The organism is Fructilactobacillus sp. YLN 2507, from assembly GCF_059614085.1.
Genome location: NZ_CM184303.1, coordinates 1,441,789 through 1,485,648, shown reverse-complemented (window position 1 = coordinate 1,485,648; position 43,860 = coordinate 1,441,789). Strand labels below are relative to the sequence as shown.

34 protein-coding genes, 1 tRNA gene and 6 rRNA genes (1 of these 41 only partly in view) are annotated in these 43,860 nt (G+C 37.1%); 32 read left to right on the top strand and 9 right to left on the bottom strand.

From position 1 onward, the window contains the following. Nucleotides 1-495 precede the first annotated feature (495 nt). The 12 genes from rpmH to AC0GLY_RS07420 all read left to right on the top strand — a co-directional run bounded on the left by rpmH (nucleotide 496) and on the right by AC0GLY_RS07420 (nucleotide 10,962). Nucleotides 496-630, top strand: a complete 135-nt coding sequence (gene rpmH / locus AC0GLY_RS07475; RefSeq protein WP_014082553.1) for a 50S ribosomal protein L34 — start codon at nucleotides 496-498, stop codon at nucleotides 628-630. Between the two features lie 61 nt (nucleotides 631-691). Further along, entirely contained in the window at nucleotides 692-1,051 is a 360-nt protein-coding gene (rnpA, locus tag AC0GLY_RS07470) for a ribonuclease P protein component (protein ID WP_496611534.1), read from the top strand. Then, entirely contained in the window at nucleotides 1,051-1,887 is an 837-nt protein-coding gene (gene yidC, locus AC0GLY_RS07465; protein ID WP_496611533.1) for a membrane protein insertase YidC, read from the top strand. The genes rnpA and yidC overlap by 1 nt, the downstream gene beginning before the upstream one ends. 143 nt (nucleotides 1,888-2,030) lie before the next feature. Next, nucleotides 2,031-2,750, top strand: a complete 720-nt coding sequence (jag, locus tag AC0GLY_RS07460; RefSeq protein WP_496611532.1) for an RNA-binding cell elongation regulator Jag/EloR — start codon at nucleotides 2,031-2,033, stop codon at nucleotides 2,748-2,750. Between the two features lie 151 nt (nucleotides 2,751-2,901). Continuing rightward, nucleotides 2,902-4,299, top strand: a complete 1,398-nt coding sequence (gene mnmE / locus AC0GLY_RS07455; protein ID WP_496611531.1) for a tRNA uridine-5-carboxymethylaminomethyl(34) synthesis GTPase MnmE — start codon at nucleotides 2,902-2,904, stop codon at nucleotides 4,297-4,299. A gap of 30 nt (nucleotides 4,300-4,329) precedes the next feature. Next, nucleotides 4,330-6,270, top strand: coding sequence for a tRNA uridine-5-carboxymethylaminomethyl(34) synthesis enzyme MnmG (gene mnmG / locus AC0GLY_RS07450; protein ID WP_496611530.1), 1,941 nt, complete (start codon nucleotides 4,330-4,332; stop codon nucleotides 6,268-6,270). 337 nt (nucleotides 6,271-6,607) lie between these two features. After that, nucleotides 6,608-7,744: a trans-sulfuration enzyme family protein gene (locus AC0GLY_RS07445; protein WP_496611529.1), complete on the top strand. Its 1,137-nt coding sequence runs from the start codon at nucleotides 6,608-6,610 to the stop codon at nucleotides 7,742-7,744. A gap of 13 nt (nucleotides 7,745-7,757) precedes the next feature. Then, nucleotides 7,758-8,540 (top strand): transporter substrate-binding domain-containing protein, encoded by a 783-nt coding sequence (locus AC0GLY_RS07440; protein ID WP_496611528.1) that lies wholly within the window; start codon nucleotides 7,758-7,760, stop codon nucleotides 8,538-8,540. Between the two features lie 199 nt (nucleotides 8,541-8,739). Continuing rightward, complete coding sequence (locus AC0GLY_RS07435) at nucleotides 8,740-9,021, top strand: LysR family transcriptional regulator (RefSeq protein ID WP_496611527.1); 282 nt, start codon at nucleotides 8,740-8,742, stop codon at nucleotides 9,019-9,021. A gap of 748 nt (nucleotides 9,022-9,769) precedes the next feature. Further along, nucleotides 9,770-10,381, top strand: a complete 612-nt coding sequence (locus AC0GLY_RS07430) for a recombinase family protein (RefSeq protein ID WP_496611526.1) — start codon at nucleotides 9,770-9,772, stop codon at nucleotides 10,379-10,381. Nucleotides 10,382-10,394: 13 nt separating this feature from the next. After that, nucleotides 10,395-10,637: a hypothetical protein gene (locus tag AC0GLY_RS07425; RefSeq protein ID WP_496611525.1), complete on the top strand. Its 243-nt coding sequence runs from the start codon at nucleotides 10,395-10,397 to the stop codon at nucleotides 10,635-10,637. Continuing rightward, entirely contained in the window at nucleotides 10,630-10,962 is a 333-nt protein-coding gene (locus tag AC0GLY_RS07420; protein WP_496611524.1) for a type II toxin-antitoxin system PemK/MazF family toxin, read from the top strand. The genes AC0GLY_RS07425 and AC0GLY_RS07420 overlap by 8 nt, the downstream gene beginning before the upstream one ends. Before the next feature lie 43 nt (nucleotides 10,963-11,005). Here the strand turns inward: AC0GLY_RS07420 and AC0GLY_RS07415 are convergent, their stop codons facing one another. Continuing rightward, complete coding sequence (locus AC0GLY_RS07415; protein ID WP_496611523.1) at nucleotides 11,006-11,878, bottom strand: LysR family transcriptional regulator; 873 nt, start codon at nucleotides 11,876-11,878, stop codon at nucleotides 11,006-11,008. Between the two features lie 98 nt (nucleotides 11,879-11,976). Here AC0GLY_RS07415 and AC0GLY_RS07410 point away from each other — a divergent pair, with 98 nt between their 5' ends. The 4 genes from AC0GLY_RS07410 to AC0GLY_RS07395 all read left to right on the top strand — a co-directional run bounded on the left by AC0GLY_RS07410 (nucleotide 11,977) and on the right by AC0GLY_RS07395 (nucleotide 15,894). After that, complete coding sequence (locus AC0GLY_RS07410) at nucleotides 11,977-12,873, top strand: DMT family transporter (RefSeq protein WP_496611522.1); 897 nt, start codon at nucleotides 11,977-11,979, stop codon at nucleotides 12,871-12,873. Between the two features lie 44 nt (nucleotides 12,874-12,917). Continuing rightward, nucleotides 12,918-13,811: an alpha/beta hydrolase fold domain-containing protein gene (locus AC0GLY_RS07405; RefSeq protein WP_496611521.1), complete on the top strand. Its 894-nt coding sequence runs from the start codon at nucleotides 12,918-12,920 to the stop codon at nucleotides 13,809-13,811. 39 nt (nucleotides 13,812-13,850) lie between these two features. Beyond that, entirely contained in the window at nucleotides 13,851-14,486 is a 636-nt protein-coding gene (gene lepB, locus AC0GLY_RS07400) for a signal peptidase I (RefSeq protein WP_496611520.1), read from the top strand. 85 nt (nucleotides 14,487-14,571) lie between these two features. Then, on the top strand, nucleotides 14,572-15,894 hold the full coding sequence (locus AC0GLY_RS07395; RefSeq protein WP_496611519.1) for a C1 family peptidase: 1,323 nt from the start codon (nucleotides 14,572-14,574) through the stop codon (nucleotides 15,892-15,894). A gap of 207 nt (nucleotides 15,895-16,101) precedes the next feature. Here AC0GLY_RS07395 and AC0GLY_RS07390 read toward each other — a convergent pair whose 3' ends face one another. Beyond that, nucleotides 16,102-16,959 (bottom strand): IS3 family transposase, encoded by an 858-nt coding sequence (locus AC0GLY_RS07390; RefSeq protein ID WP_496611518.1) that lies wholly within the window; start codon nucleotides 16,957-16,959, stop codon nucleotides 16,102-16,104. Next, nucleotides 16,949-17,461, bottom strand: a complete 513-nt coding sequence (locus AC0GLY_RS07385) for a helix-turn-helix domain-containing protein (RefSeq protein ID WP_496611517.1) — start codon at nucleotides 17,459-17,461, stop codon at nucleotides 16,949-16,951. The genes AC0GLY_RS07390 and AC0GLY_RS07385 overlap by 11 nt, the downstream gene beginning before the upstream one ends. Before the next feature lie 125 nt (nucleotides 17,462-17,586). On the opposite strand from AC0GLY_RS07385, the gene cls reads away from it, so the two are divergent. From cls to AC0GLY_RS07360, 5 genes are all read left to right on the top strand, one after another. Continuing rightward, nucleotides 17,587-19,056, top strand: coding sequence for a cardiolipin synthase (gene cls, locus AC0GLY_RS07380; RefSeq protein ID WP_496611516.1), 1,470 nt, complete (start codon nucleotides 17,587-17,589; stop codon nucleotides 19,054-19,056). A 353-nt stretch (nucleotides 19,057-19,409) separates the two neighbouring features. Beyond that, nucleotides 19,410-20,150, top strand: coding sequence for an amino acid ABC transporter ATP-binding protein (locus AC0GLY_RS07375; protein ID WP_496611515.1), 741 nt, complete (start codon nucleotides 19,410-19,412; stop codon nucleotides 20,148-20,150). 17 nt (nucleotides 20,151-20,167) lie between these two features. After that, a complete protein-coding gene (locus AC0GLY_RS07370; protein ID WP_496611514.1) occupies nucleotides 20,168-21,031 on the top strand; it encodes a transporter substrate-binding domain-containing protein in 864 nt (287 codons plus the stop codon). After that, a complete protein-coding gene (locus AC0GLY_RS07365) occupies nucleotides 21,031-21,663 on the top strand; it encodes an amino acid ABC transporter permease (RefSeq protein WP_496612275.1) in 633 nt (210 codons plus the stop codon). Before AC0GLY_RS07370 ends, AC0GLY_RS07365 begins: the two co-directional genes overlap by 1 nt. An 11-nt stretch (nucleotides 21,664-21,674) precedes the next feature. Next, nucleotides 21,675-22,331 (top strand): amino acid ABC transporter permease, encoded by a 657-nt coding sequence (locus tag AC0GLY_RS07360; protein ID WP_496611513.1) that lies wholly within the window; start codon nucleotides 21,675-21,677, stop codon nucleotides 22,329-22,331. A 193-nt stretch (nucleotides 22,332-22,524) separates the two neighbouring features. Here the strand turns inward: AC0GLY_RS07360 and AC0GLY_RS07355 are convergent, their stop codons facing one another. Beyond that, entirely contained in the window at nucleotides 22,525-23,283 is a 759-nt protein-coding gene (locus AC0GLY_RS07355) for a hypothetical protein (RefSeq protein ID WP_496611512.1), read from the bottom strand. 439 nt (nucleotides 23,284-23,722) lie between these two features. Between AC0GLY_RS07355 and AC0GLY_RS07350 the strand changes: the two genes are divergently transcribed. The 6 genes from AC0GLY_RS07350 to AC0GLY_RS07325 all read left to right on the top strand — a co-directional run bounded on the left by AC0GLY_RS07350 (nucleotide 23,723) and on the right by AC0GLY_RS07325 (nucleotide 32,130). Beyond that, nucleotides 23,723-25,299: ribosomal RNA gene (locus AC0GLY_RS07350) — 16S ribosomal RNA — on the top strand. A gap of 219 nt (nucleotides 25,300-25,518) precedes the next feature. Then, nucleotides 25,519-28,434 (top strand): 23S ribosomal RNA (locus tag AC0GLY_RS07345). A gap of 84 nt (nucleotides 28,435-28,518) precedes the next feature. Continuing rightward, nucleotides 28,519-28,635: ribosomal RNA gene (gene rrf / locus AC0GLY_RS07340) — 5S ribosomal RNA — on the top strand. Together the 16S, 23S and 5S rRNA genes form the textbook arrangement of a ribosomal RNA operon. Before the next feature lie 192 nt (nucleotides 28,636-28,827). Beyond that, nucleotides 28,828-30,318, top strand: coding sequence for a phytoene desaturase family protein (locus tag AC0GLY_RS07335; protein ID WP_496611511.1), 1,491 nt, complete (start codon nucleotides 28,828-28,830; stop codon nucleotides 30,316-30,318). Continuing rightward, nucleotides 30,311-31,180: a phytoene/squalene synthase family protein gene (locus AC0GLY_RS07330; RefSeq protein WP_496611510.1), complete on the top strand. Its 870-nt coding sequence runs from the start codon at nucleotides 30,311-30,313 to the stop codon at nucleotides 31,178-31,180. The genes AC0GLY_RS07335 and AC0GLY_RS07330 overlap by 8 nt, the downstream gene beginning before the upstream one ends. 74 nt (nucleotides 31,181-31,254) lie before the next feature. Beyond that, nucleotides 31,255-32,130, top strand: coding sequence for an aldose 1-epimerase family protein (locus AC0GLY_RS07325; RefSeq protein WP_496611509.1), 876 nt, complete (start codon nucleotides 31,255-31,257; stop codon nucleotides 32,128-32,130). A gap of 51 nt (nucleotides 32,131-32,181) precedes the next feature. Here the strand turns inward: AC0GLY_RS07325 and menC are convergent, their stop codons facing one another. The 4 genes from menC to AC0GLY_RS07305 are packed head-to-tail and all read right to left on the bottom strand — an operon-like array spanning nucleotide 32,182 to nucleotide 36,888. Then, a complete protein-coding gene (gene menC, locus AC0GLY_RS07320) occupies nucleotides 32,182-33,306 on the bottom strand; it encodes an o-succinylbenzoate synthase (protein ID WP_496611508.1) in 1,125 nt (374 codons plus the stop codon). Beyond that, the gene (gene menH, locus AC0GLY_RS07315; protein WP_496611507.1) at nucleotides 33,296-34,093 is read right to left on the bottom strand and encodes a 2-succinyl-6-hydroxy-2,4-cyclohexadiene-1-carboxylate synthase; all 798 of its coding nucleotides are present in this window, start codon (nucleotides 34,091-34,093) and stop codon (nucleotides 33,296-33,298) included. The genes menC and menH overlap by 11 nt, the downstream gene beginning before the upstream one ends. After that, nucleotides 34,083-35,747 carry a 2-succinyl-5-enolpyruvyl-6-hydroxy-3-cyclohexene-1-carboxylic-acid synthase gene (menD, locus tag AC0GLY_RS07310; protein WP_496611506.1) on the bottom strand — a complete coding sequence of 555 codons (1,665 nt, stop codon included), beginning with the start codon at nucleotides 35,745-35,747 and terminating at the stop codon, nucleotides 34,083-34,085. The genes menH and menD overlap by 11 nt, the downstream gene beginning before the upstream one ends. After that, a complete protein-coding gene (locus AC0GLY_RS07305) occupies nucleotides 35,740-36,888 on the bottom strand; it encodes an isochorismate synthase (protein ID WP_496611505.1) in 1,149 nt (382 codons plus the stop codon). The genes menD and AC0GLY_RS07305 overlap by 8 nt, the downstream gene beginning before the upstream one ends. Nucleotides 36,889-37,310: 422 nt before the next feature. On the opposite strand from AC0GLY_RS07305, the gene AC0GLY_RS07300 reads away from it, so the two are divergent. The 5 genes from AC0GLY_RS07300 to AC0GLY_RS07280 all read left to right on the top strand — a co-directional run bounded on the left by AC0GLY_RS07300 (nucleotide 37,311) and on the right by AC0GLY_RS07280 (nucleotide 43,810). Further along, nucleotides 37,311-38,887, top strand: a 16S ribosomal RNA gene (locus AC0GLY_RS07300). 69 nt (nucleotides 38,888-38,956) lie between these two features. Continuing rightward, nucleotides 38,957-39,032: transfer RNA gene (locus AC0GLY_RS07295), tRNA-OTHER, on the top strand. Nucleotides 39,033-39,200: 168 nt separating this feature from the next. Next, a 23S ribosomal RNA gene (locus tag AC0GLY_RS07290) occupies nucleotides 39,201-42,116 on the top strand. 82 nt (nucleotides 42,117-42,198) lie between these two features. Continuing rightward, a 5S ribosomal RNA gene (gene rrf, locus AC0GLY_RS07285) occupies nucleotides 42,199-42,315 on the top strand. 208 nt (nucleotides 42,316-42,523) lie between these two features. Then, complete coding sequence (locus tag AC0GLY_RS07280) at nucleotides 42,524-43,810, top strand: cation:dicarboxylate symporter family transporter (protein ID WP_496611504.1); 1,287 nt, start codon at nucleotides 42,524-42,526, stop codon at nucleotides 43,808-43,810. Between the two features lie 33 nt (nucleotides 43,811-43,843). Here the strand turns inward: AC0GLY_RS07280 and AC0GLY_RS07275 are convergent, their stop codons facing one another. Continuing rightward, nucleotides 43,844-43,860, bottom strand: partial view of a bifunctional metallophosphatase/5'-nucleotidase gene (locus tag AC0GLY_RS07275; RefSeq protein WP_496611503.1) — the final stretch only. The gene runs 1,537 nt beyond the window's last position; the window shows 17 of its 1,554 coding nt (coding positions 1,538-1,554); its start codon lies off the right edge, out of view; it ends in the stop codon at nucleotides 43,844-43,846.

Sequence of the window (43,860 nt, the reverse complement as noted above, 5' to 3'; positions counted from 1 at the left end):
ACTCCTCCTAAGTTAAAGCGATAAAAATATTTTAGCATTATATTGGAAAAATAAAAAAGTTTTCCACAGTATAAAACACATTGTGGATATATGTTTCACATCAACGGGATAAGTTTTCCACAAACTTGTTAACAACTTAAAAAAGTGAGTTAATTTTCCACCTGTTAACAACTGATTGTGGATAGATAAATGTTGCTATCTCAATGATACTGAAACTTTTTATAACTTTTGCACAACTTGTGGATAAGCTTTAATAACTGTAGTGGATTTGTGGAAAGTAACGTGATTTTCCTGTGAGTTTAGCGACTAGTTATCCACATTAATCCACAGCAAAACTTTATGAAACTTTTTTTGTATCCACAGAAAGTTAGCTATCATCAATTAAGGTACTTTAAAATTAAGGCTTTGCTAGTTTACTGGTTTGTGCTATCATTAAAAAGAAGCGCTACTGGTTAAAAAACATTTAAACGAAATCGAATATAAGGAGGGCTCGTAATGAAGAGAACTTACCAACCAAAGAAACGTCATCGTAACCGTGTTCATGGTTTCCGTGCACGTATGCAAACTAAGGGTGGACGTAAAGTATTAGCTCGTCGCCGTCAAAAAGGTAGAAAAGTATTATCTGCATAGACCACTGACCATTCGGTGGCCTTTTTTATTATACAAATGTAAAAATTTGGAGATTATTTTAATGAGAAAATCGTATCGTGTTAAAAAAGAAGCTGATTTTCAGCAAGTTTTTGAAAAGCATGATTCGGTAGCTAATCGTCAATTTGTTGTCTATCAAATGGAAAAACCCAACCAACCTCATTTTCGGGTTGGAATTTCAGTTGGTAAAAAAATTGGAAATGCGGTTCATCGTAATTGGGTGAAACGTCGGGTACGACAATCAATTACTGAATTAAAGCCTTATCTAAAACAAGACGTTGATATTTTGATTATTGCTAGACCAGTTACTGATGGTCTGTCAATGAAAGAAATAAAGTCCAGCTTAGTGCATGTTTTGCACTTAGCTCATTTGTTGGATGCTGATTATAGCGAGGAAAATTAATGAAAAAGTTCAAAAAAATTGCTACAGCTATGATGGCTGTTGGATTAGGATTATTTCTGACTGCTTGTAGCAACGCACCCATTACTAGTCATAGTACTGGGTTGTGGGATGGATTAATCGTTTATAACTTCTCTCGTGCGATTATTTGGTTATCAAAAGCCTTTGACAATAATTATGGAATTGGGATTATTTTATTTACCATTGTGATTCGAATTATTATCTTGCCATTGATGATTTACCAAACTAAAAACATGAAAGAAATGGCTGAACTTCAGCCACAACTTAAGGCTTTGCAAAAGAAATATTCATCTCGTGATACTGATACAATGATGAAATTGCAAGCTGAACAAAAGGCACTTTATAAAGAGAATGGGGTTCACCCCATGGCTAGCATGTTACCGATGATTGTCCAATTGCCAGTTATCTTTGCGTTATATCAAGCTATTTGGCGGACACCAGAACTAAAAACTGGTCATTTTTTATGGTTAGAATTGGGAAGTCGGGATCCATACTTTATTTTGCCTGTTTTAGCGGCTTTATTTACGTTCTTTAGTTCATGGTTATCCATGAAGTCACAACCAGAAACGAATGCTATGACGACTTCAATGACCTTTTTGATGCCTGTGATTATCTTCTTTACTGCTTTAAATGTTCCATCTGCTCTTTCCTTATACTGGGTAGTGACGAATGCTTTCCAAGTTGCTCAAACTTTGGTTATCCAAAATCCTTGGAAAATGAAGCGGGAACGAGAAGCGAAGTTAAAAGCTAAAAAAGATCATGAACGAGCGGTTGAAAAGGCAATTAAACGTGCTAAAAAGAGTCATAAAAAACGTTAATTGTTATTAATAAGTTTCAGGAGATTAATCCTGAAGCTTATTTTTTTATAATTTAATATTACAAAGCTATAAAACACCTTTCGAAACCTAGTTACTTTGTGCTATGCTAACAAGGTTGATAATTAACTAGGAGAAAAAATACCATGCCAAAATACACAGGTAAAAATCTAGAAATCGCCATTGAAAATGGACTTAAAAACTTAAAAATTAATCGTAAAGATGCTCAAATTGAAATTATTCAAAAGCCAACTAATGGTTTTTTGGGATTATTTAAAAAAGAAGCAATCATTGAAATGAAAGTTGTGCAACATAATACCTCACAGCTAGAAAAAGAAAAGATTCAACCAGATAAAGATGGGTTAAAGGCAGTAAAAACTCCTGAAAAGACTGCTGAAGATCGGTTTGAACGAAATTTTACTGTAGTTAAAAAATTAGCCAAGTATTTACAAGATGTATTAGATGAAATGGGAATTAATGCAACTTTAGAAGTTGAAATGCCTAACAATAAACGAGTTTACATTGATTGCCAAACTGATAAAGAAGGACTTTTAATTGGGAAACATGGGCGGACCATCAATGCCTTACAACAGTTATGTGAATTTTATCTTAATAACCACGGCGTTAATTACGTTGAGGTCGTTTTAGATACCGCTGATTATCGAGAAAGACGTCGTAAGACCTTAATTGATTTAGCTCACCGGACGGCTCGGGATGTTGAAGCAACTGGACAACCAGTCCATCTTGACTCGATGCCTGCTTTTGAACGGAAACAAATTCACCTGGCTTTAGAAAGTTTTGACGATGTTTTGACTTATTCAGTTGGTAATGAGCCTAATCGAGAAGTCGTGATTGGTCCACGATAGTCGTTAATTGACAAATTAACTCAATCTAATTATGATAGATAGCATATAAATTGAATTGATAAAGTAGTGAAAGTACTTTGTCCCCGTGTCGTCCAGATACGTGGGGTAGGTACTTTTTTTATGGAGAAAAAATAGAAGGGAGTTTTAAAAGATGCCATTAATGACAACTGATTATGATACGATTGCAGCTATTTCAACTGCACCAGGAGTCGGAGGAATTTCAATTGTGCGAATTAGTGGATCGGATGCCTTGAAAATTGCACAAAAAATTTATCGGGGCAAGGATTTAACTAAGGTTGCTACAGATACGATTAATTATGGGCACATTATTGACCCTGCTAATCACGATAGTCGAATTGATGAAGTTATGGTTTCTGTAATGCGTGCTCCCAAAACCTATACTAAAGAAGACATTATTGAAATTAATTGTCATGGAGGAATTCAAGTCACTAATAAAGTACTTCAACTAGTACTGAGAAATGGTGCTCGAATGGCTGAACCAGGCGAGTTTACTAAACGAGCTTTTTTGAATGGAAGAATTGATCTTTCTCAGTCAGAAGCCGTGATGGATTTAATTGATGCAAAGACTGATGAAGCTCGTAAAGCAGCTTTAAACCAGTTGGATGGAAACCTTTCGGCGGCAATTCGTAAGATGAGACAAAAAATTGTTGATGTATTGGCTAACGTTGAAGTTAATATTGATTATCCAGAGTATGATGGAGCAGAAGAAGTTACCTCTCAATTAATGGTAGCTAAAGCTCAAGAAGTTAAGACTGAAATTGAGCAATTATTAGCAACAGCTCAACAAGGAAAAGTGCTTCGGGATGGCTTAAATACGGCAATTGTAGGACGGCCTAATGTAGGAAAGTCAAGTCTTTTGAATCGCTTATTGCATGAAGAAAAGGCAATTGTGACTGATGTTCCTGGAACTACGCGGGATGTTTTGGATGAGTATGTGAACGTTGCAGGGGTACCACTTCACTTAATTGATACTGCAGGAATTCGAGAAACAAACGACAAAGTTGAAAAAATTGGAGTTGATCGTTCACGATCAGCTATTAAAAAGGCAGACTTGGTCTTACTTGTGCTTAATTCTAGTGAACCTTTAACGGATGAAGATCGTCAATTACTTGATTTAACCCGTGATAGTAAACGAATAATTTTATTAAATAAAACAGATTTACCACTGAAACTTGATATTGCACAAATTAAGGATGAATACGGAAATAGTGAAGTAATTAAAACTTCCGCAATGGCGGCCAATGGAACCCAATCCCTAGAAACTATGATAGCAAAGATGTTTTTTACTAAGGGGATTACTAGCACACAAAATAGTGTAATGGTTACTAATGCTCGCCACATTAGTCTATTACAAAAAGCACTTGATTCAGTGCAAGCAGTGATTAATGGGATTGAAAATGGGTTTCCGGTTGACATTGCCCAAATTGATCTTCAGGAAGCTTGGGACGATTTAGGTGCAATTACTGGGGATAGTTATGATGATGAATTGATGGATCAATTATTTGAGCAGTTCTGTATTGGAAAATAGTTGTTTCACATGAAACATTTGGAGGAAACGATGACGGAAAAGAAAAATGCTTTAAAAACCACAGACGTTACGCATACTTATGATGCGGGTGATTATGATGTAGTAGTCGTAGGAGCAGGTCACGCTGGTAGTGAAGCTGCTTTAGCTGCGGCACGAATGGGACAAAAGACTTTATTGTTAACTATCAGTTTGGAAATGGTTGCTTTTATGCCTTGTAATCCTTCTGTGGGAGGACCAGCCAAAGGAACAGTAGTACGTGAGATCGATGCTTTGGGTGGTGAAATGGGTAAAAACATTGATAAAACTTATATCCAAATGCGATTATTAAACACTGGTAAAGGGCCTGCTGTGCAAGCACTGCGAGCTCAAGCAGATAAACATGCTTACCATCAAGAAATGAAAAATACGATTGAAAAAGAAGACAACTTAACGTTGCGTCAAGCTATCGTAGATAATTTAGTTGTGAATGATAATCGCGTTGAGGGGGTAATTACCAATACAGGTGCAATTTACCACGCGAAGACGGTGGTGCTTGCAACGGGAACCTCAGCTCGTGGTCAAATTTATATTGGGGAACTTCGTTATTCATCTGGTCCTAACAATTCGCTTCCATCCATTAAATTATCAGAAAATTTGGAAAAGAATGGCTTTAAATTGGAACGGTTTAAAACTGGAACTCCTCCTCGTGTTAATGGGAACACAATTGATCGTTCTGGTATTGAAGAACAACCGGGCGATGCTGAACCACATCATTTTAGTTTTACCACTCCTTATAGTGATTATTTACCAGTTAGTGAACAAATTTCGTGTTGGTTAACCTATACCAATCCGACAACTCACCAATTAATTCGTGATAATCTAGATCGTTCACCACTTTTTAATGGGGTAATTGACGGGATTGGACCTCGTTACTGTCCTTCTATTGAAGACAAAGTAGTTCGTTTTGCTGATAAAGACCGACATCAAGTTTTTCTTGAACCAGAAGGTCGGGGAAATGATGAATGGTACGTTGATGGAATGTCTAATTCCATGCCTGAAGAGTTACAACAAGAAATGTTGCATTCAATTAAAGGATTAGAAAACGCAAAAATGATGCGTCCTGGTTATGCAATTGAATATGATATTATTCCACCCCAACAAATGAAACCTAGTATGGAAAGTAAAGTAATTGAAAACTTATTTACAGCAGGTCAAACCAATGGGACTTCAGGTTATGAAGAAGCTGCGAGTCAAGGATTGATGGCGGGGATTAATGCCGCTCGTAAGGTTCAAGGGAAAGACCCGATTATCTTAAAACGGTCAGACGCTTATATTGGAGTTTTGGTCGATGATTTAGTTACTAAAGGGACTAATGAGCCTTATCGACTTTTGACGAGTCGAGCTGAATATCGATTATTATTGAGAAACGATAATGCAGACATGCGTTTAACTCCAATTGGTCATGAGATTGGTTTGATTTCTGATGAACGATACGAAGCCTTTTTGGCAAAGAAAAAAGCTGTTGAGGATGAAATCAACCGCCTAGAAACCATCAGAATTAAACCAAATGATCAAATTAATGAATTCGTGCAAGCTCACGGTGATAAGCCGTTGAAAGACGGAATTATTGCTGCTCAATTTTTACGTCGTCCATATGTAGATTACGCAAAATTGTTGGAATATATTCCAGCAACGGATGAGCCACTAGATCCACGCGTTGTGGAACAGATTACGGTTTACATTAAATACGCTGGTTACATTAAAAAAGAAGAAGAAAAAGTTAATCGCATGAAAAAAATGGAATCCAAAAAAATTCCCGCAAAGATTGATTATGATGCAATTGATGGGATTGCAACTGAAGGTAAGGAAAAATTAAAACAAATTCAACCTACTACGATTGCCCAAGCTTCACGGATTAGTGGAGTTAATCCATCTGATATTGCTATTTTGAGTGTTTACATTCAACAAGGTAAGATTGCTAAGACTGAATAAAAATAAAATTATTCTCTTGCGTTATTGTTAATTTTCGTTATAATTATTAATAACTAAAAGTAAGAAGGGAAAAGATATGTTAAAATTCGTTTTATTTAATAAAAATAACTGTTGCTGTACTTGTTACAAGTAATATCACTCTCATAGATATGGGTGTGATATACACCTGTATCTAAGTAGAGCCTTTTGATGGTCTGATTAGATACTTGCTTTAATCTAATTGACTTATCAAAATTATTTTGGTAAATATATCTTTTCTAAATAGGAAAGACCAATTAGATTAAAAGTCTAATTGGTCTTTTTTTGTTTAAAATTTATTTAATAAGGAGAAACAAAAATGAAATTCGATACGAAATTAATTCATGGTGGAGTTAGTGAAGATCAATATACTGGGGCAGTTTCTATGCCAATTTATCGAGCTAGTACTTTTCATCAAAGTGAACTTGGACACCCAGGATGGGAATACTCAAGAACTGGAAATCCAACTAGACAGGCCTTAGAAAACTTAATGTCAGATTTGGAAAATGGAGTAGCAGGATTTGCTTTTAGTTCAGGTTCCGCAGCAATTCATGTTGTCCTATCTTTATTTTCGGCCGGTGACCATATCATCGTAGGAAATGACATATATGGGGGCACCTTTCGACTAATTAATCAGGTTATGAAACGGTTTGGAATTGAGTTTTCAATTGTTGATACAACAGATTTAAGTACAGTTGATAATGCTTTTAAATCAAATACCAAAGCACTCTTTCTTGAAACCCCAACTAATCCTTTATTACACATATCTGATATTAAAAAGTTAAGCAATCTTGCCAAAAAGCATCATAGTAAAACAATTGTTGATAATACTTTTGCAACGCCATATAATCAACAGCCGTTAAGTTTAGGGGCAGATATTGTAGTTTCTTCAGCTACTAAATATCTTGGGGGACATAGTGATTTAATTGCTGGTATAGCTGTAACCAATGATAAAAATTTAGCACAACAAATTGGATTTTTACAAAACTCAATTGGAAGCATTCTTGATCCTGAAGATGCATGGCTTCTACAACGTGGAATTAAGACCCTTGGAGCTAGGATGAGAATTCATGAGGAAAATACCAATGCTATTTTTAAGTTATTAAAAAATGATGAACATGTTGATCAAATATATTACCCTGGAGATCCTAATAATGACAGCTATGAGCTTGCTAAAAATCAAATGAAAGGTTTTGGAGCCATGATTTCATTTGAATTAAAACCTCAATATTCACCTAGAAAATTGATTGATGCACTTAAAATAATTGGATTAGCTGAAAGTTTGGGTGGTGTAGAAAGCTTAATTGAAGTACCTTCAATTATGACGCATGGATCGATTCCACGAAAAGAAAGATTAAAAGACGGGATTAAGGATAACTTAATTAGACTTTCAGTTGGAATCGAAGATGAGTCTGATTTAGTTAATGATCTATCCCAAGCATTGACCAAATTATAGGGAGAATAAAACTATGAAATTTAAAAAAATATCACTTTTACTACTAATTGCCTTTTCAGGATTATTAATTTTAACTGGATGTGGAAACACGCAATCTGAAACAGAACATAAAGGAAAACTAACTATTGGACTAGAGGGGACTTATGCTCCCTTTAGTTATCGAAATAAAGAAGGCAAGTTAACTGGGTTTGATGTGGAAGTATCCCAAGCAATTGCTAAAAAAATGAAATTGAAACCTGAATACAAATTAACTGGTTGGGATTCTTTAATTGCTGGAATAAACAGTAAATCGTATGATGTTGTTTTTAATGATTTAGCTGTTAATCCACAAAGAAAAAAACAGTATCGCATGGCTACACCATATGCTTATTCCCGCGCTGTCTTGATTACTAAGAAAGATTCTCCAATAAAATCATTAACTGATATTAAGGGAAAAACTTTTGGGGAAGGAACTGGAACTGACAATTGGAAAATTGCAAAAAAATATAAAGCAAATGTCATTTCAGCACCAGAATTTTCCAGTGCTTTAAAAATGATTCAACAAGGAAGAACTCAAGGGTCAATTAATTCAGAACCTGCTTTTAAGTATTGGCAAAAATCTCATCCAAACTCATCTTTAACTTATCGATTAATCCCTAATAGTCAAGTTAAGAGCGAAGCAATTGCGCCAATGATGAATAAAAAATCAGCTTTATTAAACAAAAAAATGAATAAGGCGATTAAAGAGTTAAAACAAGATGGAACTTTAAAACGTATTTCAAATAAATATTTCGGTGAAGATATCACTGAAAAATAATTTGTTTAGATATAATTTTTTAAAACAAGAATAAAAACTGATTAAGTTTGTAAGAGTATCATAATTTATGTAACCTGAATTTGCTAAATTGTTTCTTTAATTAGCAGATTCAGGTTATTTTTAATAATTTTTATATCATTAAATTTGATTAAAGCGCAAAGAGTTTATATTATTTTCATTAGGAAGGAGGTGGCTAAAAATGAAATTAAGAAATTTACAATATTTTGAAAAACTAGTTGAACTGAGAAATTATAGTAAAGTAGCTGATCTCTTTAACGTTGGCCAACCAGCTGTTTCCATGGGAATTAAAAGATTAGAAAAAGAAATTGGGCATAATTTGATTGTTCATAATTATGAGACTAATGTAATTACTTTAACTCCTGCTGGAAAGGTATTGTATAAATACACTAAAATATTTATGCAACAACTAGATACTTTTGAAAGTGAGGTCAGGCAAAATCTTAGATTGTTTAAAACATAGATTAATAAGTAATGGGTACTTATTTACCTGTAAAAATTAGTTGTATATTTCGTTTTAACTAGGATTAGGCTTAAAAATTTTTTTAAGAATATTTTTGGTGGCTAACTAGGACTTTAATTATGGTTATATTTATCTAAAAAGATTAAAAATGGATTTTTTCAACAAATTTTTTTTGGAAAATGGAATATAGCTAATTTTAAACATTTATTTTTTAAATAATGGTGGATATTCTTATTAATTGTTAGTTATAATGCAGCAAAAATTGCCCTTATGCATTAAATAATGGGACAATTAATCTAAAATGTCCAAACTAGGTACACTCAAATTTTACAACTTGCTTGTATTAGAAAATTTATAATTTAGAACTGATAATTTTTGATACTAAAAAGCTCAGAATAATAGTTCCCAAATAAAAAAATAATTTCGTAATTCTATAAAAGATTGAATAACTGCCACAAAAACGCACTTAATTCAGGAAGTTGGATTATTTGAACTTGACGTATTTATAAAAAGAGATCTTACTTTTTGTAAGATCTCTTTTTATTTGATTAATTAATTTAACTTCGCTATGTATTGAAACTCTATTATTGTATGTAAAATTTAAGTGTACCCAGATAATACAAATTATAATTTGTTATTTATTTTATTTTAAGATTAGATTCTGTCTGCGTTTAGAGATAGGTATTGTATAATTAAATTTTACGTATAAATAAGGTGTAAAATATATGTTTTTATTGGGAGATTTTAAATGAAATTTGGTTATGCGCGGGTTAGTTCAGAAAGTCAAAATTTAGACCGGCAAATTAATGCCCTAACAAAAGATGGATGTGAGTATATTTATCAAGAGAAGGTTTCTGGTAAAAACCTAAATCGTCCTGAATTACAAAAGTTATTGCAGACGGTACACATTAATGATGAGATTGTAGTGCTAGACCTAGATCGTTTAGGCCGAAATAATAAAGATATCACTGATGTTATGAATCGAATTAGAGAAAAGCAAGCAACTTTTAGAGTTCTGTCATTGCCCTCATTTGAAGGAGTATCTGATCCAAATTTGAAGTCACTTTTGAATAATTTGATTATTGAAATCTATAAATACCAAGCAGAAGCTGAACGACAAAAGATTAAAGAACGACAGCGACAAGGAATTGAGATTGCTAAAAGTAACGGAATCTACAAGGGTGGGACTGTAAAGTATTCGTTAAGTTCCAATAATCCACAAGGAAGGATTTTGGCTAAACAAATGATTAAAATGTTTGAACAAGGAATCGGGAATAGTGAAATTTCTAAAACATTAGGAATTAGTCGACAAACGGTCTACTATAAAAGAAAGCTCTATAAAGAAAAACAAACAATCTAAAGCTTGAGGAGAAATGATGAATAAACGAATTGTAAAAGTAGTCAGGAATGGGAAACAATTGACTCTTCCAGTCACGGATGAAATTAAACTTAATTTAGGTGACCAATATTATGTTTCACAATTAGATAATGGTGAAATTGTGTTTACTCCGTTGTATCAAGATATTTTTTCCAGTCCAGAATTTGCTGATCTTGATTTTTCACAAGCAGAAATGGACTTTGGTAAATTTATGGGGGAGGAAAAGCTAGATGACTGAGGAATATATTCCGAAACAAAAAGATATTATCTATCTTGATTTTGACCCGCAAAGTGGTTTGGAAATTAAAAAGCGACGCCCGGCGTTAGTTCTTAGTAAGGGTGACTATAGTGACCGAACTGGCCTAGTTGCAGTTTCACCAATTACGCATGGACAAAAGAATCACGTAACGTCAATTTCTGTGAAAGGAAAAGAAATTGATGGCTACGTCAATGCGCTTCAATTTTATACCTTTGATTTTCGGACGCGGCGTGCACAGTATGTGGAAAAAATTTCTAATCGCGTGTTTATTAAAGTCATGAATGTTATTCGGCAAATCTTTTAAAATACAAAAATGAGATCACTTTCTGTTGGTCTCATTTTTTAATTTAGTTTAGTTCTTGGGCATGTTTTTGTATAAACGATTTGAATTTTTCGGCTGCACTAGTCATAATGATTTCGTTTTTTGCTAAAATTCCAATTTTTCGCGTAATGATAGGGTTCGTTGCTAAAATTCGCACTTGATGTTTGGATTCTAAGGTTTGATCAACTGGCATAATTGTATATCCTAGACCTTGTTCGACCATTAGCAAGGTTGAAAAACTATCGTGTAGTCTCATTTTGATATGGGGGTTTAAGCCTGCCTTTTGAAATTGATTAAGTGACTCGCTGTGTAAACCTTCTTCCAATAAAATATAAGGGTATTTCGTTAATTCAGCCAAATTTAATTCGGTTAAGTTAGCTGAAATTGGATACCGGTTTGGCATCACGCCTTTTAAAGTTTGTTCTTTTAAAAATTCGCACTCACAATCGGGAGCGGCATCTTGATTCAAAATTCCAAGTTCAGCGTCCCCATTTTCCACTAAGTGGGGAATGCTGACGTTGTCTCCTTGAATAATCGAAAAGTCGACGTTCGGATTTTGAAATTGAAAGGCACTGATTAATTCGGGAAGCCACTGTTGAGAAATGCTGGGAATTGTGGCAATTCTAATTAACCGATTGGCTTGATTGGTAATTTCATGTTGTTTATCCATCAAGGATTCTTGGTCATTAATTAATCTTATAATGAAAGGATAGATTTCCTGTCCCGCTTTAGTTAGCTTTAATTTTTGGCGTTGCTTAATAAGAATTGGGAACCCCATTTCTTGTTCTAAACTCGTCAACATTTGGCTAATTGCTGGTTGAGAATAACCCATGATGTTAGCGACTTTGGTAATGTTTTGCTGTTCTAAAACAAGTTTTAAAGCTAGGTATTTATTCATAATATAATTTTTCCTTATAATTTAATAAAAAATATTAATTTTTGTTATTTTGTTTTCCATTATATATTAAAACCATTATGTAATGGAGGACAATTGAAATGAAACAAAAACAAGGATTAATTTTAGCAATTACCGGAGCAGCACTGTGGGGATTAAGTGGGGTTTCCAGTCAATTTTTATTTACCAATGGTTTTTCTCCCGTTTGGCTAGTGGGAATGCGACTATTATTAGCGGGTTTTTTGATGTTAGGCTTTGCCTGGTTGAATCCTAATTTAAGAGATCAAGTATTTGATATTTGGAAAATTGCAGCAAGTCGTAAACAGCTTCTCTTATTCAGTTTTCTTGGCTTTTTACCCGCACAACTGTCCTTCTTTTTAACGATTAGTTATAGTAATGTGGCAACTGCCGCTGCTTTACAGTTTTTGAACCCATTATTTACGATTATTTTGGGAGCTATTTATTGTCGATGTTTTCCAACTAAACTGGAAACGAGCACGATTATTTTGAGTGTTATGGGGACCTTTTTACTTGTGACTAACGGCAATTTGCATAGTCTCGTTTTATCACCAAACGCGGTTTTCTGGGGTTTGTTATCCGCAGTTGGCGCGGTGTTTTATAGTGTGTTACCACAAAAGTTGCTCAAAGAATATGATGCGATTGTCGTGGTTGGTTGGGGCATGTTTTTAGGTGGGCTGCCACTTTCACCAATCGTCTTTACTAGCAGTGTTCCAGTACTAAATTTAACCTTAGTCTTAAATATTATTTTTATCGTTTTAGTAGGAACTCTCTTAGCTAGTTTAGCCTATATTAAAAGTTTGGCCTTTATTCCAGCGGCAATAACTCAAATGTTAAGTTCTTTTGAGCCCTTAGTGGCAACGGTTGTTTGTGTACTTGTTCTGCATGAAACATTAGGTTGCTTTGAATTAGCAGGAATTGTTTTAATTGTAAGTGTAGTTTTTCTGCAATTTGTTTCGGATAAATTAACCAAAAATTAAGCTTCCAATGCTAAAATAAGAATAATTAACGTGAGGTGAGACGAATGGTTAAATTTATTGAACGACAACCAACTTTTGTACCAGCAGATACTAGAGGAATTGAAAGAAAATTTATTGACTTACCGTATGCTAAAGAAGAGCGTCAGCGACTTGATATTTATTTACCCAATCAATTACAGAAACATTACCCTGTTATTATTGATATCCATGGTGGGGGAATGTATTTTGGACAAAAAAGTTCTAATAAATTGAATGGAGCACTCGAATTATTAAAACGTGGTTATGCCATTGTGAGTCCTAACTATTCATTAAGCTATATGGCAGACTTTCCTCAGCCAGTTTATGAATTGAAGGCTGTAATTCGTTGGGTTCGAGCACATGCAAATAATTATCATTTCGACGAGCAGAATATTTTCTTAATGGGAGAATCATCGGGTGCTCAGTTAGCGATGTTAGTTGCGGCTTCTGATGGTGATCAACAACTGCAAAGTGACTTTGGTGGAAATCAAGCTTTTTCATCACAAGTTAATGGGATAATTGCATCTTATGGTCCTTATGACTTAGCAATAATGCCAGCTCAATTTGCCGTTTTAGGACAAACGCCAAAGTTTTCAGAAACTGGTGATGCTGATTCTTTTGAAGGCCTGATGTTAAAGAGAAATCGACCTCTTGATGTACCAGAAATGAATGCTGCAGTTAATCCAAAAACGTATTTAACCAAACAAATGGTACCCGTTTTAATGTATGCTGGTAAACAAGATCGAGTGGTTCCTTACTTGCAAACCATTAACTTGGCTGCTGAAGTGGCCCAAAAAATTGGACCAGAAAAAGTTGAATTGCATCTGGTAACTGATGCTCCTCATGGACCAAGTGGCTTTATGAATGAAACGGTTTTTACGCAAAAAGATCAGTTTTTAAGAAGAAATTTACATCATTAGTGGTAAAATAAATTTGATTTATACAAAGAGGAGAGAAATATGAAAACTATAAAAAGCATCCTAGGATGGGTGCTTCCAGTGATTATTGGGTTAGCGATTGCGCTAATTGTAAGACAATGCTTTTTCACAGTTGCTCGAGTTGATGGACCTTCGATGGAACCAAATTTGATTAACAATGAACGAATTATGGTTTGGCGACAGGCCGAAATTAAACGTGGCAGTGTCGTGGTGTTCAATGCGGCAGGTGTTGATCCGCAAGCTGCCGAAAATGGTGGATTAGTTAAAGATTTATTAGGTACTAATGGAACTGATTATGTAAAACGAGTGATTGCTGTTCCAGGTGACACAGTCTCTTTTAAGGATGGCTCAATTTATGTAAACAATCATAAAATTGATCAAAGCTACATTAGTAGTTCAGAACAAAAGACAGGATCTGAATACAACATGCAACCAGGAAATTGGGATCTGCACTCACTTTCACGCAACTGGGAAAAGAATCAAGGTGCAGTTAAAGTTCCGAAAGGGCAATACTTTGTGATGGGTGATCATCGAAGCGTTTCAAACGATAGTCGGTACTGGGGCTTTGTTCCTAAAGACAAGATTATTGGGGTTGTTAAGACCTTTCCTTGGGACACTAGCAAGCAGCAACGAGAAAATATTAATGATCGTGATTAAATAGTTAAGACGACACTTAGTCGTCTTTTTTGTTATTTAAAATTTTAATTGTTACAATGACAAATAAATTGAAGGGATGAATCAAATGAAAATTAATCAACCACTTACGAAGCAAGATTTTGCACAAATGCACCAAAAGTTAAAGGAGCGTCCTGGGCACAAAATTGTGGCAAATGCAGTCATGACAAACGGAATTAATAAAACTTCGACCAATGCCAAAGTTTTGGCCAAGTTGAACCAGACTTTTTCGATTGATTTACCAACGGGAACGGTATCAAATCAAAAACACAGCGGTCGATGCTGGCTCTTTTCGATTTTAAATACGTTACGGCATCAATTTGCGACGCAGTATCAGGTTAAAAATTTTGAATTATCTCAAAGTTATTTATTTTTCTGGGATAAAATTGAACGCGCAAATGTTTTTTATGATCGAATGATTGCCTTAGCAGGACGTCCAACCGATGATCGGGAAGTAGCCTATTATTTGAGTTCACCAGGAACTGATGGGGGACAGTGGGCAATGGCAGCAGCATTAGTTCAAAAGTACGGGGTTGTTCCACGTGAAACTTTTCCTGAAACGGATGTAACTGAAGATACTAGTGATTTTGATATGTTATTAAATCGTAAAATGCGGCATGATGCCTTAAAATTACGTGAGTTAGTCAATCAGGGATTTACTGATACAGAAATTATGAGCTTAAAACAACAGTTTATGGATGAAATTTACCGAATTACTAGCCAATCTGTAGGTGTTCCACCCCAAAAATTTGATTTGGAATATCGCGATGATAATCACAAATATCATCTTGATCAAGATCTTACACCGCAAGAGTTTTATGCTAAATACATTGGCGTGGATTTGGATCAATATGTAGTGTTAGCCAATGCCCCTGATAAAAAATATGGTGAATTGTATGCCTTACCTAGTCAAAATAATGTTGAAGGTGGCAAACAAATTGAGTTTTTAAATGCACCAATGGATCAACTAAAAACGGCGGCAATTAAACAATTACAAGCTGGTGAAACAATTTGGTTTGGTAATGATGTTTTACAACAAATGGATCGCCAAAAGGGATTGTTAGATAGTGAATTGTTTTTACAAGATGAATTGTTTGGCATTGACACCAAGATGAGTAAGGCTGATCGACTTCGGTATCATGAAGCTGAAGTCTCACATGCAATGACTTTGACTGGAGTAGATGTAGTCAATAGTAATCCTGTAAAGTGGAAAGTAGAAAATAGTTGGGGTTCAAAAATTGGTAACAAAGGTTATTTTGTTATGGCTGATAATTGGATGGATGATTACACTTACGAAGTCGTGGTAAAAAAAGCCTACCTTAGTGATGAAATAAAATCAGGGCTAATGAAAGCACCAATTATCTTAAATCCATGGGATTCTTTAGCATAAAATATGGAAGACTAAATAAAATTTGTCTAGAGGTTCCTCAATTATTTCGGTTTTTATGGCAAAGTTTTTCATTATTTTTATAATTTTTAGTATAAACCAAATGTTATTAACAAAATAAGAAAGACTCTCTTCCACAAACTAAAAAAGAAGTAATCGTTTTTGCGATTTGATGTGAACCCATAAAGTTGGACACATTATTTAGTTTTTCTAGGAGACAAGTTTTCGATATTGAATCGGAGACTTGCCTCCTAGTTTTGTTTTAATACGAAAATTATTGTAATAATAAATCCAATTCCTAACGGAATTTATTAATTCTTCTTTCGTACTAAAATCGTTTCCTATTTCAATTTTTAAAAGGTGAAAAAATGATTCAATAACTGCATTATCTAAACAGGTTACTTTTCGCGACATGCTTTGGGTAATGTGGTTTTTCTTTAGAAATTTATTTAATCGTTTATTTTGATAGTGAACTCCTTGATCAGAATGGAAAAATCTTTTGAAGTGTGTTTTTGGTAGCTTTAAGATAGCTTCTTTAATTGGTGAAAAGACGGAATTAGAATCTGGATGGTTGCTGCTAATACTATATGAAATTATCTCTCCAGAAAATAAATCTAGCACTGGATTTAAATATATACGTTCATTTATACTTTGTTTTCCATATCTTAACTCTGTAGTATCTGATACTAACTTTTGAAATGGAACTGGTGTATTGAATCGACGATTCAATCTATTTTTAAATCTTTTACCAACATTACCTTTATAAGAACTATATTTTCTTTTCTTCTTTCCAAAAGCTGACGATAAAAGATTATATTTTTTCATAATACGAAGAACACGTTTGTGATTAACGTTATATCCATCATTATTGAGGGCCATCGTAACTCTTCTATAACCATATTTAGAGTTGATTTCTTTAATAACACTTATTAATTTAATTATATCTTTATCCTTGTCTATTGATTGCGACGAAGTCGCATAGTAATAGTTACTTCTAGGTAATTTAACAGCTTTTAAAATGAAGCTAAGACTAACTTTGAATTTACGCCTTAGACCATCAATTACCATTACTTTTTCTTTGTTTGTTTTGATCTAAGGCTTTCAGTTTTTTTAGATATTCATTTTGAATTCTAAGCATTAAGTTTTCTTCTTTAAGCTGTTTAAGCTCATCATCTTTTGATAATTTAGTTTGTTTTGTTGCTTTATTTTTATTCATTTTTGGATTACCTCGTTTTCTTGATAATCCGATTATACCTAATTCATCAAACTGACGCTGCCAAAAATAGATGGTACTTTCTGAATGTATTTTAAATTTGTTACATAACTCTGATAAAGTACAATTATTCGAATTTTTATAGCTTAATACTTTTATTTTAAATTCGACAGAATATTCTATTCGATGATGGTTTTCACTAGTAACCATTACAAAATTTTCATTTTTAATTCTATTAATCCATCTTAAAATAACTGAATTTGAAACTTTATATTTTTGGGACAACGTAGTTGACCCAGTCCCATTAAAATATTCTTTTATAATTTGCTGTTTTAACTCGTAATTTATTTTTGGCATAACAAAAACCCCATAAGTTAGATTTTTGTCCAACTTATGGGGTTCATATCAATTACTTCTTTTTTTCAACAAATAGTTTGCAAAATTAGGTAGAATAGAGTTAGTAGAAAATAGGAGGAGTTCCCATGGCAATTTTTTGGTCAATTTTAAATGCAATTATCCTTATTAATACGATTTTTGCGATTATCACTGTTTTTAGAACACAGCGGGACATTGCTGCAACGTGGGCATGGTTACTAGTACTAACTTTTATCCCAGTAGTTGGTTTCATAATTTATGCCTTTTTTGGTCGGCGATTACCTAAAAGTAGTTTACTAAGACTTAGTGGAAGTGCGAAGAAACAGGTTAAACGTCAAATTAAACAACAAAAGCAAAAACTCGGTAAATTTAATGAAGAAGAGAATCCTAACAATAAAATTGTGAATGAATCTCCTGAGTTAGTAAAACTTTTCATGAATACTGCTTCAGCCCCCTTATTAGGGCACAATGAAATTGAAACTTTTACAAGCGGTCCAACTTTTATTAAACAACTATTTGCTGATTTTGAGAATGCCAAAAGTTCTATCAACATTGAATTTTATACTTTTTATGCTGACAAGATTGGTCATCAAGCACTAGATGTTTTGGTAAAAAAAGCTAAAGAAGGTGTTGATGTGCGGGTTATTTATGATGCTTGGGGTTCAATGGGGACAACTGAAAAATTCTTTAAACCCTTAATTGACGCTGGCGGAAGGGCTTTTCCCTTTTTGCACAATAAACTAAACATTAAAGATATGCGTGTTAACTTCCGTGATCATCATAAGTTGGTAACTATTGATGGTAAATACGGATATATTGGTGGACTTAATCTTGGTGATCAATATATGGGTTGGTCAAAGAAGTTTGGTAATTGGCGGGACTGTATGATTAGGATTCATGGTGACGGAGTTTATGGCTTGCAATCTCGATTTATCTTAGATTGGAATGGAACAGATATTAAATCACGAATTGACCCTAATGATCCTAGTAAAATTGCTAAGTATTATCCTGAAATGAAGACTAATGGGAATGCAATCCTTCAAGTAGTTGCTAGTGGCCCTGATTCAACAATGGAACAAATCAAGATGGGTTACATTAAATTAATTGAAATGGCAAAAAAATCAATTAAGATTACAACTCCATATTTAATTCCTGATGAATCTGTATTAAATGCTTTGAAAATTGCAGCCAAATCAGGAGTGGATGTAGAAATTGTTACCCCAGACATGCCCGATCATCCCTTTGTTTATCGAGCTACGCAGTACTATTCTCGTCAATTAACTCATCTAGGTGTAAAAGTTTACGCCTATAATAATGGGTTTATGCATGCTAAAACCATAGTAGTGGATGGAAAATTAGTTTCAGTTGGTTCTGCTAATATGGATTATCGAAGCTTTGAATTGAACTTTGAGTGTAATGCTTTCGTTTACGATGAAAAGTTAGCCCAGAAAATGGAAGAAATTTATGCGGAAAACATTGCTGAAAGTACACTTCAAACGGAAAAAATCTTTAAGAATCAATCGGCTTGGCTTAAATTCAAGCAACAGTTCAGTCGGCTATTATCACCATTATTATAAAAATAAAATTAATCATCAAAACAGGTATTTAAATCTAAGAATTTTAAATACCTGTTTTTATAATAAGAAAAATAAAGCAACTATCATCACTAAAAATTATATAATATATAACAATGTGTTATAGTTAGGATAGCAATTAATCTCTTATTTGGAGGAAAATGCTTTGAAGATTGAGTTTTCTTTTTGAAATTTTTTATTCAAAAAACGAATAATATTTTGTTATATTAAGTTTTATTCGGGCTTGATGTTACGAAATGTAACAAGAAACCTAGTTTAATTTTGTTTTAACGCGTAAGCTTAAATTATGTATTCTAGAATTTTATTCTAGATAAGAAGATGAGGAGGGACATATTATGTCATATATCATTCAATTTAAGGATGTCCAAAAGTACTATGGCAATTTTCATGCACTTTACGATATTAACTTAGCCATTCATCCTGGTGAAACAGTAGTGTTAATTGGCCCATCAGGTTCTGGGAAATCAACTTTACTTAGAACCATTAATGGCTTGGAAACAATTCAAAAGGGGCAACTAATTGTGGATGGCAAAGATGTTTCTAGTGATAAAACTAACCTTAATCAATTAAGAACCGATGTTGGGATGGTTTTTCAACACTTTAACCTCTATAATAATAAAACGATTTTAGAGAATATTATGCTAGCACCTAAGATTGTTTTGAAACGGAATTCAGAAAAAAATCGCGAAATTGCAGACCAATTATTAAAGCGAGTTGGGTTAACTGACCAAGGTGCCAAATATCCTGCCCAACTATCAGGTGGACAACAGCAAAGAATTGCGATTGCAAGGTCACTTGCAATGGATCCAAAAGTCTTACTTTTTGATGAGCCAACTTCAGCCTTAGATCCTGAAATGGTTGGAAGTGTTTTAAGTGTTATGCGGGATATTGCTAAAAGCTCTTCCATGACTAGTTTAGTAGTAACACATGAAATGGATTTTGCAAAAGCAGTAGCAGATCGAGTTATTTTTATGGCTGACGGTAAAATTTTAGAAGACTCCTCAACTGAAGAATTTTTTAAACAACCGAAGACTGAACGAGCTCGCGAATTTCTTTCACAAGTTGAACATCATTAAGAAACGAGGATAAACCCATGAGTAAATTAAAAAGAAAACGCATTGGTTTACTGGCAGCAATTGTCTTAGTGATTGTTTTAGTTGGTAGTTTAGTGTTTGGCTGGACTTATCACGAATATCAAACGAAAACCAAAAATTCATTGGAAAACGTAAAGTCGTCACATATAATGCGGTGGGGTGTTAAAAGTGATACTCGTTTGTTTGGTTTGATTAGTCCAAAAACAGGACAAAGTGAAGGTTTTGATGTTGATATTGCCCGTGCCGTTACTAAGCAAATTGCTAAAGATCAAGGAACTGAGATTAAACCAGAATTTACGCCAGTAACTACTAGTTCTAAAATTCAATTAATTAAAAATAATCAAGTTGATGCTGTAGCTGCTTCAATGACAATTACCCCTGAAAGAGCTAAAGTTGTTGATTTTTCCAATCCCTATTTTCCGGCTGGACAATCAATTTTGGTTAAAAAGAATTCAGGGATTAAAAATATTCAACAATTAAATAATTCTAAATCAACCATTATTGGAGTTATGGGGACTACTGCTATGGAAACAACCAAGAAATTTGCTCCAAAGGCAAAATTGATTGCGATGCCTGATAATTCTCAAGCTTTTAGTGCTTTACAGTCTGGTCAAGGGGATGCCATGACGACTGATAATGCAATTTTATATGGCTTTTGTCAACAGAGTAAAGATGTCAAAGTTGTTGGTGGAACCTTTACTAATCAACCTTACGGATTAGCAATGGATAAAGGTCAAACTGATCTACAAAAAGCAGTTAACCGAGCACTCAAGGAAATTAGAGCTGATGGAACCTATGACCGTTTGATTAAAAAATGGTTTGGGGATATTCCTGGCTTAGATTGGAGGGAATTGACGAAATGATCAAAATTTTAACGGATAACTGGTCAACAATTCTCACTGGATTTGAATATACAATTCTTTCATCAATTGTTGGACTACTAGGCTCATTAGTTTTAGGAACAATTTTTGCTTTAATGGAAATGGCTCCTAATAAATTTTTAAAATTGATTGGAAATGCTTTTGTGGAATTTTTTAGGAATATTCCGTTACTTGTAATTACACTATTTTTCTATGTTGTTGTTTCTCATGCTGTTAAAATTAATGGTTTTTGGGCTGGAACAATTGCTTTAATTTTATATACCTCATCGTTTATTGCTGAATGTATTCGTGGAGGAGTTAATTCCGTTGATCCAGGGCAAATGGAAGGCGCACGAGCTAATGGATTAAGTTATACTCAAGCTATGATTCATATTGTTTTGCCACAGGGATTTAAGTTGGCCATTCCTTCTTTAGGGAACCAATTTATTAACTTAGTCAAAAATTCTTCAATTCTTTCCTTTGTGGCTGGTCTTGATTTGATGTATCAAGCTAACGTAATTTCTGGAGCAAACTTAGACCCATTTAACACTTACATTGTCATTGGGATTTTCTACTTATTGTTAACCGGTCCGCTCTCGGTTTTCATGGATCATTTAGAAAATAAATTAAGATAGGAGGTAGCGTAATGATTTATGCATCAGCATTCAATTCAGTCAATATGCACTATCTAATGGGTGGTTTAGGGATTACGATTGCTGTCTCAATTATCTCAATTGTGATTAGTTTTATTGCTGGGACAATTTTAGGAGTTATTTTATTTGAAGAAGTTCCTTATTTTTCCCGTACGGTTCAATTTATTGTCAATACAATTCGTAATTTACCATTATTGCTATTGATTTTCTTTACCTATTTTGCCATGCCAAAATTAGGCGTTGAACTTAATGCTTTTTCAGCAACCGTTTTTGCTATGTCGGTTTTTGAATCGACAATGGTATCTCAAATTATTCGTGGTGGGTTATTATCAGTCGGAGTTGATCAGGCTGAAGGTGCTTATTCAACTGGAATGACTAAATTTCAAACTTTATGGTACATTTTATTACCACAAGCGTTAAAAAATTCCATTCCACCATTAATTTCACAATTTATTTCTTTAGTAAAGGATACGTCGCTTGCAACAGCGATTGTGCTAACTGAAATGATGTTCCGTAGTCAAGTAATTTATGGACAAAATCCTAATTATATGATTCCGATGTTTGCCATTGTTACGGCACTTTACTTTATAGTTAATTACAGTTTGTCACTCTTATCAAAATGGTTCGAAAGACGACTAGCTACATCATAAATAAAGAGTTCTCTATTTAGAGAACTTTTTATTTGCAAAAAATTCAAGATGAGCTAGGATGAAGTTACAGGAATGAGTGCGAGTGCATTAAGGTTCTATTGATCCTTTGTAAAGCTGTAAAAAACGGCCCGTGCTTAGGCCTGCTTTTTTGCAAATAAATAACCTAGCCAATATTGGCTAGGTTATTTTTAATTTAATGGATTAAATTGTTGATACTATTGATTAATGAATTTACAGCATTGGTTAGTATTTGAATTAAATTGTTATTATTAGTAATTTTATCCTTTAGGCTATCCAAATCATTTTGAATGTTACTTGAATTGGGATTGTTTTGAATACTATTAATTCGATTGTTTAATGAATTTACAGCCTCACTATTGGAACCTTCTATGGAACTTAATTGTGATTGAATTCTGGCTAGTGAATTGTTCAATTCAGCTTTATCGTGATTTTCTTGATAGGTTTTTTGGGCTTGTTTAACTTGATCTAATTCTGTTTGAAGCTGTTGGTTTTGTGATTGATTAGCTTTAGTTTGATTGTAAATTGAACAAGAAGTTAAACCTAAAATGATTAATACAAAGATTAAAATTCCAATCCAAATTTTCTTGGCAGCCGATTTTTTGCGTGGCATATATCCTTGATTGCTGTTATTTGATTGAGGGATATGGTTATTTTGATTATTTACCACTTGATTTCCATTTAATCGATTGAAATCTTTAACGTTGATTTTGAATGATTGTTCTACTTTTTGGTTACCAATTTGGCACCAAATGATTGCTGTATAAGTTCCGCTTTGATATGGATTAACGTTTGAAGTATCAATAAAAAATTGGGGAGTAATTCGGACATCATTAACGATGGGATTGAGTTCGGAAATAATATTTTCGTCATTTAGTGGTTCGTTAATTTGGTGATTAATATATGAGAATTGAAGCGTAATTTGATTGTTCATAAAAGAGTCCTTTCTAATTCGCAATTGATTATGTTCATATTATCATATTTTGTAAAAGTTAAAAAAGTTACATAGTTCAATTAGAAAAAGTTTAATAATTGGTTCGATTAAAAAATTGACTTTTTTTGACCAAACTATTGACATCCTATTTTGAGTAGTATATAGTTAAATATTGTTGACGCGGAAATGTTAAGTTTTTAATGAGTTTTAAATGATTTTAAAATTTATTGAATAAAGTTCTTGACCTTTCTTGACCAATGTGATATATTAATAAAGTACCGTTTGAGACGGTACATTAATGAGTAGATCTTTGAAAACTGAACAAGATTTTGATTACAATAAAGTGTAAGGATAATTTTTAAACTTGGTTTAGAAATTAAACAAATGCAATGTCAATTTGCAAAAACAAATAAATAAGAGCTAGTAAAGTTCTCATTTCTAAAATGAGAGTTTGATCCTGGCTCAGGACGAACGTTGGCGGCGTGCCTAATACATGCAAGTCGAACGAAGTCGCCCATTTGAAGTTTGGTGCTTGCACCAAACTGATTTTGGATCCGACTGAGTGGCGAACTGGTGAGTAACACGTGGGTAACCTGCCCAGAAGAAGGGGATAACACCTGGAAACAGATGCTAATACCGTATAACAACAAGAACCACATGGTTCTTGTTTGAAAGCTGGCCTTGGTGCTAGTGCTTTTGGATGGACCCGCGGCGTATTAGCTAGTTGGTGAGATAATAGCTCACCAAGGCAATGATACGTAGCAGACCTGAGAGGGTAATCTGCCACAATGGGACTGAGACACGGCCCATACTCCTACGGGAGGCAGCAGTAGGGAATCTTCCACAATGGACGAAAGTCTGATGGAGCAACGCCGCGTGAGTGAAGAAGGGTTTCGGCTCGTAAAACTCTGTTGTTAGAGAAGAACGGCTGTGAGAGTAACTGCTCACAGTGTGACGGTATCTAACCAGAAAGTCACGGCTAACTACGTGCCAGCAGCCGCGGTAATACGTAGGTGGCAAACGTTGTCCGGATTTATTGGGCGTAAAGGGAGCGCAGGCGGTTTATTAAGTCTGATGTGAAAGCCTTCGGCTTAACCGGAGAAGTGCATCGGAAACTGATAAACTTGAGTGCAGAAAAGGATAGTGGAACTTCATGTGTAGCGGTGAAATGCGTAGATATATGAAGGAACACCAGTGGCGAAGGCGGCTATCTGGTCTGTAACTGACGCTGAGGCTCGAAAGCATGGGTAGCAAACAGGATTAGATACCCTGGTAGTCCATGCCGTAAACGATGAATGCTAGGTGTTGGAAGGTTTCCGCCTTTCAGTGCCGCAGCTAACGCATTAAGCATTCCGCCTGGGGAGTACGACCGCAAGGTTGAAACTCAAAGGAATTGACGGGGACCCGCACAAGCGGTGGAGCATGTGGTTTAATTCGATGCTACGCGAAGAACCTTACCAGGACTTGACATCTTCTGCCACTCTAAGAGATTAGAGGTTCCCTTCGGGGACAGAATGACAGGTGGTGCATGGTTGTCGTCAGCTCGTGTCGTGAGATGTTGGGTTAAGTCCCGCAACGAGCGCAACCCTTGTCTTTAGTTGCCAGCATTAAGTTGGGCACTCTAGAGAGACTGCCGGTGATAAACCGGAGGAAGGTGGGGACGACGTCAAATCATCATGCCCCTTATGTCCTGGGCTACACACGTGCTACAATGGACGATACAACGAGTTGCGAAACCGCGAGGTCAAGCTAATCTCTTAAAGTCGTTCTCAGTTCGGATTGCAGTCTGCAACTCGACTGCATGAAGTTGGAATCGCTAGTAATCGTGGATCAGCATGCCACGGTGAATACGTTCCCGGGTCTTGTACACACCGCCCGTCACACCATGAGAGTTTGTAACACCCAAAGTCGGTTGGATAACCTTTTAGGAGTCCGCCGCCTAAGGTGGGACAGATGATTAGGGTGAAGTCGTAACAAGGTAGCCGTAGGAGAACCTGCGGCTGGATCACCTCCTTTCTAAGGAATAATTCGGAACCTTACATTAATCAAAATCTTGCTCAGTTTTGAGAGTATCTACTCTCTTAATTTTGTTCTTTGAAAACTAGATAATATTATTTTCTGTAATAATTATATTTTTATATAATTGAACCGAGAAATAACCATTGTGTTATTTTTGAGTTTTTTAATTAGTTTTAATCGCTGAAACTCAAATAATTTATAATCCGTCGGATTATAGGTTAAGTTAATAAGGGCGCATGGTGAATGCCTTGGTACTAGGAGCCGATGAAGGACGCAACTAACTGCGATAAGCTTCGGGGAGCTGTACGTAAGCTTTGATCCGGAGATTTCCGAATGAGGAAACTCGACCAGTGTTATGACTGGTCACTGCATAGTGAATACATAGCTATGCAGAGGCAGACGTGGGGAACTGAAACATCTAAGTACCCACAGGAATATAAAGAAATTTCGATTCCCTAAGTAGCGGCGAGCGAACGGGGAATAGCCCAAACCGAACCCTTGTGGTTCGGGGTTGTAGGACTGAACATTTGAGTTACAAAAGTATTTGATAGTTGAAGTAGTTGGGAAGCTACACCAAAGAGAGTGATAGTCTCGTAAACGAAATCAAATACCCTCAGTTCAGGATCCTGAGTACGGCGACACACGTGAAACGTCGTCGGAATCTGGGAGGACCATCTCCCAAGGCTAAATACTCCCTAGTGACCGATAGTGAACCAGTACCGTGAGGGAAAGGTGAAAAGCACCCCGGAAGGGGAGTGAAATAGTTCCTGAAACCATGTGCCTACAAGCAGTCAGAGCCCGTTAATGGGTGATGGCGTGCCTCTTGTAGAATGAACCGGCGAGTTACAGTTGCATGCAAGGTTAAGCCGAAAAAGCGGAGCCGTAGCGAAAGCGAGTCTTAATAGGGCGCCATAGTATGTTGCCGTAGACCCGAAACCAGGTGATCTACCCATGTCCAGGATGAAAGTGCGGTAATACGCACCGGAGGTCCGAACCCGTGTACGTTGAAAAGTGCTGGGATGAGGTGTGGGTAGCGGTGAAATTCCAAACGAACTTGGAGATAGCTGGTTCTCTCCGAAATAGCTTTAGGGCTAGCCTCGGAATTAGAATCATGGAGGTAGAGCCACTGTTTGAGCAAGGGGTCCATCTAGGATTACTGAGTTCAGATAAACTCCGAATACCATTGATTTATGTCCGGGAGTCAGACGATGAGTGATAAGATCCATCGTCGAAAGGGGAACAGCCCAGACCGCCAGTTAAGGTCCCTAAATATATGCTAAGTGGAAAAGGAAGTGGAGTTGCATAGACAACTAGGATGTTGGCTCAGAAGCAGCCACCATTTAAAGAGTGCGTAATAGCTCACTAGTCGAGTGATTCTGCGCCGAAAATTTACCGGGGCTAAGCATATTACCGAGACTGCGGACGCAACTACGTTGCGTGATAGGAGAGCGTTCTAAGGGCAATGAAGGTAGACCGTAAGGACTGCTGGAGCGCTTAGAAGTGAGAATGCCGGTATGAGTAGCGAAAGATCAGTGAGAATCTGATCCACCGAATGACTAAGGTTTCCTGGGGAAGGCTCGTCCACCCAGGGTTAGTCGGGACCTAAGCCGAGGCTGAGAAGCGTAGGCGATGGATAACAGGTTGAGATTCCTGTACTAGTTAATTATGTTTGAACGATGGAGGGACGCAGTAGGCTAAGATTAGCACACGAATGGAAAGGTGTGTTTAAATCGTAAGTCAGTTTAAGAGTTAAATGCTTTTAAGCGAGTTGACAAGCGATGATGAGGATCGAAATTTAAGTAGAGAAGGATCTGACGTCACACTGCCGAGAAAAGCTTCTAGTTAGTAATTAATTACCCGTACCGCAAACCGACACAGGTAGTCGAGGAGAGTATCCTCAGGTGAGCGAGAGAACTATCGTTAAGGAACTCGGCAAAATGACCCCGTAACTTCGGAAGAAGGGGTGCTGGCCTCACGGCCAGCCGCAGTGAAAAGACTCAAACGACTGTTTATCAAAAACACAGGTTTATGCAAAATCGTAAGATGAAGTATATGGGCTGACGCCTGCCCGGTGCTGGAAGGTTAAGTGGAAGTGTTAGCTTCGGCAAAGCACCGAAATGAAGCCCCAGTAAACGGCGGCCGTAACTATAACGGTCCTAAGGTAGCGAAATTCCTTGTCGGGTAAGTTCCGACCCGCACGAAAGGCGTAACGATTTGAGTACTGTCTCAACGATAGACTCGGTGAAATTAAGATACCTGTGAAGAAGCAGGTTACCCGCGACAGGACGGAAAGACCCCATGGAGCTTTACTGTAGCTTGATATTGGGTGTTTACATAACTTGTACAGGATAGGTAGGAGCCATAGAAGCCGGGACGCTAGTCTCGGTGGAGGCGTCAGTGGGATACTACCCTTGTTATGTGAACACTCTAACCCTGCGCACTGATCGTGCGCGGAGACAGTGTCTGGTTGGCAGTTTGACTGGGGCGGTCGCCTCCTAAATAGTAACGGAGGCGCTCAAAGGTTTGCTTAGAATGGTTGGAAATCATTCCAAAAGTGTAAAGGCAAAAGCAAGCTTGACTGCGAGACATACAGGTCGAGCAGGGACGAAAGTCGGACTTAGTGATCCGGTGGTACCAAATGGAAGGGCCATCGCTCAACGGATAAAAGCTACCCTGGGGATAACAGGCTTATCTCCCCCAAGAGTTCACATCGACGGGGAGGTTTGGCACCTCGATGTCGGCTCATCGCATCCTGGGGCTGTAGTTGGTCCCAAGGGTTGGGCTGTTCGCCCATTAAAGCGGTACGCGAGCTGGGTTCAGAACGTCGTGAGACAGTTCGGTCCCTATCCGTCGCGGGCGCAGGAAATTTGAGAGGAGCTGTCCCTAGTACGAGAGGACCGGGATGGACATACCGCTGGTGTATCAGTTGCGCCGCCAGGCGCATTGCTGAGTAGCTATGTATGGATGAGATAAACGCTGAAAGCATCTAAGTGTGAAACTCGCCTCAAGATGAGATTTCCCATTCCTATATGGAAGTAAGACTCCTGAAAGATGATCAGGTAGATAGGTTAGAAGTGGAAGCGTAGTGATACGTGAAGCGGACTAATACTAATCAGTCGAGGACTTAACCAAGTAGAATGAAGATTCAATGGAAGTTAATCGGAAGAAAATAATATTGTCTAGTTTTGAGAGAACGAAGTTCTCACAAAAAAGTAGTGTGGTGGCGATAGCCTGAAGGATACACCTGTTCCCATGCCGAACACAGAAGTTAAGCTTCAGCACGCCAAAAGTAGTTGGGGGATCGCCCCCTGCGAGGATAGGACGTTGCCACGCAAATGAAAAAGACTTTAGCATATGCTAAGGTCTTTTTTTGTTGATAATAAAATAATTTTTTTCATCTGAAATATGAAGTATAATAACAAAAATAATTACTAATCAAGTACAATTAAGTCAGATATTAAAAATAAAGATTGTGTTAATTGTTTAGCTTAAAATATTAAAAGCTTAATTTATAAGGAGAAATAAATGCCAAAGAAAATTGCAGTTGTTGGGGCAGGAGTTGGTGGATTAACTACGGCAATTCAACTTCAAAATCAAGGATATGATGTTACAATTTATGAAAAAAATAGCCAGGTTGGCGGGAAGATGAATCAACTGGAAATTGATGGATTTAAATTTGATATGGGTCCTACAATCGTGATGATGCCTGATATTTATCGTAAGCCTTTTATTGATACGGGTGTTAATCCCGATGATTATTTTACAATGCAACGAGTTGACCCGTTTATGAAAGTTCAAATTGATAATCAGGATTATGAAATTTCAAGTGATTTAGTAAAGCTAACTCAACTATTTGAAAGCAGCAGTGATGCTGATATGCTAGGTTTTTTGAATTACTTATCTGATATTTATCGAAAATATTTAAATGCTAAGGATAATTTCATTTACCAAAGTTTTCGATCTCCACGTGATTTTTTCAACTTAAAAACGTTAATTAATGCAATTAAGTTGAAAACCTTTTCTTCCTCTTATCATGATATGCAAAAATTTATTCCGAACCAATACTTACAATACTTGTTATCATTTCAAACCCTATATATTGGGATTTCACCATTTAGTGGACCTTCAATTTATAATATTATTCCGATGATTGAATTACTTTATGGGGTTTGGTTCATTAAAGGTGGAATGTACCAGTATGCTAAGGCATTGAAGCGTAGATTTGAAGAGCTTGGCGGTACAATTCGATATCATAGTGAAGTGAATCAGATTATTATTAGTGGTCGAAAAGTAACTGGACTGCAAGTCGATGATGAACTAATTCCAGTAGACGCTGCCATAGTTAATGCAGATTATCCTTATGCAGTTGAAAGTTTATTAAGTTCTCAAGCACAAAAGCTAGAGAAAAAAACTCCAGAAAAAATTAATAAAATGGATTATTCGATGTCATGTTTGTTGGTTTACTTAGGGGTTGAAGCTCAATATCAACAACTTGATTTGCATACGATTAAAATGGCAACTGATTTTAAAGAGAATGTTCAAGAAATTGAAACTGGTATTTTACCACCAGATCCGTCTTATTATATTTATAATCCTAGTAAATTGGATGATACTTTTGCACCTGCTGGGGCATCTTCTTTATATATTTTAGTGCCAGTTGGTAATTTAAAGACTAGTAAGTTAATCGAACAAGAATATGATGATTATGCCAATCAAGTAATTGATAAAGCACAACGAGAGTTTGCTTTAACTGATTTACAAGCCAAAACGGTTGTAAAGCGAATTTTTACGCCTAACCAATTTAATTCATTATATAATAGTAAATTTGGAACTGCATTTGGTTTAAAACCAACCTTGTTGCAGAGTAATTACTTCCGTCCACACAATAAAGCACGTAAAATTTCTGGATTATACTTTGCAGGGGCTAGTTCTCACCCGGGAGCTGGAGTACCAATTGTGATTACAAGTGGTGAATTAGCTGCTAAGGAAGTAGAAAGAGATCTTTCAAATGAATAAAGAAAAGATGATGACATCAAAATTAACGCAGATGGAGTCTAGTGAAGCTGTTATAAAAGAGTACTCATCAACTTTTTACTATGCTTTTTCCAAGTTACCACGTTATCAATCTTTGAGTATTTTTGTGATTTACGATTTTTTACGTAAATTAGATGATGCTGCTGATTCAAAAGATGCTACCAAGTTTTTAGAACTCAAAAAGATTTGGGAAAGTGTAAAAAGTCAGCAACCAGCAACTCAATTAGGTAAGAATTTGCAAATAATTTTTGAGGTTTTCCAGATTCCTATGGCTTTGATGGATGAGATGATTGTTGGTCAGGAAGAAGATTTAAAACAAGTTGTTATTAGAACCCAATCTGATTTAAAAAATTATTGCTTTAGAGTTGCTGGAACTGTCGGGTTAATGATTATTCCAATTTTAACAAATAAAGAGTTGACTGATTTTGATAAAACTCAAATTGTAAACGTAGGAATAGCTTTACAATTAACTAATATTATTCGTGATGTTAAGGAAGACTGGGAAAAAGGATATCTTTATTTACCAAAATCATTGCTAAATCGATTTGAAGTGACTGATGCAGATTTAAATAATAATCGGATTTCCGATAATTTACGTAAATTATTAGCAGATTTAAGTAGTGAAGCTTTTAGGCTCTATAATTCCAAAGCTAAAGTTCTTCAATTATTAGAACAACGACGAGCCAAAGTTGCATTACGATTGGCGATTGATGGATATGAATCTATTTTAAAAAAAATTAGACGGGAAAATTATGATGTTTTAAAGGGACGCCAGTCAACTGGTAAATTAACCAAAAGTTGGCTTTATTTTCAGATTCGATTACGTTATTTGTGGATAAAGTAGTTTAACCCGTTATTAACTTATAACAATGTTAAAATTGAAGGTAAGTTAAATAAATCACAAGGGAGATTACGACATTGACTACAATTTTAAAAAATGATTTTTTAAAGGTTGAAATTGATCAATTGGGTGCCGAAATTAAATCAATTAAAAGTATTGACAACGATATTGAATATCTTTGGCAGGGAAATCCTGAATTTTGGAAGAGACAAGCACCAATTTTATTTCCAATTGTTGGTAAATTGAAAAATGATAGTTATTGTTACAATGGAAAAGTTTATCATATGACACAACATGGATTTGCACGCGATAAGAATTTTAAAGTAATTGCTGCAACTAATAATCAGGTAGAACTAAGTTTAACTTCTGATGAACAAACCAAGGAAATTTATCCGTTTGATTTTACTTTAAATGTTACTTATCAACTAGTTAAAAATAATATTGAAGTTGCGATTAAAATTACTAATGATGGAAAAAATGAGATGTACTTTTCAATTGGAGCACATCCTGGATTTAATATTCCCCTGATACCCAAACAAGAAAGTTTTGAAGATTATTACGTTGTGGCTGCTCCGCGCCGTAAGTTTGATTTAATGAAAATTAATGCGGATGGGTTGAGTAGTAAATCTAATAATATTCCACTAGATAGCCCGGTTCAGCTTTCTCATGCTTTATTTAAGCATGATGCTAAAATTTTTGACATTGGAGAAAATCAAACTAGTATGGTGATGCTTCAATCTGATAAAGCTGAACACGGAGTTTCAATTCTGGCTGATCATTGTCAGTACATTGGATTTTGGTCAATCAAAGATGCTGATTTTGTTTGTCTGGAACCATGGTGGGGTATTGCTGATACTAAAGATACTAATGGAATTTTGAAAGATAAAAAGGGAATTATTAAACTAGAGCGGCAGCAGGATTTGAACGTTAATTTTTCAATTGGAATTTTTTAAAAATTAATAGCTTAAGTAAAAAAGACTAAATTTTACAAAATTTAGTCTTTTTTACTTAAATTTAATTGTGGGAGCAGTTTGCAGTAATTTTATTGCTGACCAGTTGATGGTAACTCCAATTCCTGGGCATTGTGGAACTTTGATTAATCCATGTTGTACTTCAATAGGATTGTTAACGAAATCTTGTTCAAAATAATGGTCACTTGCTGAAATGTCTGCTGGAATCTGATTATGTGCTAGGCAAGCTGCTAATGCTAAATCAACAGAGCGGCCTAATCCAGAGGTTAGCATTCCCCCAATCCATGGAACTTTCCCTGCCTGTTTAATTAAATTAATTGCGTTTAAAGCAACAGAAATACCACCTAATTTCCCCTGTTTAATAGTAAAAGCATTGGCACTATTAAGGGTTAAGGCCTGTTTAACCGAATTTAGATCAATTAAACTCTCATCTAAGCTAATTAATAAATGTTTGAAATTACGTTGTAACTTGGCATATTCGGCTAGGGTTGCTTGGTTTAGGGGTTCTTCAATTAACGTTAAACCATGATGTTCTAATTTTTGTAAGGCCGTAATGGTAGCTAAATTATTAGCCCATGCTTGGTTGGCGTCAATTGTGATAATGATTTTTGGGGCAAGTGCTTTTCCTAAGTCAACCATAATTAAAGCATCTTTGTAATCATCGGTTTTTAACTTTATTTTTTGATATCCTTGTTTGACGGCAGTAGTAAACGGAATGATTGTTTGCTGAGGGGTATCCTGCATCCCAATTACCGTCCCAACTGGGATGGATTTTGGCTTTGCAATTGTTCCCCCGATTAGTTGAGTTAATGATTGATTAGAAGTTTTTCCGTAGGCATCCCATAATGCCATTTCTATACTTGCTCGTGCAAATGAGGTTAGTTGGTTAAGTTGTTTAGTTAGATCAGTTGGCTGATGAAAGTTATGTCCAATTAATTTAGGAAGAACCTGATTTAAAGCGGTAAGGGCTAATTTTTGTGTTTGTGGGGCATAATTATTATCTGAGAAAGCCTGAATTTCACCGTAACCTTTTATTCCAGAAGTAAGTTGGAGTTCAACTAGGGTAAGGGGACGTTGTAAAGTGGTTCCGTGATTGGTCACGAACGGATGCTTTAATTTTAAGGTAAGAGGAAATAAATTAATTTGCTTAATTTTCATATTGGGTTTCCTGATTTAATAAATTAGTGAATAGTTGTGGCTTTTCAAAGTGAACATTGTGTCCAGCCTCGACAATTGAAAAATGCTGGGCATTTGGTAACAAAGCTTTCATCTTTTGATTTAATTTGGTAAATTTGAAATCTTTTTCACCGGTAATTAATGTTGTTTGAATTTCAAGTTGCTGAAGTTGATTCCACCAACTGGGCATCGTACCTGTTCCAAAATAACGTAATGAATTAGCCATATTAGTTGCGTTGTGGCTTACACGTTGGTGATGCATAAATTGACGTTGTTTTTTACTAGTTTGTTGTTGAGAAGCAAATAAGGGCAACTTTTCCCAATGTTTGACGAAAGCAGACAATCCTAGTTGTTCGATTTGATTTGCCTGCTTTTGATCAGCGATTTGTCGCTCTTGGCGTTCGGTCAAATTATTAATTCCGGCTGTACCACTTTCTAAATATAAATGCTTAACTAATTGCGGATACTGAAAGGCAAAGGAAAGGGCTAGTCGGGCGCCCATTGAATAACCCACTAAATTTATTGAAGTTAGGTTTAGTTTCGCAAATAAACTTTTTAATTCTTGAACTTGGTGGTTCGTGGTGAAGTTAACTGCTGGTAGGTTTTGATCACTTTTCGCAAATCCATAAGCAGTAAGGTAAATTTTTGTTCCACGTGGAACAATCTTTGTGAAATCAGCCTGACTGCCCAAAAATCCATGTAAAAAGACCCAAGTTGGTTGACCATGGCCGACAATCTTAATTTGATAATCATAACCATTAATTTTCATGAGTAAGTCGTTCCTTCAATTCATGTAATCGTTGTTGATGAATCACTACGTTGTTTGCTCTCGTAGTTTTAATTTCGACAATTCTTAAACCGTGCCAAGGTTTTAAAACCAATTGGCGTAAGTCCGTAATCTTTTGTATCTTATGATACTCAGCATCATAAAGTTGAGCCACTTTGTCAATTGCTAAATGCTGAGGAGTTCCAAACATCTTTTCAAAGTAAGGAGCATTTGCTTGTGGTAAAAAGGAAAAAATTCCACCACCATCATTGTTGTTTACGATAATGGTTAAATCAACTTGAGTTTGTTTAGCTAATAGTAAGCCATTCATGTCATGATAAAATGCTAAATCTCCAATGACTAGCCACGTTGGATTTCTGTTTAATCCCATGCCAACGGCAGTCGAAATTGTACCGTCAATTCCATTGGCACCCCGATTGGCCATTACTGTAATTGGATGACTGGGATTGAAATATTGATCAAAGTCGCGAACGGTCATGGAGTTTGCTAAAAACAATTGATTAGATTGGGGCAAATTTGTTAATTCATCGGCAATACTGAGAGCAGTTAAATGTTGCTGGTTAAAACCAGTTAGTTCCGGTTTAAGTGGTTTCCAGATTTTTGTCCAATATGATTGCTGGCCCTGTAAATTACTGTTTAATAATTGGCGCACAAATTGTTTCTCATCAACGGCATAACTAGTTTGAGCCGAGCGGGTGTGATCTTTTCCTAAATAATTCATCCCAATTTGAATGATTTGTATGTGATTTTCTTTTAACCATGGCAATAATCTGGCTGAAATGGGAGTTCCACCAAAGCGAAGCACTACGTCAGGTAACATTTCGCTAGTTGCTGCTTGGGCTGCTAAAATTGTGTCCATTCCGGTGATTGTGTGAGAAGTTCCGCGCAATTGACTAAGTACATCAGCAATAATGGGTGCATTAATTTTTTGAGCTAAGTTTTCAAATTCGGTTTGTGACCATGATTGATCAGTGGGGCCAACAATGATCATAATCTTTTGGTGCATTAATTTTTGAATTAGTTCATTTAAAATAGCTGAGTTTAATTGAACATCAAGATTACCAAAGCTCTGTACAGAAACTTTGGGCCATGCTTGATTTAATTCGGGAAGAAGTGGTTTGCGAAGTGGTAAATTAATGTGAATTGGACCAATTGGAGCAGTTTGACTTAAATGCACTAGTTGCTGAACTTCATAATCAATATATTCAGTGACATCAGTATGACTTTCTTGCACATTTAGACAGGTGGTTGCTTTAACTTGGTCACGATATAAATTTGATTGATTAATGGTCTGAGGAGCACCAATGTTTTGCAATTCTTGTGGTCGATCAGTTGTTACTACAATTAAAGGAACGTGATAGCTTTGTGCTTCGGCAATGGCTGGTAAGTAATTAGCGGTAGCAGTTCCAGAAGTAGCAATTAGGGCCACTGGGTGACGTGATATTTTGGCAATCCCTAGTCCTAAGAAGGCAGCGGAACGTTCGTCAACAGCCATCGTAAATTCGGCATGTTGCTCAGCTAAGAGTAAAGCTAAAGGTGTGTTTCGTGACCCAGGAGAAATGACAAAATGCTCAACACCTTGAGCCTGTAAGGCTAAAATTAAATGTTTAAGATTATTAGTTAGGGTTTCATTCATGAGTTTGCTCCTTGATTAGGTCTTTCATGACCGACATTTTTAATTCGATTTCGTGTGCTTCTTGGTTTAAGTTTGATTCTGCTAAAATTCCTGCACCTGCAAAAAGCTTTATAGTCTGCTGTTTTTCCCAAAGGGATCGGATTCCAATTACAAACTCGCCATCCCCATTTGGTAAAATATAACCAATTGGGGCGGCAAAAAGGCCACGAGGATTAGTTTCGGTAGATTGAATTTGTTCAATAGCCCAATCTAACGGAATCCCCCCTAAAGCAGGGGTTGGATGTAATGCTTCAACTAATTGCAATAAATTAGCGTGGCTTTTTAAAGTTCCAGTAATTGGGGTATAGAGATGTTGGACTTGAGGCGTTTTTAAAATTTGTGGGGATTCGTTGTAGTCTAAATTAGCTAGCGAAACAATTTTGTTAGTAATTTCATTGACTACCAATTGGTGTTCATGTAAATTTTTTTGATCATGCTGCAAGGTGTCAGCTAACTTTTGATCAATTTTTGCACTAGATCCGCGAGCGATGGTCCCCGCTACTGCTGCTGTATTGATGTTCATTTGGTTTAATTGGATAAGACGCTCTGGAGTGGCTGAGACAAATGCTTCGTCATGATTTTTGATTATCATATGGTAAGAATTTGGCTGATATTTATTCAATGAAACAATTAATTTACCTAAATCTAACGGATGATCTAAAGTGATAATTTGCTGCATACCCAAGACGACTTTTTGTTTTTTTTGATTATTAAGCATTTCTTGAAGTGGATTTTTGGTTCTAGAGATCCAATTTTCTTCATTAAATATAGAAATTATTTTATTGGGTTGAAAAATTTGAGATTGCTTATCAAATGGCGGAAGTTCGCCCCAATGTTTCTCGGTTTGTGTATCAATTACGTATTGCGGTGCCAAAAAGTATCCATTCATTAGGTTACTATTTAAGAGCTGTTTATCAAATGGAATTCCGCCAAAAATTGGCGTATTTTGGTTAGATTGCCATTTTTGGATTTCACTAATTGAGTTAGAACTTTTTTCAGTTTTTTTCCCAAAACCAAAGTAGCAATGCTGATGGTCGGCAGAAGAGAAATAAACGGCATGCTGGTATTGATTGAATTTTTCAATTAAATTTTTTTGCTTCATGATTTCATGCTTTCTAATAAAAATTTTTAGTTTTTCATCTTTGATTATACGTGTTAATTATTACAAAACGGCTACTTGTACGCCCTTAATTAATTTTTTTGAAAATAAATTAAACTTTTTTGCACAAAACCCTTGACCTTTCCTGACCAATGGTTTATAGTTATAAATGTTGAGAGGGACGAAGTCTCTTTTAACTGAAAAACTTTTTTAATTTTATTATTCAAAAGTGTTGACATAGTTAACTAATCCGAGTAATATATTATATGCACTGAAAATAGTGCTTGAGTAGATCTTTGAAAACTGAACAAGATTTTGATTACAATAAAGTGTAAGGATAATTTTTAAACTTGGTTTAGAAATTAAACAAATGCAATGTCAATTTGCAAAAACAAATAAATAAGAGCTAGTAAAGTTCTCATTTCTAAAATGAGAGTTTGATCCTGGCTCAGGACGAACGTTGGCGGCGTGCCTAATACATGCAAGTCGAACGAAGTCGCCCATTTGAAGTTTGGTGCTTGCACCAAACTGATTTTGGATCCGACTGAGTGGCGAACTGGTGAGTAACACGTGGGTAACCTGCCCAGAAGAAGGGGATAACACCTGGAAACAGATGCTAATACCGTATAACAACAAGAACCACATGGTTCTTGTTTGAAAGCTGGCCTTGGTGCTAGTGCTTTTGGATGGACCCGCGGCGTATTAGCTAGTTGGTGAGATAATAGCTCACCAAGGCAATGATACGTAGCAGACCTGAGAGGGTAATCTGCCACAATGGGACTGAGACACGGCCCATACTCCTACGGGAGGCAGCAGTAGGGAATCTTCCACAATGGACGAAAGTCTGATGGAGCAACGCCGCGTGAGTGAAGAAGGGTTTCGGCTCGTAAAACTCTGTTGTTAGAGAAGAACGGCTGTGAGAGTAACTGCTCACAGTGTGACGGTATCTAACCAGAAAGTCACGGCTAACTACGTGCCAGCAGCCGCGGTAATACGTAGGTGGCAAACGTTGTCCGGATTTATTGGGCGTAAAGGGAGCGCAGGCGGTTTATTAAGTCTGATGTGAAAGCCTTCGGCTTAACCGGAGAAGTGCATCGGAAACTGATAAACTTGAGTGCAGAAAAGGATAGTGGAACTTCATGTGTAGCGGTGAAATGCGTAGATATATGAAGGAACACCAGTGGCGAAGGCGGCTATCTGGTCTGTAACTGACGCTGAGGCTCGAAAGCATGGGTAGCAAACAGGATTAGATACCCTGGTAGTCCATGCCGTAAACGATGAATGCTAGGTGTTGGAAGGTTTCCGCCTTTCAGTGCCGCAGCTAACGCATTAAGCATTCCGCCTGGGGAGTACGACCGCAAGGTTGAAACTCAAAGGAATTGACGGGGACCCGCACAAGCGGTGGAGCATGTGGTTTAATTCGATGCTACGCGAAGAACCTTACCAGGACTTGACATCTTCTGCCACTCTAAGAGATTAGAGGTTCCCTTCGGGGACAGAATGACAGGTGGTGCATGGTTGTCGTCAGCTCGTGTCGTGAGATGTTGGGTTAAGTCCCGCAACGAGCGCAACCCTTGTCTTTAGTTGCCAGCATTAAGTTGGGCACTCTAGAGAGACTGCCGGTGATAAACCGGAGGAAGGTGGGGACGACGTCAAATCATCATGCCCCTTATGTCCTGGGCTACACACGTGCTACAATGGACGATACAACGAGTTGCGAAACCGCGAGGTCAAGCTAATCTCTTAAAGTCGTTCTCAGTTCGGATTGCAGTCTGCAACTCGACTGCATGAAGTTGGAATCGCTAGTAATCGTGGATCAGCATGCCACGGTGAATACGTTCCCGGGTCTTGTACACACCGCCCGTCACACCATGAGAGTTTGTAACACCCAAAGTCGGTTGGATAACCTTTTAGGAGTCCGCCGCCTAAGGTGGGACAGATGATTAGGGTGAAGTCGTAACAAGGTAGCCGTAGGAGAACCTGCGGCTGGATCACCTCCTTTCTAAGGAATAATTCGGAACCTTACATTAATCAAAATCTTGCTCAGTTTTGAGAGTATCTACTCTTATATGGGGAGTTAGCTCAGTTGGGAGAGCGCTTACTTGCTTGCAAGTAAGAAGACGTAGGTTCAAACCCTACATTCTCCATTGACACGTTAGTGTCATTTTTGTTCTTTGAAAACTAGATAATATTATTTTCTGTAATAATTATATTTTTATATAATTGAACCGAGAAATAACCATTGTGTTATTTTTGAGTTTTTTAATTAGTTTTAATCGCTGAAACTCAAATAATTTATAATCCGTCGGATTATAGGTTAAGTTAATAAGGGCGCATGGTGAATGCCTTGGTACTAGGAGCCGATGAAGGACGCAACTAACTGCGATAAGCTTCGGGGAGCTGTACGTAAGCTTTGATCCGGAGATTTCCGAATGAGGAAACTCGACCAGTGTTATGACTGGTCACTGCATAGTGAATACATAGCTATGCAGAGGCAGACGTGGGGAACTGAAACATCTAAGTACCCACAGGAATATAAAGAAATTTCGATTCCCTAAGTAGCGGCGAGCGAACGGGGAATAGCCCAAACCGAACCCTTGTGGTTCGGGGTTGTAGGACTGAACATTTGAGTTACAAAAGTATTTGATAGTTGAAGTAGTTGGGAAGCTACACCAAAGAGAGTGATAGTCTCGTAAACGAAATCAAATACCCTCAGTTCAGGATCCTGAGTACGGCGACACACGTGAAACGTCGTCGGAATCTGGGAGGACCATCTCCCAAGGCTAAATACTCCCTAGTGACCGATAGTGAACCAGTACCGTGAGGGAAAGGTGAAAAGCACCCCGGAAGGGGAGTGAAATAGTTCCTGAAACCATGTGCCTACAAGCAGTCAGAGCCCGTTAATGGGTGATGGCGTGCCTCTTGTAGAATGAACCGGCGAGTTACAGTTGCATGCAAGGTTAAGCCGAAAAAGCGGAGCCGTAGCGAAAGCGAGTCTTAATAGGGCGCCATAGTATGTTGCCGTAGACCCGAAACCAGGTGATCTACCCATGTCCAGGATGAAAGCGCGGTAATACGCACCGGAGGTCCGAACCCGTGTACGTTGAAAAGTGCTGGGATGAGGTGTGGGTAGCGGTGAAATTCCAAACGAACTTGGAGATAGCTGGTTCTCTCCGAAATAGCTTTAGGGCTAGCCTCGGAATTAGAATCATGGAGGTAGAGCCACTGTTTGAGCAAGGGGTCCATCTAGGATTACTGAGTTCAGATAAACTCCGAATACCATTGATTTATGTCCGGGAGTCAGACGATGAGTGATAAGATCCATCGTCGAAAGGGGAACAGCCCAGACCGCCAGTTAAGGTCCCTAAATATATGCTAAGTGGAAAAGGAAGTGGAGTTGCATAGACAACTAGGATGTTGGCTCAGAAGCAGCCACCATTTAAAGAGTGCGTAATAGCTCACTAGTCGAGTGATTCTGCGCCGAAAATTTACCGGGGCTAAGCATATTACCGAGACTGCGGACGCAACTACGTTGCGTGATAGGAGAGCGTTCTAAGGGCAATGAAGGTAGACCGTAAGGACTGCTGGAGCGCTTAGAAGTGAGAATGCCGGTATGAGTAGCGAAAGATCAGTGAGAATCTGATCCACCGAATGACTAAGGTTTCCTGGGGAAGGCTCGTCCACCCAGGGTTAGTCGGGACCTAAGCCGAGGCTGAGAAGCGTAGGCGATGGATAACAGGTTGAGATTCCTGTACTAGTTAATTATGTTTGAACGATGGAGGGACGCAGTAGGCTAAGATTAGCACACGAATGGAAAGGTGTGTTTAAATCGTAAGTCAGTTTAAGAGTTAAATGCTTTTAAGCGAGTTGACAAGCGATGATGAGGATCGAAATTTAAGTAGAGAAGGATCTGACGTCACACTGCCGAGAAAAGCTTCTAGTTAGTAATTAATTACCCGTACCGCAAACCGACACAGGTAGTCGAGGAGAGTATCCTCAGGTGAGCGAGAGAACTATCGTTAAGGAACTCGGCAAAATGACCCCGTAACTTCGGAAGAAGGGGTGCTGGCCTCACGGCCAGCCGCAGTGAAAAGACTCAAACGACTGTTTATCAAAAACACAGGTTTATGCAAAATCGTAAGATGAAGTATATGGGCTGACGCCTGCCCGGTGCTGGAAGGTTAAGTGGAAGTGTTAGCTTCGGCGAAGCACCGAAATGAAGCCCCAGTAAACGGCGGCCGTAACTATAACGGTCCTAAGGTAGCGAAATTCCTTGTCGGGTAAGTTCCGACCCGCACGAAAGGCGTAACGATTTGAGTACTGTCTCAACGATAGACTCGGTGAAATTAAGATACCTGTGAAGAAGCAGGTTACCCGCGACAGGACGGAAAGACCCCATGGAGCTTTACTGTAGCTTGATATTGGGTGTTTACATAACTTGTACAGGATAGGTAGGAGCCATAGAAGCCGGGACGCTAGTCTCGGTGGAGGCGTCAGTGGGATACTACCCTTGTTATGTGAACACTCTAACCCTGCGCACTGATCGTGCGCGGAGACAGTGTCTGGTTGGCAGTTTGACTGGGGCGGTCGCCTCCTAAATAGTAACGGAGGCGCTCAAAGGTTTGCTTAGAATGGTTGGAAATCATTCCAAAAGTGTAAAGGCAAAAGCAAGCTTGACTGCGAGACATACAGGTCGAGCAGGGACGAAAGTCGGACTTAGTGATCCGGTGGTACCAAATGGAAGGGCCATCGCTCAACGGATAAAAGCTACCCTGGGGATAACAGGCTTATCTCCCCCAAGAGTTCACATCGACGGGGAGGTTTGGCACCTCGATGTCGGCTCATCGCATCCTGGGGCTGTAGTTGGTCCCAAGGGTTGGGCTGTTCGCCCATTAAAGCGGTACGCGAGCTGGGTTCAGAACGTCGTGAGACAGTTCGGTCCCTATCCGTCGCGGGCGCAGGAAATTTGAGAGGAGCTGTCCCTAGTACGAGAGGACCGGGATGGACATACCGCTGGTGTATCAGTTGCGCCGCCAGGCGCATTGCTGAGTAGCTATGTATGGATGAGATAAACGCTGAAAGCATCTAAGTGTGAAACTCGCCTCAAGATGAGATTTCCCATTCCTATATGGAAGTAAGACTCCTGAAAGATGATCAGGTAGATAGGTTAGAAGTGGAAGCGTAGTGATACGTGAAGCGGACTAATACTAATCAGTCGAGGACTTAACCAAGTAGAATGAAGATTCAATGGAAGTTAATCGGAAGAAAATAATATTGTCTAGTTTTGAGAGAACGAAGTTCTCACAAAAAAAGTGTGGTGGCGATAGCCTGAAGGATACACCTGTTCCCATGCCGAACACAGAAGTTAAGCTTCAGCACGCCAAAAGTAGTTGGGGGATCGCCTCCTGCGAGGATAGGACGTTGCCACGCAAATGAAAAAGACTTTAGCATATGCTAAGGTCTTTTTTTATATAAAAATTAAAAAAGTCACAAGTTTGTTGCTTAAAAGCAAAGCGTTCGGAAATGGTTTAACATAATTCGTTTTAAACACTTTTTCTCCGATCGATCATGCAAAATCATCTTTTAGAAGCGAAATTAATGATGTATACTCGAACTAGCATAAAAAAAGGATGGGAACATGATGAAAAAGAAGTTTAAATTCACCTTAGGCTGGCAAATTGTGATTGGTCTAATTCTAGGAATTATTTTAGGATTAATTTTTTACCATAATAAGTCAGCCATTACTGCAATGCAAAGTATCGGCACTATGTTCATTGGTTTAATTCAAATGATTGTGTTACCAATTGTGGTTTCTTGTTTGACAGTGGGAATCGCTAGTATGGGTGATATTCGAAAAGTTGGTCGAATTGGTGGAAAGACCCTCTTATACTTTGAAATTATGACCACGGTAGCGATTATCTTAGGGCTAGTCGTAGCGAATATTTTTCATCCGGGAACGTTTATTGATATTCATCAAATGCATTCTTCCATGGATATTAGTTCTTACGTTTCAACTGCTAAGCATTCCCAAAATGCTTCTCTTTGGACCATGCTAATTGAACTTATTCCAACTAATATTTTTGGTGCACTTTCTAAAGGTGACATGATGCCCGTGATTGTCTTCTCTGTTTTCTTTGGATTAGGAACGGCGGCCATTGGCGAAAAAGGAAAAATCATTGTTGACTTCTTAGAATCAGTTTCTCAAGTGATGTTTAAAATCACAAATTGGGTCATGCATCTTGCACCAATTGGAGTTTGTGCTCTAATCGGACTAACCTTAGCTGAACTAGGTGTGAAAGTTCTTCTTCCCCTTAGTTACTTTGTGGTTTTGGTGTACGCAACCATGTTTTTCTTTGTTTTTGTGGTAATGGGAATTGTAGCTCGACTTTGTCATTTCAGCCTTTTCAACCTTTTATTGGTTATGAAAAATGAAATTGTGCTTTCCTTTTCAACGGCTAGTTCTGAAGCCGTCATGCCTAAAATGATGGAAAAAATGGATAAGTTTGGAGTTAGTCCTTCAATTGTTTCCTTTGTAATTCCAACGGGTTATACTTTTAACTTAGATGGGTCCGCCATCTATCAATCAATTGCAGCGATTTTCTTGGCGCAAGCCTATGGAATTCATCTTTCAATTGGACAACAAATTACGCTAGTAGTGGTCTTAATGATTACTTCAAAAGGAATGGCCGGGGTTCCCGGAGCATCATTTGTGGTTCTTTTGGCCACGGTTTCGACAATTGGGGTGCCTATGGCTGGGTTAACCTTTATTGCTGGGATTGATCGTTTTGTTGATATGGCTAGGACGGTTGTAAACGTGGTTGGTAATTCACTTGCCACAGTTGTCATTGGTAATTCTGAACATGAATTTAATCATGCTCAAGCGGCGGCTTACGTAAAACAACTTAAAACGAAAAAAACTGCCTAATAAAAATGAGTTAGCTGATTCTCAGCTAGCTCATTATTTTTTTATCGTCA

Coding starts and splice junctions, on each gene's coding strand:
- rpmH (WP_014082553.1), top strand. CDS start 496: ATGAAGAGAACTTACCAACCAAAGAAACGTCATCGTAACCGTGTTCAT.
- rnpA (WP_496611534.1), top strand. CDS start 692: ATGAGAAAATCGTATCGTGTTAAAAAAGAAGCTGATTTTCAGCAAGTT.
- yidC (WP_496611533.1), top strand. CDS start 1,051: ATGAAAAAGTTCAAAAAAATTGCTACAGCTATGATGGCTGTTGGATTA.
- jag (WP_496611532.1), top strand. CDS start 2,031: ATGCCAAAATACACAGGTAAAAATCTAGAAATCGCCATTGAAAATGGA.
- mnmE (WP_496611531.1), top strand. CDS start 2,902: ATGCCATTAATGACAACTGATTATGATACGATTGCAGCTATTTCAACT.
- mnmG (WP_496611530.1), top strand. CDS start 4,330: ATGACGGAAAAGAAAAATGCTTTAAAAACCACAGACGTTACGCATACT.
- AC0GLY_RS07445 (WP_496611529.1), top strand. CDS start 6,608: ATGAAATTCGATACGAAATTAATTCATGGTGGAGTTAGTGAAGATCAA.
- AC0GLY_RS07440 (WP_496611528.1), top strand. CDS start 7,758: ATGAAATTTAAAAAAATATCACTTTTACTACTAATTGCCTTTTCAGGA.
- AC0GLY_RS07435 (WP_496611527.1), top strand. CDS start 8,740: ATGAAATTAAGAAATTTACAATATTTTGAAAAACTAGTTGAACTGAGA.
- AC0GLY_RS07430 (WP_496611526.1), top strand. CDS start 9,770: ATGAAATTTGGTTATGCGCGGGTTAGTTCAGAAAGTCAAAATTTAGAC.
- AC0GLY_RS07425 (WP_496611525.1), top strand. CDS start 10,395: ATGATGAATAAACGAATTGTAAAAGTAGTCAGGAATGGGAAACAATTG.
- AC0GLY_RS07420 (WP_496611524.1), top strand. CDS start 10,630: ATGACTGAGGAATATATTCCGAAACAAAAAGATATTATCTATCTTGAT.
- AC0GLY_RS07415 (WP_496611523.1), bottom strand. CDS start 11,878: ATGAATAAATACCTAGCTTTAAAACTTGTTTTAGAACAGCAAAACATT.
- AC0GLY_RS07410 (WP_496611522.1), top strand. CDS start 11,977: ATGAAACAAAAACAAGGATTAATTTTAGCAATTACCGGAGCAGCACTG.
- AC0GLY_RS07405 (WP_496611521.1), top strand. CDS start 12,918: ATGGTTAAATTTATTGAACGACAACCAACTTTTGTACCAGCAGATACT.
- lepB (WP_496611520.1), top strand. CDS start 13,851: ATGAAAACTATAAAAAGCATCCTAGGATGGGTGCTTCCAGTGATTATT.
- AC0GLY_RS07395 (WP_496611519.1), top strand. CDS start 14,572: ATGAAAATTAATCAACCACTTACGAAGCAAGATTTTGCACAAATGCAC.
- AC0GLY_RS07390 (WP_496611518.1), bottom strand. CDS start 16,959: ATGGTAATTGATGGTCTAAGGCGTAAATTCAAAGTTAGTCTTAGCTTC.
- AC0GLY_RS07385 (WP_496611517.1), bottom strand. CDS start 17,461: ATGCCAAAAATAAATTACGAGTTAAAACAGCAAATTATAAAAGAATAT.
- cls (WP_496611516.1), top strand. CDS start 17,587: ATGGCAATTTTTTGGTCAATTTTAAATGCAATTATCCTTATTAATACG.
- AC0GLY_RS07375 (WP_496611515.1), top strand. CDS start 19,410: ATGTCATATATCATTCAATTTAAGGATGTCCAAAAGTACTATGGCAAT.
- AC0GLY_RS07370 (WP_496611514.1), top strand. CDS start 20,168: ATGAGTAAATTAAAAAGAAAACGCATTGGTTTACTGGCAGCAATTGTC.
- AC0GLY_RS07360 (WP_496611513.1), top strand. CDS start 21,675: ATGATTTATGCATCAGCATTCAATTCAGTCAATATGCACTATCTAATG.
- AC0GLY_RS07355 (WP_496611512.1), bottom strand. CDS start 23,283: ATGAACAATCAAATTACGCTTCAATTCTCATATATTAATCACCAAATT.
- AC0GLY_RS07335 (WP_496611511.1), top strand. CDS start 28,828: ATGCCAAAGAAAATTGCAGTTGTTGGGGCAGGAGTTGGTGGATTAACT.
- AC0GLY_RS07330 (WP_496611510.1), top strand. CDS start 30,311: ATGAATAAAGAAAAGATGATGACATCAAAATTAACGCAGATGGAGTCT.
- menC (WP_496611508.1), bottom strand. CDS start 33,306: ATGAAAATTAAGCAAATTAATTTATTTCCTCTTACCTTAAAATTAAAG.
- menH (WP_496611507.1), bottom strand. CDS start 34,093: ATGAAAATTAATGGTTATGATTATCAAATTAAGATTGTCGGCCATGGT.
- menD (WP_496611506.1), bottom strand. CDS start 35,747: ATGAATGAAACCCTAACTAATAATCTTAAACATTTAATTTTAGCCTTA.
- AC0GLY_RS07305 (WP_496611505.1), bottom strand. CDS start 36,888: ATGAAGCAAAAAAATTTAATTGAAAAATTCAATCAATACCAGCATGCC.
- AC0GLY_RS07280 (WP_496611504.1), top strand. CDS start 42,524: ATGATGAAAAAGAAGTTTAAATTCACCTTAGGCTGGCAAATTGTGATT.